Source organism: Pseudomonas sp. NFPP28, assembly GCF_900115535.1.
Lineage (GTDB): Bacteria > Pseudomonadota > Gammaproteobacteria > Pseudomonadales > Pseudomonadaceae > Aquipseudomonas > Aquipseudomonas extremorientalis.
In genome coordinates this window covers 112,538-168,272 of the sequence record NZ_FOWT01000008.1, presented here as the reverse complement: position 1 = coordinate 168,272, position 55,735 = coordinate 112,538, and the positions used below count along the sequence as shown (strand labels likewise).

At 62.2% G+C, this 55,735-nt stretch carries 56 protein-coding genes (1 of these 56 only partly in view); 33 read left to right on the top strand and 23 right to left on the bottom strand.

The genetic code is table 11. The annotated features are described in order from the left end of the window. Positions 1-38 precede the first annotated feature (38 nt). From BM110_RS21185 to BM110_RS21160, 6 genes are all read left to right on the top strand, one after another. The gene (locus BM110_RS21185) at positions 39-944 is read left to right on the top strand and encodes an energy transducer TonB (RefSeq protein WP_058426564.1); all 906 of its coding nucleotides are present in this window, start codon (positions 39-41) and stop codon (positions 942-944) included. Between the two features lie 67 nt (positions 945-1,011). Beyond that, on the top strand, positions 1,012-1,581 hold the full coding sequence (locus tag BM110_RS21180; RefSeq protein ID WP_071490368.1) for a YqgE/AlgH family protein: 570 nt from the start codon (positions 1,012-1,014) through the stop codon (positions 1,579-1,581). After that, positions 1,581-2,018, top strand: coding sequence for a Holliday junction resolvase RuvX (gene ruvX, locus BM110_RS21175; protein ID WP_003195067.1), 438 nt, complete (start codon positions 1,581-1,583; stop codon positions 2,016-2,018). Before BM110_RS21180 ends, ruvX begins: the two co-directional genes overlap by 1 nt. A gap of 73 nt (positions 2,019-2,091) precedes the next feature. Continuing rightward, positions 2,092-2,598 (top strand): bifunctional pyr operon transcriptional regulator/uracil phosphoribosyltransferase PyrR, encoded by a 507-nt coding sequence (gene pyrR, locus BM110_RS21170; protein ID WP_093120638.1) that lies wholly within the window; start codon positions 2,092-2,094, stop codon positions 2,596-2,598. A 24-nt stretch (positions 2,599-2,622) separates the two neighbouring features. Beyond that, positions 2,623-3,627 (top strand): aspartate carbamoyltransferase catalytic subunit, encoded by a 1,005-nt coding sequence (locus BM110_RS21165; protein WP_058426561.1) that lies wholly within the window; start codon positions 2,623-2,625, stop codon positions 3,625-3,627. Next, the gene (locus tag BM110_RS21160) at positions 3,624-4,895 is read left to right on the top strand and encodes a dihydroorotase (RefSeq protein ID WP_093120635.1); all 1,272 of its coding nucleotides are present in this window, start codon (positions 3,624-3,626) and stop codon (positions 4,893-4,895) included. Before BM110_RS21165 ends, BM110_RS21160 begins: the two co-directional genes overlap by 4 nt. 146 nt (positions 4,896-5,041) lie before the next feature. Here BM110_RS21160 and BM110_RS21155 read toward each other — a convergent pair whose 3' ends face one another. Next, complete coding sequence (locus BM110_RS21155) at positions 5,042-5,452, bottom strand: NINE protein (protein WP_162276412.1); 411 nt, start codon at positions 5,450-5,452, stop codon at positions 5,042-5,044. A gap of 268 nt (positions 5,453-5,720) precedes the next feature. Here BM110_RS21155 and BM110_RS21150 point away from each other — a divergent pair, with 268 nt between their 5' ends. Then, positions 5,721-6,356, top strand: a complete 636-nt coding sequence (locus tag BM110_RS21150) for a C40 family peptidase (protein ID WP_071490370.1) — start codon at positions 5,721-5,723, stop codon at positions 6,354-6,356. 126 nt (positions 6,357-6,482) lie between these two features. On the opposite strand, the gene BM110_RS21145 is transcribed toward BM110_RS21150, so the two are convergent. Further along, positions 6,483-7,517: a type IV pilus twitching motility protein PilT gene (locus BM110_RS21145; RefSeq protein ID WP_093514118.1), complete on the bottom strand. Its 1,035-nt coding sequence runs from the start codon at positions 7,515-7,517 to the stop codon at positions 6,483-6,485. Between the two features lie 57 nt (positions 7,518-7,574). Here BM110_RS21145 and BM110_RS21140 point away from each other — a divergent pair, with 57 nt between their 5' ends. The 9 genes from BM110_RS21140 to BM110_RS21100 all read left to right on the top strand — a co-directional run bounded on the left by BM110_RS21140 (position 7,575) and on the right by BM110_RS21100 (position 14,190). Next, the gene (locus BM110_RS21140; protein ID WP_093514117.1) at positions 7,575-8,261 is read left to right on the top strand and encodes a YggS family pyridoxal phosphate-dependent enzyme; all 687 of its coding nucleotides are present in this window, start codon (positions 7,575-7,577) and stop codon (positions 8,259-8,261) included. Between the two features lie 33 nt (positions 8,262-8,294). Further along, on the top strand, positions 8,295-9,113 hold the full coding sequence (gene proC / locus BM110_RS21135; protein ID WP_092241973.1) for a pyrroline-5-carboxylate reductase: 819 nt from the start codon (positions 8,295-8,297) through the stop codon (positions 9,111-9,113). Between the two features lie 9 nt (positions 9,114-9,122). Beyond that, positions 9,123-9,713 carry a YggT family protein gene (locus BM110_RS21130; RefSeq protein ID WP_025859579.1) on the top strand — a complete coding sequence of 197 codons (591 nt, stop codon included), beginning with the start codon at positions 9,123-9,125 and terminating at the stop codon, positions 9,711-9,713. Positions 9,714-9,832: 119 nt separating this feature from the next. Then, positions 9,833-10,972, top strand: a complete 1,140-nt coding sequence (locus BM110_RS21125; protein ID WP_071490374.1) for a homoserine O-succinyltransferase MetX — start codon at positions 9,833-9,835, stop codon at positions 10,970-10,972. 7 nt (positions 10,973-10,979) lie between these two features. Continuing rightward, positions 10,980-11,600, top strand: coding sequence for a methionine biosynthesis protein MetW (gene metW / locus BM110_RS21120; RefSeq protein ID WP_034109956.1), 621 nt, complete (start codon positions 10,980-10,982; stop codon positions 11,598-11,600). Between the two features lie 21 nt (positions 11,601-11,621). Next, positions 11,622-12,056, top strand: coding sequence for a DUF4426 domain-containing protein (locus tag BM110_RS21115; protein ID WP_092241971.1), 435 nt, complete (start codon positions 11,622-11,624; stop codon positions 12,054-12,056). Then, positions 12,053-12,649 (top strand): RdgB/HAM1 family non-canonical purine NTP pyrophosphatase, encoded by a 597-nt coding sequence (gene rdgB / locus BM110_RS21110; protein WP_025859581.1) that lies wholly within the window; start codon positions 12,053-12,055, stop codon positions 12,647-12,649. The genes BM110_RS21115 and rdgB overlap by 4 nt, the downstream gene beginning before the upstream one ends. Continuing rightward, entirely contained in the window at positions 12,646-13,848 is a 1,203-nt protein-coding gene (gene hemW, locus BM110_RS21105) for a radical SAM family heme chaperone HemW (RefSeq protein WP_093514116.1), read from the top strand. The genes rdgB and hemW overlap by 4 nt, the downstream gene beginning before the upstream one ends. Positions 13,849-13,866: 18 nt before the next feature. After that, entirely contained in the window at positions 13,867-14,190 is a 324-nt protein-coding gene (locus tag BM110_RS21100; RefSeq protein ID WP_058426549.1) for a DUF3392 domain-containing protein, read from the top strand. 141 nt (positions 14,191-14,331) lie between these two features. Here BM110_RS21100 and trmB read toward each other — a convergent pair whose 3' ends face one another. The 4 genes from trmB to BM110_RS21080 all read right to left on the bottom strand — a co-directional run bounded on the left by trmB (position 14,332) and on the right by BM110_RS21080 (position 16,563). Next, entirely contained in the window at positions 14,332-15,057 is a 726-nt protein-coding gene (gene trmB / locus BM110_RS21095) for a tRNA (guanosine(46)-N7)-methyltransferase TrmB (protein WP_058426548.1), read from the bottom strand. A gap of 9 nt (positions 15,058-15,066) precedes the next feature. Continuing rightward, on the bottom strand, positions 15,067-15,861 hold the full coding sequence (locus BM110_RS21090; protein ID WP_058426547.1) for a thiazole synthase: 795 nt from the start codon (positions 15,859-15,861) through the stop codon (positions 15,067-15,069). A 52-nt stretch (positions 15,862-15,913) separates the two neighbouring features. Beyond that, positions 15,914-16,114, bottom strand: coding sequence for a sulfur carrier protein ThiS (thiS, locus tag BM110_RS21085; RefSeq protein WP_058426546.1), 201 nt, complete (start codon positions 16,112-16,114; stop codon positions 15,914-15,916). A gap of 71 nt (positions 16,115-16,185) precedes the next feature. Next, positions 16,186-16,563, bottom strand: coding sequence for a DUF423 domain-containing protein (locus tag BM110_RS21080; RefSeq protein WP_016976028.1), 378 nt, complete (start codon positions 16,561-16,563; stop codon positions 16,186-16,188). Between the two features lie 74 nt (positions 16,564-16,637). On the opposite strand from BM110_RS21080, the gene mtgA reads away from it, so the two are divergent. Further along, the gene (gene mtgA / locus BM110_RS21075) at positions 16,638-17,360 is read left to right on the top strand and encodes a monofunctional biosynthetic peptidoglycan transglycosylase (RefSeq protein WP_093514115.1); all 723 of its coding nucleotides are present in this window, start codon (positions 16,638-16,640) and stop codon (positions 17,358-17,360) included. A 123-nt stretch (positions 17,361-17,483) separates the two neighbouring features. Here mtgA and rpoH read toward each other — a convergent pair whose 3' ends face one another. The 4 genes from rpoH to ftsY form a co-directional block, all read right to left on the bottom strand. Further along, positions 17,484-18,338, bottom strand: coding sequence for an RNA polymerase sigma factor RpoH (gene rpoH / locus BM110_RS21070; protein WP_003176698.1), 855 nt, complete (start codon positions 18,336-18,338; stop codon positions 17,484-17,486). A 129-nt stretch (positions 18,339-18,467) separates the two neighbouring features. After that, a complete protein-coding gene (ftsX, locus tag BM110_RS21065; protein WP_016976026.1) occupies positions 18,468-19,493 on the bottom strand; it encodes a permease-like cell division protein FtsX in 1,026 nt (341 codons plus the stop codon). Next, the gene (ftsE, locus tag BM110_RS21060; protein ID WP_003234627.1) at positions 19,490-20,161 is read right to left on the bottom strand and encodes a cell division ATP-binding protein FtsE; all 672 of its coding nucleotides are present in this window, start codon (positions 20,159-20,161) and stop codon (positions 19,490-19,492) included. The genes ftsX and ftsE overlap by 4 nt, the downstream gene beginning before the upstream one ends. Beyond that, positions 20,158-21,498: a signal recognition particle-docking protein FtsY gene (gene ftsY, locus BM110_RS21055; protein ID WP_093514114.1), complete on the bottom strand. Its 1,341-nt coding sequence runs from the start codon at positions 21,496-21,498 to the stop codon at positions 20,158-20,160. The genes ftsE and ftsY overlap by 4 nt, the downstream gene beginning before the upstream one ends. A 231-nt stretch (positions 21,499-21,729) precedes the next feature. On the opposite strand from ftsY, the gene BM110_RS21050 reads away from it, so the two are divergent. From BM110_RS21050 to BM110_RS21035, 4 genes are all read left to right on the top strand, one after another. Continuing rightward, positions 21,730-23,085, top strand: coding sequence for a M16 family metallopeptidase (locus BM110_RS21050; RefSeq protein WP_071490381.1), 1,356 nt, complete (start codon positions 21,730-21,732; stop codon positions 23,083-23,085). Then, a complete protein-coding gene (locus tag BM110_RS21045; RefSeq protein ID WP_092241953.1) occupies positions 23,078-24,568 on the top strand; it encodes a M16 family metallopeptidase in 1,491 nt (496 codons plus the stop codon). Before BM110_RS21050 ends, BM110_RS21045 begins: the two co-directional genes overlap by 8 nt. Further along, on the top strand, positions 24,568-25,176 hold the full coding sequence (rsmD, locus tag BM110_RS21040) for a 16S rRNA (guanine(966)-N(2))-methyltransferase RsmD (protein ID WP_071490383.1): 609 nt from the start codon (positions 24,568-24,570) through the stop codon (positions 25,174-25,176). The genes BM110_RS21045 and rsmD overlap by 1 nt, the downstream gene beginning before the upstream one ends. Before the next feature lie 206 nt (positions 25,177-25,382). Then, complete coding sequence (locus BM110_RS21035) at positions 25,383-26,375, top strand: hydrolase (RefSeq protein ID WP_093514113.1); 993 nt, start codon at positions 25,383-25,385, stop codon at positions 26,373-26,375. Here the strand turns inward: BM110_RS21035 and BM110_RS21030 are convergent. Continuing rightward, positions 26,362-27,216 carry a sulfurtransferase gene (locus BM110_RS21030; protein ID WP_093514112.1) on the bottom strand — a complete coding sequence of 285 codons (855 nt, stop codon included), beginning with the start codon at positions 27,214-27,216 and terminating at the stop codon, positions 26,362-26,364. The genes BM110_RS21035 and BM110_RS21030 overlap by 14 nt on opposite strands. Positions 27,217-27,249: 33 nt before the next feature. Beyond that, a complete protein-coding gene (locus BM110_RS21025) occupies positions 27,250-27,921 on the bottom strand; it encodes a TetR/AcrR family transcriptional regulator (RefSeq protein ID WP_016976019.1) in 672 nt (223 codons plus the stop codon). Positions 27,922-28,067: 146 nt separating this feature from the next. Here BM110_RS21025 and BM110_RS21020 point away from each other — a divergent pair, with 146 nt between their 5' ends. From BM110_RS21020 to BM110_RS21000, 5 genes are all read left to right on the top strand, one after another. Beyond that, complete coding sequence (locus BM110_RS21020; RefSeq protein ID WP_093514111.1) at positions 28,068-29,495, top strand: coniferyl aldehyde dehydrogenase; 1,428 nt, start codon at positions 28,068-28,070, stop codon at positions 29,493-29,495. A 28-nt stretch (positions 29,496-29,523) separates the two neighbouring features. Beyond that, positions 29,524-30,069 carry a twin-arginine translocation pathway signal protein gene (locus BM110_RS21015; RefSeq protein ID WP_071490388.1) on the top strand — a complete coding sequence of 182 codons (546 nt, stop codon included), beginning with the start codon at positions 29,524-29,526 and terminating at the stop codon, positions 30,067-30,069. Positions 30,070-30,105: 36 nt separating this feature from the next. Beyond that, on the top strand, positions 30,106-31,701 hold the full coding sequence (locus BM110_RS21010) for a GMC family oxidoreductase (RefSeq protein ID WP_092241939.1): 1,596 nt from the start codon (positions 30,106-30,108) through the stop codon (positions 31,699-31,701). 114 nt (positions 31,702-31,815) lie between these two features. Further along, positions 31,816-32,295, top strand: a complete 480-nt coding sequence (coaD, locus tag BM110_RS21005; protein ID WP_003176711.1) for a pantetheine-phosphate adenylyltransferase — start codon at positions 31,816-31,818, stop codon at positions 32,293-32,295. A gap of 100 nt (positions 32,296-32,395) precedes the next feature. Beyond that, the gene (locus BM110_RS21000) at positions 32,396-32,647 is read left to right on the top strand and encodes a YfhL family 4Fe-4S dicluster ferredoxin (RefSeq protein ID WP_003176712.1); all 252 of its coding nucleotides are present in this window, start codon (positions 32,396-32,398) and stop codon (positions 32,645-32,647) included. A 122-nt stretch (positions 32,648-32,769) separates the two neighbouring features. Here the strand turns inward: BM110_RS21000 and mutM are convergent, their stop codons facing one another. Continuing rightward, entirely contained in the window at positions 32,770-33,582 is an 813-nt protein-coding gene (gene mutM / locus BM110_RS20995) for a bifunctional DNA-formamidopyrimidine glycosylase/DNA-(apurinic or apyrimidinic site) lyase (protein ID WP_071490390.1), read from the bottom strand. A 21-nt stretch (positions 33,583-33,603) separates the two neighbouring features. Further along, positions 33,604-34,416: an HDOD domain-containing protein gene (locus BM110_RS20990; RefSeq protein WP_170856052.1), complete on the bottom strand. Its 813-nt coding sequence runs from the start codon at positions 34,414-34,416 to the stop codon at positions 33,604-33,606. Positions 34,417-34,693: 277 nt separating this feature from the next. On the opposite strand from BM110_RS20990, the gene BM110_RS20985 reads away from it, so the two are divergent. The 4 genes from BM110_RS20985 (at position 34,694) to BM110_RS20970 (ending at position 40,805) form a co-directional block, all read left to right on the top strand. Next, positions 34,694-35,890: a class I SAM-dependent rRNA methyltransferase gene (locus tag BM110_RS20985; RefSeq protein WP_003195152.1), complete on the top strand. Its 1,197-nt coding sequence runs from the start codon at positions 34,694-34,696 to the stop codon at positions 35,888-35,890. Between the two features lie 125 nt (positions 35,891-36,015). Next, positions 36,016-37,206, top strand: a complete 1,191-nt coding sequence (locus tag BM110_RS20980; protein ID WP_092241930.1) for an MFS transporter — start codon at positions 36,016-36,018, stop codon at positions 37,204-37,206. 225 nt (positions 37,207-37,431) lie between these two features. Beyond that, positions 37,432-39,273 (top strand): dihydroxy-acid dehydratase, encoded by a 1,842-nt coding sequence (gene ilvD, locus BM110_RS20975; protein ID WP_092241922.1) that lies wholly within the window; start codon positions 37,432-37,434, stop codon positions 39,271-39,273. Between the two features lie 245 nt (positions 39,274-39,518). Then, positions 39,519-40,805 (top strand): surface-adhesin E family protein, encoded by a 1,287-nt coding sequence (locus BM110_RS20970; protein WP_139217533.1) that lies wholly within the window; start codon positions 39,519-39,521, stop codon positions 40,803-40,805. Positions 40,806-40,879: 74 nt separating this feature from the next. Here the strand turns inward: BM110_RS20970 and BM110_RS20965 are convergent, their stop codons facing one another. The 4 genes from BM110_RS20965 to BM110_RS20950 form a co-directional block, all read right to left on the bottom strand. Beyond that, the gene (locus BM110_RS20965) at positions 40,880-43,327 is read right to left on the bottom strand and encodes a TonB-dependent siderophore receptor (protein ID WP_093514109.1); all 2,448 of its coding nucleotides are present in this window, start codon (positions 43,325-43,327) and stop codon (positions 40,880-40,882) included. Between the two features lie 132 nt (positions 43,328-43,459). After that, a complete protein-coding gene (locus BM110_RS20960) occupies positions 43,460-44,407 on the bottom strand; it encodes a FecR family protein (RefSeq protein ID WP_093514108.1) in 948 nt (315 codons plus the stop codon). After that, positions 44,404-44,937, bottom strand: a complete 534-nt coding sequence (locus tag BM110_RS20955; RefSeq protein ID WP_092241910.1) for an RNA polymerase sigma factor — start codon at positions 44,935-44,937, stop codon at positions 44,404-44,406. The genes BM110_RS20960 and BM110_RS20955 overlap by 4 nt, the downstream gene beginning before the upstream one ends. Before the next feature lie 214 nt (positions 44,938-45,151). Continuing rightward, the gene (locus tag BM110_RS20950; protein ID WP_092241908.1) at positions 45,152-46,210 is read right to left on the bottom strand and encodes a phosphorylcholine phosphatase; all 1,059 of its coding nucleotides are present in this window, start codon (positions 46,208-46,210) and stop codon (positions 45,152-45,154) included. 240 nt (positions 46,211-46,450) lie between these two features. Between BM110_RS20950 and BM110_RS20945 the strand changes: the two genes are divergently transcribed. Beyond that, the gene (locus BM110_RS20945; protein WP_071490396.1) at positions 46,451-47,842 is read left to right on the top strand and encodes an L-cystine transporter; all 1,392 of its coding nucleotides are present in this window, start codon (positions 46,451-46,453) and stop codon (positions 47,840-47,842) included. A 75-nt stretch (positions 47,843-47,917) separates the two neighbouring features. Here the strand turns inward: BM110_RS20945 and BM110_RS20940 are convergent, their stop codons facing one another. Next, positions 47,918-48,430, bottom strand: a complete 513-nt coding sequence (locus BM110_RS20940) for a dihydrofolate reductase (protein ID WP_093514107.1) — start codon at positions 48,428-48,430, stop codon at positions 47,918-47,920. Positions 48,431-48,499: 69 nt separating this feature from the next. Between BM110_RS20940 and BM110_RS20935 the strand changes: the two genes are divergently transcribed. Then, positions 48,500-49,870, top strand: a complete 1,371-nt coding sequence (locus BM110_RS20935) for a DUF2868 domain-containing protein (RefSeq protein ID WP_093514106.1) — start codon at positions 48,500-48,502, stop codon at positions 49,868-49,870. Further along, positions 49,863-51,230 (top strand): DUF3482 domain-containing protein, encoded by a 1,368-nt coding sequence (locus BM110_RS20930; RefSeq protein WP_093120578.1) that lies wholly within the window; start codon positions 49,863-49,865, stop codon positions 51,228-51,230. Before BM110_RS20935 ends, BM110_RS20930 begins: the two co-directional genes overlap by 8 nt. Here the strand turns inward: BM110_RS20930 and BM110_RS20925 are convergent. From BM110_RS20925 to BM110_RS20910, 4 genes are all read right to left on the bottom strand, one after another. Beyond that, on the bottom strand, positions 51,227-51,781 hold the full coding sequence (locus tag BM110_RS20925) for a phosphonate degradation HD-domain oxygenase (protein ID WP_093514189.1): 555 nt from the start codon (positions 51,779-51,781) through the stop codon (positions 51,227-51,229). The genes BM110_RS20930 and BM110_RS20925 overlap by 4 nt on opposite strands. Further along, positions 51,781-52,914: a TIGR03364 family FAD-dependent oxidoreductase gene (locus BM110_RS20920; protein WP_093514105.1), complete on the bottom strand. Its 1,134-nt coding sequence runs from the start codon at positions 52,912-52,914 to the stop codon at positions 51,781-51,783. Before BM110_RS20920 ends, BM110_RS20925 begins: the two co-directional genes overlap by 1 nt. A gap of 112 nt (positions 52,915-53,026) precedes the next feature. Continuing rightward, positions 53,027-54,052, bottom strand: a complete 1,026-nt coding sequence (locus tag BM110_RS20915) for a putative 2-aminoethylphosphonate ABC transporter substrate-binding protein (RefSeq protein ID WP_093514104.1) — start codon at positions 54,050-54,052, stop codon at positions 53,027-53,029. A gap of 18 nt (positions 54,053-54,070) precedes the next feature. Beyond that, positions 54,071-55,735, bottom strand: the 3' portion of a protein-coding gene (locus tag BM110_RS20910) for a putative 2-aminoethylphosphonate ABC transporter permease subunit (protein WP_092241887.1). 42 nt of this gene lie beyond the right edge of the window; 1,665 of the gene's 1,707 nt are visible here — the last part of the coding sequence; its start codon lies off the right edge, out of view — the gene reads right to left on this strand; its stop codon occupies positions 54,071-54,073.

The following is a 55,735-nucleotide window of genomic DNA, read 5'->3' as shown; positions in this document are numbered from 1 at the left end:
TGCCCCACCTGTGAAACGCGCGATGTTGGTTTTTTGTCATGACACTCCCGTCCGAGCTACCCCCCGAACTCTCCCACAGCGGCGTGCGCCCGGCTGATCGGCTCGGATTTACCCTGTTCCTGGCAGCGTTGATTCACTTGGCCCTGATCCTCGGCGTGGGTTTCACCATGGTCGAACCCAAGCAAATCACCCAGACCCTGGAAATCACCCTCGCCACGTTCAAGAGCGAAAAGAAGCCCGAGAAGGCTGACTTTCTCGCCCAGGACAACCAGCAAGGCAGCGGCACCCTCGACAAGAAAGCCGTGCCGAAGACCACCGAAGTGGCGCCGTTCCAGGACAACAAGGTCAACAAAGTCACCCCACCACCGGCGCCCAAGCCGGAGGTCAAGCAGGCAGCGCCCAAGCCCGCCGTGACCACCATCGCACCCAAACCGCAGAAAGCCCCGGCCCAGCGCGAAAAAACCAAGACCGAACCCACGCCCGAGCCTGTAAAACCGGCACCGACTTTCGACAGTTCGACCCTGTCCGACGAAATTTCCAGCCTCGAAGCCGAACTGGCCAACGAACAGCAGCTGTACGCCAAGCGCCCGCGCATCTATCGGCTGAACGCCGCATCGACCATGCGCGACAAAGGCGCCTGGTACAAAGACGAGTGGCGCAAGAAGGTCGAGCGTATCGGTAACCTCAATTACCCTGAGGAAGCCCGACGCCAGCAGATTTACGGAAATTTGCGACTATTGGTGTCAATCAACCGCGACGGCACGCTCTATGAAGTGCAGGTGCTCGAGTCGTCCGGCCAGCCGTTGCTGGACCAGGCCGCCCAGCGCATCGTGCGCCTGGCCGCGCCCTTTGCGCCGTTCAGCGGCGATTTGAACGACGTCGACCGCCTGGAAATCATCCGCACCTGGAAGTTTGCCAAGGGTGATCGGCTGTCGAGCAATTGATGACAATTACCAGCTGTGGCACATCACCAGCTTGTCAGTTCGCCCCTCCACCGCCACACTATCGAACATGAAAAACGTCAGCCCGACCTACCTCAAGCATCAATTCCTGATCGCCATGCCCCATATGGCCGACCCGAACTTTGCGCAGACCTTGACCTACATCGTCGAGCACACGGCCAATGGTGCCATGGGGTTGGTGGTCAACCGCCCGCAAGAGCTGAACCTGGCGGATATCCTTGAGCAACTGCGCCCCGAGCTTGACCCGCCGGCCCGGTGCCAGGGCGTGCCGATTTACATCGGCGGGCCGGTGCAGACTGATCGTGGGTTTGTACTGCACCCGAGCGGGCCGAAGTTCCAGGCCACGGTCGATCTGGACGGCGTATCGCTGTCCACTTCCCAGGACGTGTTGTTCGCCATCGCCGACGGCGTGGGGCCTGAGCAAAGCGTGATCACCCTCGGTTACGCGGGGTGGGAAGCCGGCCAATTGGAAGCCGAACTGGCCAGCAATGCCTGGCTGACCTGCCCGTTCGACGCCGACATCCTGTTCAACACCGCCAGTGAACTGCGCCTGGACGCAGCTGCGGCGACGCTGGGGATCAACCTCAACCTGCTGACCAGCCAGGCGGGACACGCCTGATGGCTTTGCGTCTGATCCTCGGGTTTGACTACGGCACCAAACAGATCGGCGTAGCCGTAGGCCAGGTGATCACCGGCCAGGCCCGTGAGCTGTGCACCTTGAAAGCCCAGAACGGCGTGCCGGACTGGAACCAGGTTGAAGCCCTCATCAAAGAGTGGAAGCCCGACGCGGTCGTGGTCGGCCTGCCCCTGAACATGGACGGCACCCCCAGCGACATGTGCCTGCGTGCCGAAAAATTCGCCCGCCGCCTCAATGGCCGCTACAACCTGCCCTTCTATACCCACGACGAACGCCTCACCACCTTTGAAGCCAAAGGCGAGCGACGCGACCGTGGCGGGCAGAAAGGCAGCTACCGCGACAACCCGGTAGACGCCATCGCCGCCGCCCTGCTGTTGCAGGGTTGGCTGGATGAAAACACCGCTTTATTTGAATCCTGACAGACGCGGCTTGCCGCGTCTTTTTACGTTTGAGCCCGGACCTTGCCTGCGCCAAGGTCCTGAAGGAGCCTGCATGAGCCTGCCGAACCCCGCCGAACTGATCAGCCAGATGGCCACCAGCCTCACGGCCCATCTGCAACACCGTAACATCAGCGAGCCGCGCTTCATCGGTATTCGCACCGGCGGTGTGTGGGTGGCCCAGGCGTTGTTGAAAGCACTGGGCAGCGATTCGCCCCTGGGCACCCTGGACGTCTCCTTTTACCGCGACGATTTCAGCCAGAACGGCCTGCACCCACAAGTGCGTCCGTCGGCCCTGCCTTTCGAGATCGAAGGCCAGCACCTGGTGCTGATCGACGACGTGCTGATGAGCGGTCGCACCATCCGTGCCGCCATGAACGAACTGTTCGACTATGGCCGCCCGGCCAGCGTGACCCTGGTGTGCCTGCTGGACCTGGACGCCGGCGAATTGCCGATCAGCCCGGATGTGGTCGGCGCCACCCTGTCGCTAGAAGCCCATCAACGGGTAAAATTGCTCGGTCCCACGCCGCTCGTACTCGAACTGCAAGACCTCGCCCTTTAAACCGCCTTGTAAAGAGTCCCCGCGATGACGCCTCTAGATGCCAAGCGCCCGCTGCAGCTCAATGCTCAGGGCCAGTTGCGACACTTCTTGTCGCTCGACGGTTTGCCCCGCGAACTGCTCACCGAAATCCTCGACACCGCCGACTCGTTCCTCGAAGTCGGTGGCCGGGCGGTGAAGAAGGTCCCGCTGTTGCGCGGCAAAACCATCTGCAACGTGTTCTTCGAGAACTCCACCCGCACCCGCACCACCTTTGAACTGGCCGCCCAGCGGCTGTCGGCCGATGTAATCACCCTGAACGTGTCCACCTCGTCGGCAAGCAAGGGTGAGACCCTGCTCGACACCCTGCGCAACCTGGAAGCGATGGCCGCCGACATGTTCGTGGTACGCCACGGCGACTCCGGCGCCGCGCACTTCATCGCCGAACACGTGTGCCCGCAGGTGGCGATCATCAACGGCGGTGACGGCCGCCACGCCCACCCGACCCAGGGCATGCTCGACATGCTCACCATTCGTCGGCACAAAGGCAGCTTTGAGAATCTCTCGGTGGCCATCGTCGGCGACATCCTGCATTCGCGGGTCGCGCGCTCGAACATGCTGGCCCTCAAAGCCCTGGGTTGCCCGGATATCCGCGTGATTGCGCCGAAAACCCTGTTGCCCATCGGTATCGAACAGTACGGCGTGAAGGTCTACACCGACATGGCCGCAGGCCTCAAGGATGTGGACGTGGTGATCATGCTGCGCCTGCAACGCGAGCGCATGGCCGGTGGCCTGCTACCGAGCGAAGGCGAGTTCTACCGTTTGTTCGGCCTGACCACCGCACGCCTGGCCGGCGCCAAGCCGGATGCCATCGTGATGCACCCGGGCCCGATCAACCGTGGCGTGGAGATTGAGTCGGCGGTGGCCGACGGTCCGCAGTCGGTGATCCTCAACCAGGTGACCTACGGCATCGCCGTACGCATGGCCGTGCTGTCCATGGCCATGAGCGGGCAAACCGCGCAACGTCAATTCGAGCAGGAGAACGCCCAGTGAAGCTCAGCATCCTCGGCGCCCGCGTCATCGATCCGGCCAGTGGCCTGGATCAAGTTACCGATCTGCATCTGGACGCCGGCAAGCTCATCGCCATTGGCGCCGCGCCCGCAGGCTTCAGCGCCAGCGAGACGATCGACGCCAAAGGCCTGGTGGCCGCGCCTGGCCTGGTTGACCTGAACGTCGCCCTGCGCGAGCCGGGCTACAGCCGCAAGGGCAATATCACCAGCGAAACCCGCGCTGCCGCAGCCGGTGGGGTAACCAGCCTGTGCTGCCCACCGCACACCAGGCCGGTGCTGGACACCTCGGCCGTGACCGAGCTGATCCTCGACCGCGCCCGTGAAGCCGGCAACTGCAAAGTGTTCCCTATCGGCGCCTTGAGCAAAGGCCTGGAAGGCGAACAACTCGCCGAACTGATCGCCCTGCGCGACGCCGGTTGCGTGGCCTTCGGCAACGGCCTGGATAGCTTTCGCAGTACCCGCACGCTGTTACGTGCCCTGGAATACGCGGCGACTTTCGACCTTACCGTGATCTTCCATTCCCAGGACCGTGACCTGGCCGAAGGCGGCCTGGTCCATGAAGGCGCCGTGGCCAGCTTCCTCGGCCTGCCGGGCATCCCGGAAACCGCCGAGACCGTGGCCCTGGCCCGTGACCTGCTGCTGGTGGAACAAAGCGGCGTGCGCGCGCACTTCAGCCAGCTGACCAGCGCGCGGGGCGTGGCCCTGATCGCCCAGGCCCAGGCCCGTGGATTGCCGGTGACAGCGGATGTGGCGCTTTATCAGCTGATCCTGACGGACGAAGCGCTGATCGACTTCTCCAGCCTGTACCACGTGCAACCGCCACTGCGTACCCTGGCTGACCGCGACGGTTTGCGCGCGGCGGTGAAATCCGGTGTGGTCTCGGCGATTTCCAGCCATCACCAGCCCCATGAGAGGGATGCCAAGCTGGCACCGTTTGGCGCGACAGAGCCGGGCATCAGCAGTGTCGAACTGTTGCTGCCTCTGGCGATGACGTTGGTAGAAGATGGGTTGCTGGACTTGCCGACATTGTTGGCACGCCTGAGCAGCGGCCCGGCCGAGGCCTTGCGCCTGCCAGCGGGCAAGTTGGCGGTGGGTTCGGCGGCGGACCTGGTGCTTTTTGATCCGGCCAGTTCCACGATTGCGGGGGAGCAATGGCTATCCAAAGGTGAAAACTGCCCGTTCATCGGCCATAGCCTGCCGGCGACGGTGCGTTACACCCTGGTGGATGGCCGCATCAGCTACCCGGCCTGAAAAATCCCACCTCTAATGTGGGCATGATCAATGTGGGACGGGGCTTGCCCCCGATTGCAGTGGGTCAGCTACAGATAAGCTGACTGATCCACCGCTATCGGGGGCAAGCCCCCTCCCACATGTTGATCTCCACCAGAAGTTAAAGATCAGCGGCCGCTGTTGCGCTCGGCATTGCGGATCGATATCTGCGTATTCAACGTCCAGAAGTCATACAGCACCCCAACCAGGAACAAACCGCCGGTCAGCAGGTAGATCAGGCCGGTGATCCATTTGCCCTGGTACATGCGGTGCACGCCAAATACCCCGAGAAACGCCAACAGGATCCAGGCCACGTTGTATTCGATGGGTCCGGCGGTAAACCTCAGGTCCGCTTCACGGTCCATGGCCGGGATCAGGAACAGGTCGATCAGCCAGCCGATACCCAGCAAGCCAAAGGTGAAAAACCAGATCGTTCCGGTCACCGGCTTGCCGTAATAGAAGCGATGCGCCCCGGTAAAACCGAAAATCCACAGCAGGTAACCGATGACCTTGCTGTGGGTGTCTTGCTGCTCGCCAATCTGCTGATAGGTGTTCATCGCGTACCTCTTTTGCCTCGATAGATAAATTTTTTCATTTTCTTTGTGACTTTTTTACGGGCGCCCGACGTACGGCAAATGGTATCTTCCCTGCCCTGAAAGCCTTATGCCACCTGACTTGTGTAGGACAATTGCGGCGAATCGTCGCGTTTTTCCTGATTTTGACGTCAAGGTTCAGTCGACAAACGGCCTGAGAACGACACAAAAAGCTGTTATAAAGTTGCGCGCAAACCCATAAGAGCCACGCCTAATGCGACCATTTTTCAAGACATGGCTAACCATTTGCCTATTAATGCCACTGGCCGCCCACGCCACCAATCGTGAGCAACGACTTCCCAACGTTAACGGTTTCACCCCTAAAGTCCACAGCACGCCAAGCACCGCCAAGTCGGTCAAGCTGACCGTCAACCGCCCGACTCAACTGAGCAAGGCCCACGGCAAGGCAACGGCCGGCCTGGTAGGCGTCAACACCAGGCAGAGCAGCACCGTGCTCAGCCGCGCCGTCAACGTGCTCGGTACTCCTTATCGTTGGGGCGGCAGCAGCCCAAGTAAAGGGTTCGACTGCAGCGGCTTGGTGAAATATGCGTTTAACGACGTAGCCGCCGTGGATTTGCCGCGCACCTCCAACGCCATGGCCGCCGGCCACGGGCAGAAGGTTGATCGCAAGGACTTGAAACCGGGTGACCTGCTGTTCTTCAAATTGAAGAGCCGCCAGGTGAACCACGTTGCCATCTACCTGGGCAACGACCGTTTCATCCACGCACCACGCCGTGGCAAAGCGGTCAGCATCGACACGCTGAAGAAACCGTTCTGGGACAAGAACTACGTGATTGCCAAGCGGGTATTGCCCAAAGAGCAGAACAACCTGCGGGTGGTCCAGCGCTGATTCCAGGCTGGAGTGCGGTGGGTGAACAATGTGGGAGGGGGCTTGCCCCCGATTACCGTGGATCAGCTACAAATAAGCTAACTGATCCACTGCTATCGGGGGCAAGCCCCTGCCACATTTGGACCTTCATATTTCCCCAGGCACCCTCGCCTTCTGCTGCGCCTCTTCCCGACTGATCACCCCCTCCCCGACCAACGTCTTCAAGCTCATATCCAACGTCTTCATCCCCAGCGCCCCACCCGTCTGGATCGCCGAGACCATCTGCGCCACCTTGTCCTCACGGATCAGATTGCGAATAGCCGGCGTACCCAACATGATTTCATGGGCCGCCACCCGCCCCCCGCCGATCTTCTTCACCAGCACCTGGGACACTACTGCCTGCAACGACTCCGACAGCATCGAGCGGACCATGGCCTTTTCCCCCGCCGGAAACACATCCACCAGCCGATCCACGGTCTTTGCCGCCGACGAGGTATGCAAGGTGCCGAATACCAGGTGCCCGGTCTCAGCCGCCGTCAGGGCCAGGCGGATGGTTTCCAGGTCGCGCAGTTCACCCACCAGGATCACGTCCGGGTCTTCCCTGAGCGCCGAGCGCAGGGCAACCGAAAAGCTATGGGTGTCGCGGTGCACCTGGCGTTGGTTGATCAATGCCATGTTCGGCTTGTGGATAAACTCGATAGGGTCTTCAAGGGTGAGGATGTGCTGGCGTCGATGCTGATTGAGAAAGTCGATCATCGCCGCCAGGGTAGTGGACTTGCCCGAGCCGGTAGGGCCGGTCACCAGCACCAGGCCGCGCGGCAGCTGGGCGATACGCTGGAACACTTCCCCCAGGCCGAGGCGCTCCAGGCTCTGGACCTCGGACGGTACGGCGCGAAACACCGCGCCCATGCCCCGCTCCTGCCGGAACACGTTGGCGCGGAAGCGCGCCACACCGGGCAGTTCGAAGGCAAAATCCGTTTCAAGAGATGTTTCGAAATCCTTTTGTTGGTGCTGATTGAGCAATGGGCTCAACAAGTCGGCCACTTGCGGGGGTGAAAGCACCGGCCCGTCCAGCGGCCAGACCTCCCCATCCACCCGCAGCATCGGCGCCAGTCCGGCGGACAAATGCAGGTCGGAGGCGCCACGGCGCACGCTGGCCGTGAGTAATTCAGTGATATCCATAGGGCTTTCCATTTCCAGTAGAATGCCGCGGACTCCATATCCACGGGCGCATCTTGAATGTCGACGATAGCAGACAACATCGGCCAGGTTAGCCAGCGCATCCGCGCCGCAGCCGACGCCGTGCAACGTGACGCAAGCAGCATCCACCTGCTGGCCGTGAGCAAGACCAAACCCGCGCAAGCCGTGCGCGAAGCCTATGCCGCCGGGATGCACGATTTTGGCGAGAACTATCTGCAGGAAGCCATGGGCAAACAGGCCGAATTAACCGACCTGCCCTTGAGTTGGCACTTCATCGGCCCCATTCAATCGAACAAGACGCGCGCTATTGCCGAGAACTTCGCTTGGGTGCATTCCGTGGACCGCTTGAAAATCGCTCAACGCTTGTCCGAACAACGCCCGGCCGACCTGCCACCGCTGAACATCTGCATTCAGGTCAACGTCAGCGGCGAAGCCAGCAAGTCCGGCTGTACACCCGCCGACCTGCCAGCCCTGGCCAACGCTATCAGCGCCCTGCCGCGCCTGAAGCTGCGTGGCCTGATGGCAATCCCCGAGCCGACCGAAGAGCGCGCCGCGCAAGATGCAGCCTTCGCCACCGTGCGCGAGCTGCAAGCCAGTTTGAACCTGCCGCTGGACACACTTTCCATGGGCATGAGCCACGACCTTGAGTCGGCCATTGCCCAAGGCGCCACCTGGGTGCGGATCGGTACCGCCCTGTTTGGCGCCCGCGACTACGGCCAGCCATGAAATGGCTGACTTCCATTTAGCTAAGGACCTGTCATGAGAGACACGCGTATAGCCTTTATCGGCGCCGGTAACATGGCGGCCAGCCTGATCGGTGGCCTGCGGGCCAAGGGCCTGGATGCCGCGCAGATCCGCGCCAGCGACCCGGGCGCAGACACCCGTGCCCGCGTCAGCGCCGAGCACGGTATTGAAACCTTTGCCGACAACGCCGAGGCCATCCAGGGCGTCGACGTGATCGTGCTGGCAGTGAAGCCGCAGGCCATGAAGGCGGTGTGCGAAAGCCTGCGCCCAAGCCTGCAGCCGCATCAGCTGGTGGTGTCGATTGCGGCCGGCATCACCTGCGCCAGCATGAACACCTGGCTCGGCGCACAGCCGATCGTGCGCTGCATGCCCAACACGCCAGCCCTGGTCAGCCAGGGCGTGAGCGGCTTGTACGCCACCGCCCAAGTGAGCGCCGAACAACGCGACCAGGCGCAAGAACTGCTGTCCGCCGTGGGCGTCGCGCTGTGGCTGGAACAGGAGCAGCAACTGGACGCGGTCACCGCCGTATCCGGCAGCGGCCCGGCGTATTTCTTCCTGCTGATCGAAGCCATGACCGCCGCCGGCGTGAAGCTGGGACTGTCCAAGGACGTTGCCGAACAACTGGCCGAGCAGACCGCCCTGGGTGCTGCGCGCATGGCGGTGTCCAGCGATGTGGACGCCGCCGAGCTGCGCCGCCGCGTGACCTCGCCGGGCGGCACCACACAGGCGGCCATCGAGTCGTTCCAGGCCGGGGGCTTTGAAGCCCTGGTGGAAAAAGCACTGGGTGCCGCTGCGCGCCGCTCGGCGGAACTCGCCGAACAACTGGGCAAATAAGGAGCCAACATGATTGGTTTGAACACCGCAGCCGTCTACGTGCTGCAAACCCTCGGCAGCCTGTACCTGCTGATCGTCCTGATGCGCTTCGTGCTGCAACTGGTGCGTGCGAACTTCTACAACCCGCTCTGCCAGTTCATCGTCAAGGCCACCCAGCCGCTGCTCAAGCCATTGCGCCGGATCATCCCGAGCCTGTTCGGCCTGGACATGTCGTCGCTGGTGCTGGCAATCCTGGTGCAGTTGGCCTTGATGGCGCTGACCCTGTTGCTGACCTACGGCACCACCGGCAATTTCGTACAGTTGCTGATCTGGGCCATCATCGGCGTGACCGCGCTGTTCCTGAAGATCTTCTTCTTCGCCCTGATCATCAGCGTGATCCTGTCCTGGGTCGCCCCCGGTAGCCACAACCCTGGCGCCGAGCTGGTGAACCAGATCTGCGAGCCGGCCCTGGCGCCATTCCGCCGCCTGCTGCCGAACCTCGGCGGCCTGGATATCTCGCCGATCCTGGCGTTCATGGTGCTCAAGTTGCTGGACATGCTGGTGATCAACAACCTGGCGGCCATGACCGGGATGCCGGAGATTTTGCGCCTGCTGATCTGACGCAAAGCAAATGTGAGAGGGGCAAGCCCCCTCCCACATTTCAAACCGCTCAGGCCATTGCTTGCCGCTAGGTGCAGCGGTCTTTAGACTTACGCCTCATTTAAACGAGAGCAGGGTCGATGCCAGCTGCCTTTCCCCCCGATTCTGTTGGACTGGTCGTGCCCCAAGTGGCGCACTTCAGCGAACCGCTGGCCCTGGCCTGTGGCCGTTCGCTGCCTGCCTACGACCTGATCTATGAAACCTATGGCCAACTGAACGCCACGGCGAGCAACGCCGTGCTGATCTGCCACGCCTTGTCCGGCCATCACCACGCGGCCGGTTTCCACTCTGCCGAGGATCGCAAGCCCGGCTGGTGGGACAGTTGCATCGGCCCCGGCAAGCCCATCGACACCAACAAGTTCTTTGTGGTCAGCCTGAACAACCTGGGCGGCTGCAACGGTTCCACCGGCCCCAGCAGCCTCAATCCGGAAACCGGCAAGCCGTTCGGCGCCGACTTCCCGGTGCTCACCGTGGAAGACTGGGTGCACAGCCAGGCGCGCCTCGCCGACCTGCTGGGTATCAACCAGTGGGCGGCAGTGATCGGCGGCAGCCTGGGCGGCATGCAGGCGCTGCAATGGACCATCACCTACCCGGACCGCGTGCGCCATTGCCTGGCAATCGCCTCGGCCCCCAAGCTGTCGGCGCAGAACATCGCCTTCAACGAAGTGGCGCGCCAGGCCATCCTCACCGACCCGGAGTTCCACGGTGGTTCGTTCCAGGAAGCCGGCGTGATTCCCAAGCGCGGCCTGATGCTGGCGCGGATGGTCGGGCATATCACCTACCTGTCCGATGATTCCATGGGCGAGAAATTCGGCCGTGGCCTCAAGAGCGAGAAGCTCAACTACGACTTCCACAGCGTCGAGTTCCAGGTGGAAAGCTACCTGCGCTACCAGGGCGAGGAGTTCTCGGGGCGTTTCGACGCCAACACCTACCTGCTGATGACCAAGGCGCTGGACTACTTCGACCCGGCCGCCAACCACGACGACGACCTGGCGAAAACCTTCGAAGGCGCCACGGCCAAGTTCTGCGTGATGTCCTTCACCACCGACTGGCGCTTCTCGCCGGCCCGCTCCCGCGAGCTGGTGGACGCGCTGATGGCTGCACGCAAGGACGTCTGCTACCTGGAGATCGATGCACCGCAAGGCCACGACGCCTTCCTGATCCCGATCCCGCGTTACTTGCAGGCGTTCGGCAATTACATGAACCGGATTACTGTGTGAGAACGCCATGAGAGCCGACCTGGAAATCATCCAAGACTGGATCCCCGCCGGCAGCCGCGTGCTCGACCTGGGCTGCGGCGATGGCGAACTGCTGAGCTGGCTGCGCGACAACAAGCAAGTCACCGGCTACGGCCTGGAAAACGACCCGGACAACATCGCCCAGTGCGTGGCCAAGGGCATCAACGTGATCGAGCAGGACCTGGACAAGGGCCTGGGCAACTTTGCCAGCAACAGCTTCGACATCGTGGTGATGACCCAGGCCCTCCAGGCGGTGCACTACCCGGACCGCATCCTCGACGAAATGCTGCGCGTAGGCCGCCAGTGCATCATCACCTTCCCCAACTTCGGGCACTGGCGCTGCCGCTGGTACCTGGCCACCAAGGGCCGCATGCCGGTGTCGGACTTTCTGCCGTACACCTGGTACAACACGCCGAACATCCATTTCTGCACCTTCGAAGACTTCGAAGCCCTGTGCAGTGAGCGTGAAGCCAAGGTGATCAACCGCCTTGCCGTCGATCAACAGCATCGTCACGGCTGGGCAAGTAAACTATGGCCCAATCTGTTGGGCGAAATCGGTATTTACAGGGTCAGCAGTCCTGGCCTGACGGACCACAAGATTGCCGTCTAATCATCTTCAAGAGGGACGCTCATGAAACGCCTGGCTGTATTTCTATTGACCGCGTGCCTGGGCGCCAGCGCCCTGGCCGCCGACGCTATCGATGCCAATCGCAAGAAAGACTTCGGCGATATCACCGTCCACTACAACACGTTCACCTCCAGCTTCCTGCAACCGGAAACCGCCCAGGCCGTCGGCGTGGTGCGCAGCAAGGAAAAGGGCTTGATCAACGTGACGGTGATCAAGGGCGTGACCCCGGTGGCCGCGCAAGTGACCGGCACCATCAAGGACTTGGGCGGCAAGAGTGAAGTCCTGACGTTCAAGCAGATCAACGAGAAAGGCGGCATTAATTACCTGGCGCCCTACTCCGTGACGCAGCGCGAATACAAGACGTTTACCATCAACGTTGAAACCGGCGGCAAAGCCCATAGCTTCCAGTTCAACCAGGAACTGTTTCCGGCGGAATAATGAACCTCACCCAACTCGTACTGGCCAGCCATAACGCCGGCAAACTCAAAGAACTGCAAGCCATGCTCGGCGACTCCGTGCAGTTGCGCTCGATTGGCGAGTTCAGCCAGGTGGAACCGGAAGAGACCGGCCTGTCGTTCGTCGAGAACGCTATCCTCAAGGCACGCAACGCCGCACGCATCTCCGGCCTGCCGGCGCTGGCGGATGACTCGGGGCTGGCCGTCGATTTCCTCGGCGGCGCACCGGGCATTTATTCGGCACGCTACGCCGACGGCAAGGGCGATGCCGCCAACAACGCCAAGCTGCTGGACGCGCTCAAGGACGTACCGGACGCCGAGCGCGGCGCACAGTTCGTCTGCGTGCTGGCCCTGGTACGGCATGCCGATGACCCGCTGCCGATCCTGTGCGAAGGCCTGTGGCACGGGCGCATCCTGCATGCGGCCAGCGGCGAGCATGGGTTTGGCTATGACCCGTTGTTCTGGGTGCCGGAACGTAACGTTTCCAGTGCCGAACTGAGCCCGGCCGACAAGAACCAGATCAGCCACCGTGCCCGCGCAATGGATTTGCTGCGCCAACGCCTGAGCCTGAAATGACCCTGAACACCTCTGCGCAGCCGCTGATCCACGGCGGCGCGCAAACACCTCGGGCGGCCTTGCCTGTGCTGCCGCCCCTGGCGCTGTATATCCATATCCCGTGGTGCGTGCGCAAATGCCCTTATTGCGACTTCAACTCCCACACCGCCAGTAAAGTGCTGCCGGAAGAGGAGTATGTGGACGCCCTGTTGGCCGACCTCGATCAGGACCTGCACGCAGTGCATGGCCGCGAACTCAGTTCGATCTTCTTCGGCGGCGGCACGCCCAGCCTGTTCAGCGCCGCAGCGTTGGGGCGGTTGCTCAAGGGCGTGGAAGCCCGCATCCCGTTTGCCAGCGATATCGAGATCACCCTGGAAGCCAACCCCGGCACATTCGAGCAAGAAAAGTTCGTGGCCTATCGCAAGCTGGGGATCAATCGCCTGTCCATCGGTATCCAGAGCTTCCAGCAGGAAAAGCTTGAGGCCCTGGGCCGCATCCACAATGGCGACGAAGCCGTACGTGCCGCCGGCATGGCGCGCCAGGCCGGGTTCGATAACTTCAATCTGGACTTGATGCACGGGCTGCCCGATCAGTCCCTGGACGATGCCTTGAGCGACTTGCGCCAGGCCATCGCGCTGAAGCCGACGCACTTGTCCTGGTACCAGCTGACCCTGGAACCCAACACCGTGTTCTGGAACCAGCCGCCTGCACTGCCGGAAGATGACACCCTGTGGGACATCCAGGAAGCCGGCCAGGCGTTGCTCGCCGAACACGGCTACGCGCAATATGAAGTATCGGCCTATGCCCAACCAGGTCGCCCGGCGCGGCATAACCTCAATTACTGGAGCTTCGGTGACTTCATCGGCATCGGTGCCGGCGCCCACGGCAAGCTCAGCCATCCGGACGGGCGCATCGTACGCACCTGGAAGACCCGTGCACCGAAGGACTACCTCAACCCGGCCAAAAGCTTCCAGGCCGGCGCGAAGGAGCTGACCAACGAAGAGTTGCCATTCGAGTTCCTGATGAACGCCCTGCGCCTCACCGAAGGGGTCGATGCCAGGCTCTACGCCGAGCGTACCGGTCTGGATCTGGCGAGCCTCGATGAAGGCCGCCGCGAGGCAGAACAAAGTGGCTTAATGCAGGTCGAACCGTCACGCCTGGCGGCGACCGACCGCGGGCAACTCTTTCTCAATGATCTGTTGCAGAAGTTTTTGAGCTGACGCTCTTAAGGAAATCGAATGGATTTGGTACTCGACCTGCTCGCCACCGTATCCCGCTGGAGCCGCAGCAACCTGTCGGAAATCTCCCTGGCCCTCGTGGGCTGCCTGCTGGTGCTGTTCGGCGCCGATATCAAGGGCTGGATCGAAGCACGCCTGGGCAGCATCGCGGGTGCGTTGCGCGTGCCGTTGATGGCGCTGGTGTGCATGATCGGCAGCGGCGCGGCGCTGATCTATGCCACGCCGTGGATTGTGCGGGGGTTGAGCCAGTTCAATAACTACAGCCTGGCGCCGGTGTTGATCGTGGTACTGGTACTGATCGGCGTAGTCGCAGACCGCCGCTGATCCAAGGCACACTGCGAAAACAAATGTGGGAGGGGGCTTGCCCCCCAATGCTTTGGGTCAGCTACAGATAAGCTGACTGATCCACCGCTATCGGGGGCAAGCCCCCTCCCACATTGAATTGCATTTCAAGCTAATGGGGAGTTACGCCAGCTTCTCGAACTTCAGATCCCACACCCCATGCCCCAGCCGCTCACCACGACGCTCGAACTTGGTGATCGGCCGCTCGGCCGGGCGTGGCACGCATTTGCCGTCTTCAGCCAGGTTGCGGTAGCCGGGGGCGACGTTCATCACCTCCAGCATGTACTCCGCGTAGGGTTCCCAGTCGGTGGCCATGTGCAGGATGCCGCCCACTTTCAGCTTGCTGCGCACCAGTTCCGCGAAGGAGGCCTGGACGATGCGGCGCTTGTGGTGACGGGCTTTGTGCCATGGGTCCGGGAAGAACAGCATCAGGCGATCAAGGCTGTTGTCGGCGATGCAGCGGTTGAGCACTTCGATCGCGTCGCAGTCATAGACCCGCAGGTTCGTCAGGCCTTGGGTCAACACGCCGTTGAGCAGCGCGCCGACACCTGGGCGGTGGACTTCCACGCCAATGAAGTCCTGGTCCGGCGCAGCGGCGGCCATTTCCAGCAGGGAGTGGCCCATGCCGAAGCCGATTTCCAGGGAACGCGGGGCCGAACGGCCGAACACCTGGTCGTAGTCCACCGGCGCGTCGGCCAATGGCAACACGAACAGCGGCGTGCCTTGCTCCAGGCCCTTTTGCTGGCCTTCGGTCATGCGACCGGCGCGCATCACAAAACTCTTGATGCGGCGGTGCTTGGACTCGTCGCCTGCTTCCAGGGTGTTCGGCGTTTCGTTTGATTCAGTCATCAATGGCTCTTACTTGATCAGACCATCCAGCGGCGAGGAGGCGCTGGCGTAGAGTTTTTTCGGCATGCGGCCGGCGAGATAGGCCAGGCGGCCCGCGACGATGGCGTGGTTCATGGCTTCGGCCATCAGGATCGGTTGCTGGGCGTGGGCGATGGCCGAGTTCATCAGCACCGCGTCACAGCCCAGTTCCATGGCGATGGTTGCGTCGGAGGCCGTGCCCACGCCTGCATCCACCAACACCGGGATCTTGGCTTCTTCGAGGATGATCTGCAGGTTGTACGGATTGCAGATACCCAGGCCGGAACCGATCAGGCCGGCCAGTGGCATCACCGCGATGCAGCCGATTTCCGCCAGTTGGCGCGCGATGATCGGGTCATCGCTGGTGTAGACCATCACGTCGAAACCTTCCTTGACCAGGGTTTCGGCGGCCTTGAGGGTTTCGATCACGTTGGGGAACAGGGTTTTCTGGTCGGCCAGCACTTCCAGCTTCACCAGGTTGTGGCCGTCGAGCAGCTCACGGGCCAGGCGGCAGGTGCGCACGGCCTCGATGGCATCGTAGCAACCGGCGGTGTTCGGCAGGAAGGTGTAGCGGTCCGGCGACAGCACTTCAAGCAGGTTCGGCTCGCCTTCGATCTGGCCGAGGTTGGTGCGGCGCACGGCGAAGGTGACGATCTCGGCGCCCGAGGCTTCGATGGCCAGGCGGGTTTCTTCCATGTCGCGGTACTTGCCGGTGCCGACCAGCAGGCGGGACTGGTAGGTACGCCCGGCCAGGACGAAAGGCTTGTCGCTACGAACGATGCTCATGGGAAATCCTCGGAATGGGGTGAGGTTCTGCAGAATTCAGGAAACTGCGCGATCAGCCGCCGCCGATGGCGTGGACCACTTCGACCTGGTCGCCTTCGGCGAGTGCGGTCTCGGCGTGCAGGCTACGCGGGACGATATCCAGGTTGAGTTCCACTGCGACGCGCCGCCCGGTCAGGTCCAGTCGGGTCAGCAGGGCCGCAACGGTTTCACCGTCGGGCAGTTCAAAGGATTCGCCGTTCAACTGAATGCGCATGCCACGGGCCGCCATCGTTTTTAGGGGTCGGCATTCTAGCCCGATTGAGGTTGCCGGCCCAAGTCCCTTGGTCAGGCTGCCTGCAAGCGCCACGCCGCCAGGCCCAGGAAGAACCAGCCAAGCAGGAAGGCCAGGCCGCCAAACGGCGTGATGATCCCAAGCTTGCTGATGCCGGTCAGGGTCAGCACATACAGGCTGCCGGAGAACAGCAGGATGCCAACGGTAAACGAGATGCCCGCCCAGCTGACCAACCGGCCAGGGATATGCGCCGCCAGCAGCGCCACGCCGAACAGCGCCAGGGTGTGCACCAGTTGGTAGGTCACGCCGGTGTGGAAAATTGCGAGGTACTCGGCGCTCAGGCGGTTTTTCAGGCCGTGGGCGGCGAAGGCCCCAAGGGCGACACCGGTGAAGCCGAAAAAGGCAGCCAACATCAGAAAGCCACGCAGCATGAGGAACTCCAGTCAGACTCAAAGGGCCGGGTCTGTATAATGGCCCGCTCAACGGGTTCGGCCAAGCCATCTCTATGCTGCGTCTCCTCTTCAAACGCTTTCTCAACGTCGTCAAATGGTTTGCCATCGGCAGTGTGCTGCTGGTGCTGCTGTTTCGTGTCGTCCCGCCGCCCTTCACCGCGCTGATGGTGGAGCGCAAGGTCGAATCCTGGTTCGACGGCGAACCCATTGACCTGCAGCGCACCTGGGTACCGTGGGACGAGATCTCCGATGACCTCAAAGTGGCGGTGATGGCCGGTGAAGACCAGCGCTTCCCGCAGCATTGGGGCTTTGATTTCGGTGCGATCCAGGCGGCGATCCTGCACAACGAGCGCGGCGGCTCGATTCGCGGTGCCAGTACGTTGAGCCAGCAGGTGTCGAAGAACCTGTTCCTGTGGGCCGGCCGCAGCTATTTGCGCAAAGGCCTGGAAGCCTGGTTTACCGGGTTGATCGAGGTGTTGTGGCCCAAGCAGCGGATTCTTGAGGTGTACCTCAATAGCGTGGAGTGGGACGAAGGCGTGTTTGGCGCGGAAGCGGCGGCGCGGCATCACTTTGGAGTGAGTGCCAAGGGGTTATCGCGGCAGCAGGCCAGCTATCTGGCGGCTGTTTTGCCCAATCCACGGGCGTGGAGTGCCAGCCATCCGACGGCGTATGTGGCAAGGCGCGCGGCTTGGATTCGTCAGCAGATGAGTCAGTTGGGTGGAGACGGTTACCTGGTCGAACTGAACAACTCCCGCAAGGCGCCCTGGTCCGACTGACACAACAAAAACAAATGTGGGAGGGGGCTTGCCCCCGATAGCGATGGACCAGTCACCTTGATGTTGACTGACACTCTGCTATCGGGGGGCAAGTCGAATCGTCGCACCGCCCCTCCCATATTTTTAGGCTGCGATGGACAGTTTCAGCTTGTTCATCGCGCTTTTCTCAAGCTGACGAATCCGCTCGGCCGACACGTTGTACTTCTGCGCCAGGTCGTGCAGCGTGGCTTTTTCTTCTGCCAGCCAGCGCTGGTAGAGGATGTCACGGCTGCGGTCGTCCAGCACTTCCAGCGCTTCGTGCAGGTTGTGGTTGGAGTTGTCGCTCCAATCCGCATCCTCCAGCTGACGCGCCGGGTCGTAACGGTGGTCTTCCAGGTAGTTGGCCGGCGATTGGAAGGCGCTGTCGTCATCCGCTTCAGCAGCGGGGTCGAAGGCCATGTCGTGGCCGGTCAGGCGGCTTTCCATCTCGCGCACTTCACGCGGTTCCACACCAAGGCTTTCGGCCACGCGGTGGACTTCCTCGTTGTTCAGCCACGCCAGGCGTTTTTTCTGGCTGCGCAGGTTGAAGAACAGTTTGCGCTGGGCCTTGGTGGTCGCGACTTTCACGATGCGCCAGTTGCGCAGGATGAACTCGTGGATTTCCGCCTTGATCCAGTGCACGGCAAACGATACCAGGCGCACACCCATCTCGGGGTTGAAGCGCTTTACAGCCTTCATCAGGCCGACGTTGCCTTCCTGGATCAGGTCAGCCTGAGCCAGGCCGTAGCCGCTATAGCTACGGGCGATATGTACGACAAAACGCAGGTGGGCGAGCACCATCTGCCGAGCCGCCCCCAGATCCTGCTCATAGTAGAGACTCTCGGCCAGTTCACGCTCCTGCTCGGGCGTCAGCAACGGAATGCTGTTGACCGTGTGCACATAGGCTTCCAGGTTCGCACCCGGGACCAAGGCATAAGCAGGTTGCAAAGAAGTGGTCATACGAAAAAACCTCCGACTCACATAACTCGTGCAGTGAAGCACTGCGAAAATTGACCGGGAACCGTAGGACAAGTTCCCTAAACCACCAATACGGTCAATACAAACGAAACCACATTAATCTGACATTAACTACTTCGGTGCCAGCTCACGTAAATGACGAGCGACCGCAATCCAAGCACCGATATACCCCAACAATACCGCGCCAAGCAAGAGACTCAGACCATCGGCTACCGGCACGCCAGCCAGGGCGAAATCACTGCCGTAGAGTCCGGCAAGCCCGACAACCGCGTCGTTCAGCCAGTCCAGGCCAAAAGCCAGCACGCCCCAGGACAAAATCCCGGCACCAAAGCCATAAAGCGCGCCCATGTACAGAAAAGGCCGACGCACATAGCTGTCCGTGCCGCCGACCAGTTTAATCACTTCTATCTCGGTGCGACGGTTTTCAATATGAAGACGAATGGTATTACCTATCACCAAAAGTAATGCAGACACCAACAGCACTGTCAGACCGAACACAAAGCGGTCGCCCAGCTTGAGGATCGCGGCCAGGCGCTCTACCCAGACTAGATCAAGTTGCGCCTGTTGCACCTTGGGCATCTCTGCGAGTTTTTGTCGCAGGGCTTCCAGCGCCGGCTTGTCCACCTCGTTCGGCGTCACCAGGACCACGCCCGGCAGTGGGTTCTGTGGCAGCTCCTTGAGCGCCTCGCCCAGGCCGGATTGTTGCTGGAACTCTTCCAGCGCCTGATCGCGACTGATGTACTCGGCATCCGCCACGCCGGGGATGTTCTTGATGTCGTCGCGTAACGCTTCGCCATCTTTGGCACTGGCGTCGATATTCAGGTACAGCGAAATCTGCGCTGCGCGCTGCCAGGAACCGCCCAGGCGCTCCACATTATTAAGCAGGAGCGACAGACCCATCGGCAGGCTAAGGGCCACTGCCATCACCAGGCAGGTGAAAAAGCTGCCGATCGGCTGCTTGCCCAGGCGGCGCAGGCTGTCGACCAGGCTGGCGCGATGGCTTTCGATCCAGGCGCGCAGCAAGGTGCTGAAGTCCGGACCATCGTCATCGTGGTCGTGTTTTTTCTTCGGCGGTTGCGGGTCGGCCGGTTTCGGCGCCACGCGTTCGGAGACTTTAGGGCTGCGTGTTGCACTCATACGCCGGCCTCCCCGTCACCGATCAGGCGGCCACGTTGCAGAGTGAGCATGCGATGGCGCATGCGCGCGATCAGTGCCAGGTCGTGACTGGCGATCAGCACGCTGGTGCCCAGGCGGTTGATGTCTTCGAATACGCCCATGATCTCGGCCGCCAGGCGCGGGTCGAGGTTACCGGTGGGTTCGTCCGCCAGCAGCAGGGCCGGGCGGTGGACGATAGCGCGGGCGATACCGACGCGCTGTTGCTGGCCGGTGGACAGGTCGCCAGGGTAGAGATCGGTCTTGTCCGACAGCGCCACGCGCTCCAGGGCCGAGTCCACGCGCTTGACGATCTCGGCCTTGGACAGCCCGAGGATCTGCAACGGCAGCGCCACGTTGTTGAACACGGTGCGATCGAACAGCAACTGGTGATTCTGGAACACCACGCCGATCTGGCGGCGCAGGAACGGAATCTGCGCGTTACTGATGGTGGCCAGGTCCTGGCCCGCCAACAGCAACTTACCGGTGGTCGGACGCTCCATGGCCAGCAGCAGGCGCAACAACGTACTTTTGCCTGCGCCGGAGTGACCGGTTACAAATAGAAACTCGCCGCGACGCACTCGAAAGCTCAGCTCATGCAAGCCGACATGCCCGTTCGCATAGCGTTTACCGACCTGTTCGAATCGAATCATGAACGCTCCCGCTCGGCAAACAGTGCCTGTACAAAGGGTTCGGCTTCAAAGGTGCGCAGGTCGTCGATGCCTTCACCAACGCCGATATAACGAATCGGCAACCCGAACTGCTTGGCCAGGGCGAAGATCACGCCGCCCTTGGCCGTGCCGTCGAGCTTAGTCAATGCCAGGCCGGTCAGTTGTACCGTCTGGTTGAATTGCTTGGCCTGGCTGATGGCGTTCTGGCCGGTGCCAGCGTCCAGTACCAGCAGAACCTCGTGCGGCGCGTCTGCGTCGAGCTTGCCGATCACACGGCGAACCTTTTTCAGCTCTTCCATCAAATTGTCTTTGGTGTGCAGGCGACCGGCGGTATCGGCGATCAGCACGTCGATGTTACGGGCCTTGGCGGCTTGCACGGCATCGAAGATCACCGAGGCGGAATCGGCACCGGTGTGCTGGGCGATGACCGGGATCTTGTTGCGCTCGCCCCACACCTGCAGTTGTTCAACCGCGGCGGCACGGAAGGTATCGCCGGCTGCCAGCATGACTTTCTTGCCTTCGGACTGCAGCTTCTTGGCCAGCTTGCCGATAGTGGTGGTCTTGCCGGCGCCGTTGACGCCCACCACCAGGATCACGAAAGGTTTTTTCGGGGTGATCACCAGCGGCGCTTCCACCGGCTTGAGCATCGCGGCCAGCTCGGCCTGCAGGGATTTGTACAACGCGTCGGCGTCGGTCAGCTGTTTGCGCGCGACCTTCTGGGTGAGGCTCTGGATGATCACGGCAGTGGCTTCGACGCCCACGTCGGCGGTGAGCAGGCGGGTTTCGATGTCTTCCAGCAGTTCGTCATCGATGACCTTCTTGCCCAGGAACAGGCTGGCCATGCCTTCGCCAATGCTGGCGCTGGTCTTGCTCAGGCCTTGCTTGAGACGGGCGAAGAAGCCGGTCTTGCTGGTTTCGACAGGTGCGACGACGGGCTCCGGCTCGACAACAGCAGGCACTGTCACCTCGGCCACAGCCGGAATCGGCGGGGCGATGTGCTCAGCCTGCACATCTTCGACCAGCGCCACGGGCTCTTCAGCCACCGGCAGTTCCGGCCACGGTTTGTGCTCGGGTTCCGGCTCGGGTTCCGGGACAGCCTCGACGACCGGCTGCAACACCGGCTCGGCCATCGGCAATACCACCGGCGCCGGGGTTTCGGCAACCGGTTCGGCTTCTACTGTTGGCTCAGGGATAGGTTCAGGTTGAACCGGCAGAGGTTCGTCGACGGTTTCCTGCGGTTTTTTACGCAGCCATCCGAACAGGCCTTTCTTCTCGCCAGCCGCGGCTGGGGTCTTCTTGTCGTCGTTGGAACCAAACATGGAGACGGCTATCTCAAGGTAGCGACGCGCCAAGGGGCGCGCCGGTAAATAAAATTCGATGCGTAACAGACTGTTTTTTAGCCAGCTCGTTCATGCGCAACATTTTGAAGGCCAAAATAGGGCCTCAACAAGACGGCCGCAGTGGCCGTCCCTCAGTCGGATCAGTATCCTAGCACCTCCTCGCCCGCCGACGCTAAGACCAAGCGGGCAGCCCAACAGGTTTAAAAACGAATGAATGCTCTAGCCCGCCGCGCCGCAGGCCTGCTGTTCAGCACAGTTTGTCTGCCTCTTTCAGCCTTGGCTGCCGACCCACAACCCACCCATGAATTCACCCTGGACAACGGCCTCAAGGTGGTCGTGCGCGAAGATCATCGCGCCCCGGTGGTGGTTTCCCAGGTCTGGTACAAGGTCGGTTCGAGCTACGAAACCCCGGGCCAGACCGGTTTGTCCCACGCCCTGGAACACATGATGTTCAAGGGCAGCGCCAAGGTCGGCCCCGGCGAAGCCTCGCTGATCCTGCGCGACCTGGGCGCCGAAGAGAACGCCTTCACCAGCGATGACTACACCGCTTACTACCAGGTGCTGGCCCGCGACCGCCTGGGCGTCGCCTTCGAGCTGGAAGCCGACCGCATGGCCAGCCTGCGCCTGCCGGCCGACGAGTTCAGCCGCGAGATCGAGGTGATCAAGGAGGAGCGCCGCCTGCGCACCGACGACAACCCGATGTCCAAGGCCTACGAGCGATTCAAGGCCATGGCATTCCCGGCCAGCGGCTACCACACGCCGACCATCGGCTGGATGGCCGACCTGGACCGCATGAAAGTCGAAGAGCTGCGCCACTGGTACCAATCCTGGTATGTCCCGAACAATGCCACCCTGGTGGTGGTCGGCGACGTCACCCCGGACGAGGTCAAAAACCTGGCCCAGCGCTACTTCGGCCCGATCCCCAAGCGTGACGTACCACCGGCCAAGATCCCGATGGAACTGGCCGAGCCCGGCGAGCGCCTGCTGACGCTGCATGTGAAAACCCAACTACCGAGCGTAATGCTGGGCTTCAACGTGCCAGGCCTGGCCACCGCCGAAGACAAACGTTCGGTACAGGCCCTGCGCCTGATCTCGGCCTTGCTGGACGGCGGCTACAGCGCCCGCATCTCCGAACAGTTGGAGCGTGGCGAAGAGCTGGTTTCCGCTGCGTCCACCAACTACGACGCCTACACCCGTGGCGATACCCTGTTCATGCTGAGCGCCACGCCGAATCAACAGAAGAAGAAAACCGTCGCCCAGGCAGAAGCCGGCCTGTGGCGCCTGCTGGAAGAGTTGAAGGCCAAGCCGCCGACCGCCGAAGAACTGGAACGCATCCGCGCCCAGGTCATTGCCGGCCTGGTCTACCAGCGTGACTCCATCACCAGCCAGGCCACGGCCATCGGCTCCCTGGAGACCGTCGGCCTGTCCTGGAAACTGATGGACACGGAGCTCGCCGACCTGCAAAGCGTGACCCCGGAAGATATCCAGAAAGCCGCGCGCACCTACTTCACCCGCGAACGTCTGAGCGTCGCCCATGTTTTGCCTGAGGAGACCGCTCATGAGTGATCGCAAAAGCAGCCGCCTGATCTTCCCTGGCCTGATCGTCGTCACCCTGATTGCGGCGAGCGCCGTGTATTTCCTGCGTCCGAGCGAGTCCGTCGCCAGCCAGGCACTGGAAAAAGCCCAATCGAGCAGCAAGCTGCAATCCCTGGCGGAATTGGACGACAAGGCGCCGACCAACCGCAAGCTCGACGTACAGACCTGGACCACCGCCGAAGGCACCAAGGTGCTGTTCGTCGAAGCCCATGAACTGCCGATGTTTGACATGCGCATCCTGTTCGCCGCCGGCAGCAGCCAGGACGGCAACGTACCCGGCCTGGCGCTGATGACCAACGCCATGCTCAACGAAGGCGTACCGGGCAAGGATGTGAGCCAGATCGCCCGTGATTTCGAAGGTCTGGGCGCGGACTTTGGCAATGGTGCATACCGCGACATGGCGCTGGTGTCCCTGCGCAGCCTCAGCGACAGTAGCAAACGCGACGCCGCCCTGAGCCTGTTTGACCAGGTGATCGGCAAACCGACCTTCCCGGCCGACTCCCTGGCCCGGATCAAGAACCAGATCCTCGCCGGCTTCGAGTACCAGAAGCAGAACCCCGGCAAGCTGGCCAGCCTTGAACTGTTCAAGCGCCTGTACGGCGACCACCCTTACGCGCACCCGAGCGAAGGCACGCCCGAGAGCGTGCCAAAGATCACCATCGCGCAGTTGCAGGCGTTCCACGCCAAGGCTTACGCAGCAGGCAACGCGGTGATTGCGGTAGTGGGCGATCTGACCCGCGCCGAAGCCGAAGCCATGACGGCCAAGGTTTCTGCATCGCTGCCCAAGGGCCCGGCGCTGCCAAAAATTGCTCAGCCGACCGAACCCACACCGGGCCTGACTCGTATCGAGTTCCCGTCCAAACAGACTCACTTGCTGTTCGCGCAACTGGGCATCGACCGTGCCGACCCGGACTACGCAGCCTTGTCCCTGGGTAACCAGATCCTCGGCGGTGGCGGTTTCGGCACTCGCTTGATGAGCGAAGTGCGTGAAAAACGTGGTTTGACCTACGGCGTGTACTCCGGTTTCTCGCCGATGCAGGTGCGTGGCCCGTTCATGATCAATCTGCAGACCCGCGCCGAAATGAGCGGCGGCACCCTGCGCCTGGTCGAGGACGTGGTGGCCGACTACCTCAAGACCGGCCCGACGCAAAAAGAACTGGATGACGCCAAGCGCGAGCTGGCCGGCAGTTTCCCGCTGTCGACCGCCAGCAACGCCGATATCGCGGGGCAGTTGGGCGCGATGGGTTTCTACAACCTGCCGCTGACCTATCTGGCAGATTTCATGAAACAATCCCAGGCCCTGACCGTAGAGCAGGTCAAGGCTGCAATGAATAAACACTTGAGCGCCGACAAGATGGTCATCGTGACCGCCGGCCCGACGATTGCGCAAAAGCCACTACCGCCCCCCACTGATAAACCCGCCGAGCAGCCGCTCGGGGTTCCGGAGCATTAATGGCCAGTTCATCTCGCCCGAAAAAACCTGTCCACAACGTGCATAACGGTGTGGGCCAGCTGCGCATCATTGGCGGCGAATGGCGCAGCCGCAAGCTGAGCTTCCCCGACGTCGTAGGCCTGCGCCCGACGCCTGACCGCGTGCGTGAAACCCTGTTCAACTGGCTGGCTCCATACATTGCAGGCGCCAAGGTATTGGACCCGTTCGCTGGCAGTGGCGCGCTGTTCCTGGAGGCGCTGTCCCGTGGCGCCGCCCTGGGTCAGGCGCTGGACGCCAGCAATGTGGCGGTGTCCAGCCTCAAGGAACACCTGGGCACCCTGCGCTGCACCACCGGCCAGGTGCAAACCGCCGACGCCCTGCGCTACCTGGAAACCCAGCCGGCCAGCGAGTTCGACGTGGTGTTCCTCGACCCGCCGTTCAACCAGAACTTGCTGCCAACCGTGTGCGCATTGCTGGAAGATCGCCAATGGCTGGCAGCGGATTCGTGGATCTACACTGAAAGCGAGACCGCCCCTTCTACCCTGGGCTTGCCGGCCACCTGGCGCCTGCACCGGGAACAGAAGTCCGGACGGGTGTATTACGCGTTGTGGCAACGCAGCGCCGCCTGACCTCTGTTTGTGGCGAGCGGGCTTTCTGTAGTGAGCGGGCTTGTTGTGGCGAGCGGGCTTGCCCCGCGTTGGGCTGCGCAGCAGCCCCACCAAGAACACCGCGATTGCTCAGTTAGAACATCATTACTGGTTTTGGGGCCGCTTCGCAGCCCAACGCGGGGCAAGCCCGCTCGCCACAGTTAAATGCATCCGCAGCAGAGCGTGTCATGACCCCTTCTTCCGACCTGTTCACCCCCGCCTTCGGCCTCGGCAACCCCCACCTGCAAACACTGTGGGGGCCGCTGTGGCGCCCTACCACCCACATCGAACGCCAACGCGAACGCCTGTGGCTGGAAGACGGCGACTTCCTCGACCTCGATTGGCATGGCCCCCATGACGCGCAAGCACCGTTGGTGCTGGTGCTGCATGGGTTGACCGGTTCCTCCAATTCGCCCTACGTGGCCGGTCTGCAAAAAGCCCTGGCTGCGCAAGGCTGGGCCAGCGCGGCGCTGAATTGGCGTGGCTGCTCGGGCGAACCAAACCTGTTGGCGCGCAGCTATCACTCCGGCGCCAGCGAAGACCTGGCCGCGGCGATTGCCCATCTGCGCGCCAAGCGACCGCTGGCGCCGCTGTATGCGGTGGGTTATTCACTGGGCGGCAATGTGCTGCTCAAGCATTTGGGCGAAACCGGCGAAGCATCAGGGCTGCAAGGCGCGGCGGCGGTATCGGTGCCGTTTCGCCTGGACCAGTGCGCGGATCGCATCGGCCTGGGATTCTCGCGGGTTTATCAGAAGCATTTCATGCGGGAAATGCTGGCCTATATCCGCGTCAAGCAACGGCGCTTTCTAGAGGATGGTCGTGCGGAGGGGTTGAAGACGCTTGAGGCCCTGGGTTCATTGGACAAGATGCGCACGTTCTGGGACTTCGACGGCCGGGTCACCGCGCCGCTGCACGGTTTCCTGAACGCCGAGGACTATTACCGCCGCGCCTCCAGTCGCTATTATCTGGGCGATATCCGCACGCCGACCCTGATCATCCAGGCCGCCGATGACCCGTTTGTGTTTGCCCACAGCCTGCCCGAGGGCAGTGAGCTGTCGGACTGCACCGAATTCGAATTGCTGGCCAAGGGCGGGCATGTCGGTTTTGTCGATGGAACACTGAAGCGCCCCGGTTATTACCTGGAGCGCCGTATTCCGGCCTGGTTGCTCAGTCGCCGGTAGCGATGGCCCGTGCCGGATCGGTGATCCACTCGCTCCACGACCCTGCATACAACTTGCCCAACGGGTAACCGGCCAGGCTCAGGGCAAACAGATTGTGGCACGCCGTCACCCCTGAGCCGCAGTACGCCACCAGTTCATCCGGCGAGCGACCTTGCAGTTGGGCGGCGAAGCGTTGCTTGAGTTGGTCTGCCGGCAGGAAGCGGCCGTCAGCCCCCAGGTTTTCGTTGAACGCCGCGCACTGCGCCCCAGGGATGTGCCCGGCCACCGGGTCGATCGGCTCGACTTCACCGCGAAAGCGCGGCTGTGCACGGGCGTCGAGCAAGGTCAGGCCGGGTTGGCCCAGGCGTTTTTGCAGGTGTTCGGCATCCAGCACCAGGCGATTATCTGGCGCACCAACGAAGGCGCCCGGCTCAACCACCGGCGCGTCCAGGCTCAGCGGGAAACCCGCCGCATGCCAGGCCTTGAGGCCACCATCCAGAATAAACACGCCATCGCGCTTGCCCAGCCACGCCAACAACCACCAGGCCCGTGCGGCATAGGCACCGGGGCCGTCGTCATACAGCACGATATCGGTGTCGGCGTTGATCCCCCAGGCACGCAATTGCTCGGCGAAGGTATCTGCGGCCGGCAACGGATGGCGACCGGTCACGCCCTTGATCACCGGCCCACTGAGGTGGCGTTCCAGGTCAGCGTACTGCGCGCCCTCGATATGCCCTTCGGCATAGCTGCAGAGCCCGTAGTCAGGGTCTTCCAGGGCAAAACGGCAATCGAGGATCACCAACCCGCCGGCCTTCTGGCGCTCGGCCAATTGCTGGGGGCTGATCAGTTGGGCAAGCGGCATGACGGACTCCTATGAACAGATTCGGGAAAGGTCCTACTTCACTTCTTCCAATGCCTGATTCAACGGCACGTAAAATTCTTTGAACAACGCATCCACGGCCTCCTTCGCCTGGGGCGTGACAAACCCCGCCTCCAGCACCAGCACCTGATACACCCCGCGCTTGATCGCCTCGGCGCTCAGGTGGGCGGAGTTTTCATTGGTGGTGCACAGAAAGCGCACCCAGGAGGTGAGGATGATCCAGGCATTGAGGGTCAGGGCTTCGGTTTGCACCGGGTCCATATTGAGGATGCCAGCGTCGACAAACCCTTGGTAAATGGCGCCGCCCTGGGTCAGGCAGCGCTGGGAAAAGCGCCGGTAGCCGGTGGCCAGTTCCGGGTCGCTTTCCAGCAGGTGTTCGAGGTCGCGGTGCAGGAAACGGTAGCGCCACATACCGGCCAGCACGGCCTGCAGGTAGAAGCGCTTGTCTTCGACGGTGACGGCGCGGCCTTGGGGTGGGCGCAGGAAACTGTCCACCAGGGCTTCGTATTCACGAAACAGCACGGCGATGATCGCCTGCTTGTTGGGGAAGTGGTAGTACAGGTTGCCCGGCGAAATTTCCATGTGGGCGGCAATGTGGTTGGTGCTCACACTGCGCTCGCCCTGCTGGTTAAAAAGCTCCAGGCTGGTTTGCACAATGCGCTCGCTGGTCTTTACTCGTGGTGCCATAGGGGATCAGCTTCTGTACACGTGATAAGGCATCTTACGGCCTATCCTTGCACGGATAAAACCGGATGTTGCTGCAATGTTATTTGACAATTTAGAGTAATGACTCTAAAAATCCAGGCAGACCTATAACAATCGGGAACGCCGCCATGTCTGCCAACGTTGCCTACCTGCAAGATTCCCAGGCACTGGACTCACTCCAGCGCCTGTTCGACACCCAGCGTCGTGCCTACGCCGCCAACCCGATGCCATCGGCCGCGCAGCGCCAGCAATGGCTCAAGGCCCTGCGCGACCTGCTCAGCGACGAGCGCCAGGCACTGATCAACGCGATCAGCCAGGACTTCAGCCACCGCAGTGCCGACGAAACCCTGTTTGCCGAACTGATGCCCAGCCTGCATGGCATTCACTATGCCAGCAAACACCTCAAGGGTTGGATGAAACCATCCCGGCGCGCTGTAGGCATTGCCTTCCAACCGGCCTCGGCCAAAGTCATCTATCAACCGTTGGGCGTAGTTGGCGTGATCGTGCCCTGGAATTACCCGCTGTACCTGGCCATTGGTCCGCTGGTCGGCGCGTTGGCGGCGGGCAACCGGGTGATGCTCAAGCTCAGTGAGTCCACCCCCGCCACTGGCGAGTTGCTCAAGGTGCTGCTGGCGAAAATCTTCCCCGAAGACCTGGTGTGCGTAGTACTGGGCGAAGCCGAGGTGGGCATGGCGTTTTCCAAGCTGCCCTTCGACCATCTGCTGTTCACCGGCGCCACCAGCATCGGCAAGCATGTGATGCGTGCGGCGGCCGAACACCTCACACCGGTCACCCTCGAGTTGGGCGGCAAGTCGCCGGCCATCGTGTCTGCGGATGTACCACTCAAGGACGCCGCCGAACGCATCGCCTTCGGCAAGGCGTTGAACGCCGGCCAAACCTGTGTCGCGCCCGACTATGTATTGGTGCCGGAAGACCGCGTCGACGGCTTCGTCGAGGCCTACACCCAGGCCGTTCGCGGATTTTATCCGACCCTGGCCGACAACCCGGACTACACCGCCATCATCAACGAACGACAACTGGCCCGGCTGAATGCCTACGTCAAGGACGCCACCGACAAGGGCGCCACCCTGATCCCGCTGTATGACCAGGGCCAGGCGCGGCGCATGGCCCACAGCCTGTTGCTGAATGTCAGCGATGACATGACCGTGATGCAGGACGAGATCTTCGGCCCGGTGCTGCCGATCGTGCCGTATCGCGGTATCGACCAGGCCTTTGCCTACATCAACCAACGTCCTCGCCCACTGGCCCTGTACTACTTCGGTTACAACAAGCGCGAGCAGGACCGCGTGCTCCACGAAACCCATTCCGGCGGCGTGTGCCTGAACGACACGCTGCTGCATGTGGCCCAGGACGATATGCCCTTTGGCGGCATCGGCCCGTCGGGTATGGGCCACTATCACGGGCATGAAGGCTTCCTGACGTTCAGCAAAGCCAAGGGGGTGCTGGTGAAACAGCGCCTTAACGCGGCGAAGCTGATCTACCCGCCCTACGGCAAAGCCATCCAGACGTTGATCCAGAAGCTGTTCGTTCGCTGAAACCGCCACCCACGGGATAACAATAACAATGAACCCTAGCCTGACTGATTCACCCGCGCTGTCGCGGCGCGGCGTCTTGAAGATTGGCCTGTGCGCCAGCGCCTTCCTGGCTACCGCCGGGTTGGGCGCCAGCCTCAGCGGTTGCTCCAGCAGCACGCCGGCCAGCGGTTTTGCCATGCTGCGCAGCAGTGACTTGCCGTTCCTGCGCGCGGTCATCCCGGTGCTGCTCGAAGGCGTGGCCAGCGCCCAGGAAGTTGCCAGCGGGATTGAAGACACCCTCAAGAAGCTCGACTTCAGCCTGCAACACCTGTCGCCGGAGATGTTCAAGCTTACCCAGCAACTGTTCGACGTATTGGGCATGGGCGTCACCCGTGGACCGTTGACCGGAATCTGGGGCAGTTGGGAAAACGCCAGCGGCGAGCAGATTCGCAACTTCCTGCACCGTTGGGAAAACAGCTACCTGAACCTGCTGCGCATGGGCCAGGGCTCGCTGCTCAAGCTGGTGATCATGGCCTGGTATTTCCAGCCGGCGTCCTGGGCGCATTGCGGTTACCCCGGTCCGCCGAAGATTTGATTCGCCGCCCTCCCATAAAAACAAGAGACGACCCTGATGCCCGTACCCGACCTGTTCCGCGACGGCATGGCCCGTGGCTGGAAAACCCACAATGGCGCCACCCTCGATAACGACCTGACCCTGGAAGCCGATGTGGTGATCATCGGCAGCGGTGCCGGCGGCGGCACCACTGCCGAAGTCCTCAGTGCCGCCGGCTACAAGGTGCTGCTGATCGAAGAAGGCCCGCTCAAGACCAGCAGCGACTTCAAGCTACTGGAGGACGAGGCCTACACCAGCCTGTACCAGGAGGGCATCGGTCGCATGAGCAAGGACGGCGCTATCACCATCCTGCAGGGCCGGGCCGTGGGCGGCACTACGCTGATCAACTGGACATCCAGCTTCCGCACCCCGGACGCCACCCTCGCTCACTGGGCCAGCGAGTACGCCGTAAAGGGCCACAGCAGCGCCGAAATGGCGCCCTGGTTCGAAAAAATGGAACAACGCCTGGGCATCGCGCCCTGGGCCCTGCCACCCAACCCCAACAACGATGTGATCCGCAAAGGCTGCGAAAAGCTCGGTTACAGCTGGCATGTGATCCCGCGCAATGTGCGCGGCTGCTTCAACCTGGGCTATTGCGGGATGGGCTGCCCGGTCAACGCCAAGCAATCGATGCTGGTGACCACCATCCCGTCCACCCTGGAAAAAGGCGGCGAGCTGTTGTACCTGGCCCGCGCCGAGCGCCTCAAATACAGCGGCGACACCATCAGTAGCCTGGAATGTATGGCGATGGACGAGCGTTGCGTGGCGCCTACCGGACGCAAGATCACGGTGAAGGCCAAACATTACGTGCTCTCGGGCGGCGGCATCAACAGCCCCGCGCTGCTGATGCGCTCGGACGCGCCCGACCCGCACTCGCGGCTGGGCAAACGCACATTCCTGCACTTGGTGAACTTCTCCGCCGGGCTGTTCGACGAGGTGATCAACCCGTTCTACGGCGCGCCGCAGTCGATCTATTCCGACCATTTCCAGTGGCAGGACGGCACCACGGGGAAAATGTCGTACAAGCTGGAGGCGCCGCCCTTGCACCCGGCGCTGGCCAGCACCCTGCTCGGCGGTTACGGCACCCAGAACGCCCTGGACATGAGCCAATTGCCCAACACCCACGCGATGCTGGCGCTGCTGCGCGACGGCTTCCACCCCGACAGCCCGGGCGGCAGCGTGGAGCTACGTGGCGATGGCACGCCGGTGCTCGACTACCAGGTGTCGGACTACGCCTGGAATGGCTTGCGTCGTGCCTTCCACAGCATGGCCGAGATCCAGTTCGCGGCGGGCGCCAAGTCGGTCAAGCCGCTGCATCACGATGCCCGCTACGTAAAAACCCTGGGCGAAGCGCGCACGCTGATTGAAGGCCTCAATCTGGAACTGCATCGCACCTGCCTGGGCAGCGCCCATGTGATGGGCGGTTGCGCCATGGGCGAAGACCCGAAAAATGCAGTGGCCGACAGCCTGGGGCGCCATCATCAGTTGCGCAACCTGTCGATCCACGATGGCTCTCTATTCCCCACCAGCATTGGGGCCAACCCACAATTATCGGTGTACGGTTTGACCGCCCAACTGGCGACAGCCTTGGCCGAACGTCTGAAAACAGCGTGAAAAAACACGGTATTCGCCGTGTCTATAGTGCTTTCTTCTGCATAAGTTGACTTTCCCGACCGGGACGGCTGCGATACCATCCGGTTCCCCAACGGACTCCGCCAGGACGACGCGATGAACCGAGTGTTGTACCCAGGTACCTTCGACCCGATTACCAAAGGCCATGGCGATCTGGTCGAACGTGCCTCACGCTTGTTCGACCATGTGATCATCGCGGTCGCGGCCAGCCCCAAGAAAAACCCGCTGTTTCCCCTGGAACAGCGTGTGGAGTTGGCGCGTGAGGTCACCAAACACCTGCCCAATGTGGAAGTCGTGGGCTTTTCCACACTGTTGGCGCATTTCGCCAAAGAGCAGAACGCCAATGTGTTCCTGCGCGGCCTGCGTGCAGTGTCGGACTTCGAGTACGAGTTCCAGTTGGCCAACATGAACCGCCAACTGGCGCCGGACGTGGAAAGCCTGTTCCTCACACCGTCGGAACGCTATTCGTTCATTTCCTCGACGTTGGTCCGTGAAATTGCCGCTTTGGGCGGAGATATCACCAAGTTCGTGCACCCGGCCGTGGCGGATGCACTGACCCTGCGCTTCAAGAAATAAGCCCCCAATCGGCGCCTGCTCGCACTGCGGGCGCCAATGCGGCACAATTGCGCGCATTAGTTTTCAGATGCCTTGGCGGACGGCCCTGGCAGGAGTTTCCATGTCCCTGATCATCACCGACGATTGCATCAACTGCGACGTCTGCGAACCTGAGTGCCCGAACGCCGCGATTTCCCAAGGCGAAGAGATCTACGTGATCGACCCCAACCTGTGCACCCAGTGCGTCGGCCACTACGACGAGCCTCAGTGCCAGCAAGTGTGCCCGGTGGATTGCATCCCGCTGGATGAAGCCCATCCAGAGACGCAAGAGCAACTGATGGAGAAGTACCGCAAGATTACCGGCAAGGCCTGACCCACCTTTAGCGCCTGTCATGACCTCATCGGGGGCAAGCCCCCTCCCACATTTGGATTGCGAACACTTTCACTGTGGGAGGGGGCTTGCCCCCGATGGCAATATCAGCAATCACCCATCAATCAGCTCTGGCACTTAGGGCAAAACACACTCGCCCGCTGTCCCAGCACCACATTGCGCAATTCGCTGCCGCAGACCTTGCACGCCTCGCCGCCCCGGCCATAGACAAACAGTTCCTGCTGGAAATACCCCGGCTGCCCGTCGCCGCCGATAAAGTCGCGCAGCGTGGTGCCGCCACGCTCGATGGCCGCCGCCAGCACGCGCTTGATCTCGATCGCCAGCTTCAAATAACGCGCTCGCGAAATACCACCCGCCTCACGACGCGGATCGATCCCCGCCGCAAACAGCGCTTCCGTCGCGTAGATATTGCCCACACCCACCACCACCGCGTTGTCCATGATGAACGGCTTCACCGCCATCGACCGCCCACGGGACAGCTGGAACAGACGCTCGCCGTCAAACAGGTCGGTCAGCGGCTCCGGCCCCAGTCGGATCAGCAGTTCATGGTTGTGCGGGTCCTGGCTCCAGAGCATCGCGCCAAAACGCCGAGGATCGGTGTAGCGCAGGGCCAGGCCGGATTCGAGCTCGATATCCACATGTTCATGCTTGGCCGCCGGCATGCCGGCCTCTACCAGACGCAGGTTGCCCGACATGCCGAGGTGGCTGATCAAGGTGCCCACTTCGGCATTGATCAACAGGTACTTGGCCCGCCGCTCCACCAGCACGATGCGCTGCCCGGACAGGCGCACATCGAGGTCTTCCGGGATCGGCCAGCGCAGGCGCCGTTCGCGCACCACCACGCGGCTGACCCGCTGGCCTTCCAGGTGCGGCGCAATCCCGCGCCGGGTGGTTTCGACTTCTGGTAACTCGGGCATAGGTGCCTCTTTAAGGAAGGATCAGTGGGCGCCCAGTTCGCGGATCGACAATTTCATACTCTCGAAGTCGTAGTCCGACAGCCCCACGTAGTCCAGCACCAGGTGGCCGATGGTATTCCATTCATGGTCCACCGTCTGGCTGCCCAGTACACGGTAGGACGAGCAGATATGCTCGGCCATTTTCAGGATCGCCAGCAGGTTCTTGAGCTGCGGAGTGCGCGACGACTCATCGCTGAAGATCGCCAAGGCGTTGTGGTGGTTGGCGATGGCGTCGGTCACATGCTGCGGCAGGCGCCAGGATTTGGCGGTGTAGTAGCCGACCACGGCATGGTTGGTGTTGAACGCGTTGTTCTCGGTGTCGACCACGCGGCAATCGGGGCCGGCATTGGCATACGCCTGCTCCAGCACCGCCATGTAGTTGGGGAAGCGCTTGAGCATCAGCGGCACGCCACAGTCATGGAACAGACCCAGGGCATAGGCCTCGTCCACCGCCTGGGCGCCGGTGCGCTTGGCCAGGGTGAGGCAGGTCATGGCCACATCCTGGGCGGTGTCCCAGAAGCGGTTGAGGGTGACGATGGTGTCGTCGCTCATCTCGCCCTTGATCGACAACGCGTTGATCAGGTTGATGATCGAACGACTGCCCAACAGGTTCACTGCGCGCTGGATCGACGCGATCTTGTTGCTCAGGCCGTAATACGACGAGTTGACGATCTTCAGCAGTGCGCCCGACAGGCCCGGGTCCTGGGAGATCAGCCGCGCGATCACTTCCAGGTCCGGATCGGGCATGTATTGCTCCATCTGCAAATCCACCATGATTTGCGGCTGGGGCGGCACGCTGATGCCCTGCAGGGCCTGTTGGATCTGTTCGGCGGAAAGCTCTTGGGACATAAGTACATACTCTGGGCTAGACGGGGATTCTAACCTCTAAGCAAACCTGACCGACACCCAAATGCCCGATTGAAACCGGACTAAATGTGGGAGGGGGCTTGCTCCCGATGGCATCACCGCCGTACGTCAGATACACCGCGCCGCCTGCATCGCGGGCAAGCCCATGCCCACATGAACCGCGCCGCAACAGGTATACTCCCGCTCTTTTTTCCGGAGCGACGTCATGTCCCTGCCAAGCCTGCGTCTCAAAGCCAACGCCGATCGTCGTTTGCGCAACGGCCACCTGTGGGTCTACAGCAACGAAATCGACGTGGCCGCCACCCCACTCCACGGTTTCCAGGCGGGTGACCAGGCCATCCTCGAAGCGGCCGGCGGCAAGACCCTGGGCATCGTGGCCATGAGCCCGAACAACCTGATCTGCGCCCGCCTGCTGTCGCGCGACATCAAGTTGCCGCTGGACAAGTCGCTGCTGGTGCACCGCCTGAACGTCGCCCTGTCCCTGCGTGACCGCCTGTTCGACAAGCCGTTCTACCGCCTGGTCTACGGCGACTCCGACCTGTTGCCGGGCCTGGTGGTCGACCGTTTCGGCGACATCCTGGTGGTGCAGATCGCCTCGGCGACCATGGAAGCCCATAAAGAAGACGTGATCGCTGCCTTGACCCAAGTGCTCAAGCCAAGCGGCATCCTGTTCAAGAACGACTCCGCCGCGCGCGATGCCGAAGGCCTCAACCGCTACGTCGAAACCGTGTTCGGCCTGGTGCCGGAGTGGGTAGCGCTGGAAGAAAACGGCGTGAAGTTCGAAGCCCCGGTAATCCAGGGCCAGAAAACCGGCTGGTTCTACGACCACCGCATGAACCGCGCCCGCCTGGCCCCGTATGCCAAGGGCAAGCGCGTGCTGGACCTGTACAGCTACATCGGTGGCTGGGGCGTGCAGGCTGCGGCCTTCGGCGCCAGTGAAGTGTTCTGCGTCGACGCCTCCGCCTTCGCCCTCGACGGCGTGGAGCGCAACGCCGCGCTGAACGGCTTTGCCGAGAAGATGACCTGCATCGAAGGCGACGTGTTTGAAGCCTTGAAAGAACTGAAAGCCAGCGAAGAACGCTTCGATGTGATCGTCGCCGATCCACCGGCCTTCATCAAACGCAAGAAAGACATGAAAAACGGCGAAGGCGCCTACCGCCGCCTCAACGAGCAAGCCATGCGCCTGCTCAGCAAGGACGGCATCCTGGTCAGCGCGTCGTGCTCCATGCACTTGCCGGAAGATGACCTGCAAAACATCCTGCTGACCAGCGCCCGTCACCTGGACCGTAATATCCAGATGCTCGAACGTGGTGGCCAGGGTCCGGATCATCCGGTGCATCCGGCGATTGCCGAGACGCGGTATATCAAGAGCATTACGTGCCGGTTGTTGCCGAATAGCTAATGCCGCTGGCCTGTAGGGGCCTCCGGGTTCCTACAGGCTTTCAGGAAGTTTCGCTCAAAACCAGGCTTTGACTTTCCTCTACTCAGACTCGATCCTCGACTCCCTCACGGAATCGAGGCTCGCCCATGTCGACGGCAATCACACAGGCTGAAAAACCTTTCATTGTTTTCTGGCTGATGACCATGACCCTGCTGGGCGTCTTCCCGCTTGACGTCGTGCTGCCTTCCTTTCCCGCCCTGGCGGAACACTTCTCCACCTCCACCACCCAGGTCGCCCGCTCGGTCAGCCTGTTCGCCATTGGCTTTTCCTGCGCCATGCTGTTGATCGGCCCGCTGTCCGACAGGATCGGCCGCAAGAAGCTGCTACTGGCCAGCATGCTCGTCGCAATCATGGGTGCGGCCGGGTGTTTAACCGCCAGCACGACCGCCCAATTCCTGTTCTTTCGCGTCATCCAGGCCATGGGTTGCGGCGGTTTCATACTGTCCCAAGCGTTGGTGCAGGACCTTTTCTTCGGCAGAGAACAAGAGCGGTTGCGGATCGCCATGGCTACGGCCGGGGGAATTTTCATTTCGGTTTCCCCGCTGCTGGGCGCGTGGCTGCAACTGCACGGGGGGTGGCAAGCCAGCTTCTATCTGTTTATAGCGCTCTGTGCAGCCACCCTGATCATGGCTCACCGGCTGCTCCATGGCGGCTTGCCTCAAGCGGCACCAAGCCGCCAAAGCATGTTCAAGGCCTACACCAAGGTCTTCGCCAGCCGGCACTTCGCCAGCTATGCCACGATCTCCGCGATTACCTTCGCCTGTCATTTCTCGTTCATCGTTGTGTCACCGCTGATTTTCATGGACCAGTTGCAGCTGACGCCCCACGAATACTCGTTGACCCTGCTCCTCTACGGCGCCGCTTATGTACTGGGCGGTGTCAGTGCGGGCTTGTTGCACAAGCGACTACCGGCCGCGACCCAGATGGCCACCGGGCTGGTGCTGATCGCGATCTCGGGCATCGTCATGCTGGTCCTCGCCTATCAGTTCGGCTTATCAACCCCGACCGTGCTGGTGCCCATGCTGCTCTGCACAGCAGGCACGACCATCACCCGCCCCATTTCCAATTCCAAGGCCATGAGCTTGTTTCCGGACAATGCAGGGACGGCGGCCTCAGCGGTGGCGGCAGTGCTATTCATTGCCGGTGGTCTTATCAGTGCATTCATCAGCACCTTTACCCACCATCTGAGTACCGCGCTGGGTCTGTGCTTTCTGATGCTGAGCGCCGTCGCCCTGGCCCTGAACGCATGGGCGCGGCGTCACCCGCACGTCCCGTAGCCGCTATCTTCACGGTTTCGGTCATTCCCTCCCGCCGCCAGCGGTGTAGAATCGGCCTATTCATCGCCAGTCATCCCCCGGCGGGTTTATGAGCTCGAGGCCCAAGCAAGCGGCGATCCCGCGACGCGAGTGGCAACTTCCGGACACACGGCCATTTTTCGGGTGTTCCAGACGTCAATAGAAGCTCACTCCCTTTTGATACCGATTAGCCGCCCGGAGTGCTCCATGCCAGATTACCGCTCGAAAACATCCACCCACGGCCGCAACATGGCCGGCGCGCGCGCACTATGGCGTGCCACGGGGATGAAAGATGACGACTTCAAGAAGCCGATCATCGCGATTGCCAACTCGTTCACCCAGTTCGTACCCGGCCACGTCCATCTCAAGGACCTGGGCCAACTGGTCGCCCGCGAGATCGAACGCGCCGGTGGCGTCGCCAAGGAATTCAACACCATCGCCGTGGATGACGGCATCGCCATGGGCCATGACGGCATGCTGTATTCCCTGCCGAGCCGCGAGATCATCGCCGACTCCGTGGAATACATGGTCAACGCTCACTGCGCCGACGCCATCGTCTGCATCTCGAACTGCGACAAGATCACCCCTGGCATGCTGATGGCCGCCCTGCGCCTGAACATCCCGGTGATCTTCGTCTCCGGCGGCCCGATGGAAGCCGGCAAGACCAAACTCGCCTCCCACGGCCTCGACCTGGTCGACGCCATGGTCATCGCCGCCGATTCCAGCGCTTCTGACGAGAAGGTCGCGGAATACGAGCGCAGTGCTTGCCCAACCTGCGGCTCGTGCTCCGGCATGTTCACCGCCAACTCGATGAACTGCCTGGTGGAAGCCCTGGGCCTGGCCTTGCCGGGCAACGGCTCGACGCTGGCCACCCACAGCGACCGCGAGCAGCTGTTCCTGCAGGCCGGCCGCACCATCGTCGAGCTGTGCAAGCGCTACTACGGCGAGAACGATGAGTCGGTATTGCCGCGTAACATCGCCAACTTCAAGGCGTTCGAGAACGCCATGACCCTGGACATCGCCATGGGCGGTTCCACCAACACCATCCTGCACTTGCTGGCCGCGGCCCAGGAAGCCGAGATCGATTTCGACCTGCGCGACATCGACCGCCTGTCCCGTCACGTGCCGCAACTGTGCAAGGTCGCGCCGAACATCCAGAAGTACCATATGGAAGACGTGCACCGCGCCGGCGGGATCTTCTCGATCCTCGGTTCGCTGGCTCGTGGCGGCCTGCTGCACACCGATCTGCCGACCGTGCACAGTCCATCCATCGCCGAAGGCATCGCCAAGTGGGACATCACCCAGACTGACGACGAAGCCGTGCACACCTTCTTCAAGGCTGGCCCGGCCGGTATCCCGACGCAAACCGCGTTCAGCCAGTCGACCCGTTGGGACACCCTCGACGACGACCGTGAAAACGGCTGCATCCGCAGTGTCGAGCACGCCTACTCGAAAGAAGGCGGTTTGGCCGTGTTGTACGGCAACATCGCCCTGGATGGCTGCGTGGTGAAAACCGCCGGTGTGGATGAGTCGATCCATGTGTTCGAAGGCAACGCGAAGATCTTCGAAAGCCAGGACAGCGCCGTGCGCGGCATCCTCGCCGACGAAGTGAAGGAAGGCGACATCGTGATCATCCGCTACGAAGGTCCGAAAGGCGGACCGGGCATGCAGGAGATGCTGTACCCGACGTCCTACCTGAAATCCAAGGGCCTGGGCAAAGCCTGCGCCTTGCTGACCGACGGCCGCTTCTCCGGCGGTACTTCGGGCCTGTCCATCGGCCACGCTTCGCCGGAAGCCGCTGCCGGTGGCGCAATTGGCCTGGTGCAGGATGGTGACAAGGTGCTGATCGACATTCCGAACCGTTCGATCAACCTGTTGATCAGCGATGAAGAACTGGCCGCGCGCCGGGTTGAGCAGGACAAGAAGGGGTGGAAGCCAGTGGAGAAGCGTCCACGCAAAGTGACTACCGCATTGAAGGCTTACGCCCTGCTGGCCACCAGTGCCGACAAGGGTGCTGTGCGTAACAAGGCGATGCTTGACGGTCTGTAAGCTGCGCCCATAAAAATGCCCCGTCACGTGCGGGGCATTTTTTTGCCTGGCGTTCTGACGCTGTAGTTTTTCATACGCCGGCCGATAACAGGCGCAACTGTATTCTCAAGGAACTTACCCGCATGGATGCCCGCTTTACCGCTCTACGCCCAGCTGCATGGGCGCTTTCCCTATTGGCGTTGGCCGGTTGCAGCTCGCTGCAAAAGCCTCAGGTGGACCCAGGCCTTGCACTCTTCAACGAAGCCATGACACTGCCGGCGCTCGACTACACCATCCTGCGCAACGGCGACAGAGTCGCGTACTCCGTCGACTTGCAGCAAAACCCGATCTCTGTGCAGTTCGACGCCTACTGCACACAAGGTCCTGGAAGGATGTTCTACCCCACGCGCACGGGCCTGCGGGCTTTTACTCCCTCACCGGCAACAGGCGTCGACCTGCCAGCGGCACAGGCCCAACAACTGCAGCAAAGCGCTCAATTGCAGAGCGTATGCAAGGCACGCCCCGTGCCCGACTGGCGGGTGCTGCAAACCTCTGCCGATCAGGGCTGGCTGCTGATCGACCGTAACAGCGTGCAGCAGCAAGGCAGTCAGATATCCGTCTGGGCCGCAGAGGATTACCTGCACTATCAGGTCGCCAAGACCGCATCGTTGTTTACTCAACGGCAGGAGCGGCTGACCCTGGATTGCACACAACGCACCATTACGTTGATGAGCCAGTTCAACCTCGATGAAACGCGCCAGATGATCAACGGCGAAATCCGTCGACAATTCAAGCCGCAAGCCTTGGATCAAGCTTCCGGCGAACATGCCCAGCTCTTCGAGGCTCTGTGCCAGGCGCCGGTGGAGCTGGCCCGGTTACCCGCTTTCAAGGCGCGCCAGGCATTGCCACCCGCTGCCAGCGCAACCAATGCCAACCCAGCCGTACTGGCGGCCATCCGAGCGCTCGGCCTGCCTGCGCCAACCCGCACCCTGAGCGAGCTGGCCTACGACTATGACGCCGTGCTCTTCAACAACACCCGCGTGGGCGACCAGACCAAGCAGACATTCATCAGTGTCGACAAAGCATCGGGTCAGACGCTGGTACAAACACGCGACTCGGCACTTGGCTTTAACCAGGAGCTGACCTTCCAAGGCCTGTTTGATCTGGACAGCCAAGGTCTCGACCGCAAAACAGGCACTGACAAGGTGAAGACACGCCTCTTGGTTGGCCTGAGCTTTCAAGGCGATTGGCGTAACTTGCCCCTCGCCAGTGAGGTGAGCTACACCCAAACGTGGTCAAAATCCATCAACCCCGATGGCAGTCCTTCGCCGGAGAACAGCGAGCCAAGAACCGTGACCTGCAAGGTCGCTCGGGAAATCCCGGCCGCCACCCTGACCCCGGACCTGAAGGGGCAAGCAAAGGTACTCGACTGCGTTCAGATGAAAGGTTGGACTTACCAGGCAGCCTACCTGAGCGACTATGGGCTGTTCATCAAATTGGGTGAGAACGCGTTGGTTGCGCAATGGAACTGGCATTTGAAATCGGTGAAGTGACGCGCGATAGCGTGGGTTGTTTGATCCCATGAAAATGCCCCGCCACGTGCGGGGCATTTTTATTCCGGTTGCACTCAGAACTGTGGGGTGTAGGTCATGGTGAACATCACATTGCGCGGGTCGCCATAGTAGTTACTGCCCCAGTTCGCGTTGTACGCCGGGATGTAGTACTTCTTGTCGAACATATTGTTCAGGTTCGCCGCGACGGTGAATTCCTGGTTGATCTTGTAGGCCACCCGCGAATCCCACAGTGCATTGCCCGGCACGCTGAAGGTGCGATCGTAGGCGACGGTGCTGCTTTGCGCCGTTACGCCAGCGCCGACGCTGACCTTCTGCCAGTCCCCCGGCAACTGGTGATCGCCCCACACCTTGAGCAGGTGCTTGGGCGTCCAGGTGCTGAAGACCTTGCCTTCGTAGGTGTCGTCCTTGAGGAACTTGGTGGTGTTGTACGTGTAGCTGGAGACCAGTTGCAGACCCGGCAGCACTTCACCGCCCAATGTGGCTTCAAAACCCTGGCTGCGGACCTTGCCCGAGGCCACCGAGCAGTACCAGCCATTACAGTTCATCGGCCCTTGCAGGTCCTGGACGCCACGATTTTCCTGGTCGTAGCGGAAGATCGCGAATGAAGTGTTGAGGCGGCCATCGGCCAGTTCACCCTTGATGCCCAGCTCGTAGTTCTTGCCCTCGATAGGCTTGAGCAGAGATCCCGAGGTGGTCAGGTTGGTTTGCGGCTCGAACGCATCGGCGTAGCTGGCGTAGGCCGACCATTGATCGTTCAGGGCATAGACCAGGCCTGCATACGGCGTGACCTTGCCGGAGGTTTGCGTGGTGCTTTCCTCGGCAACGCCGTACACGCCCTGGCGGCCGTTCTGGCCAATATAGGAGTACTCATACCAACTGGTGCGCGCGCCGAGGATCAGCGTGAGCGGGTCCAGCACCTTGACGCGCCAGGTGCCATAGATGCCTTTCTGACGGATGTCATACCAGCTCTTCGAGGCGTTCCCCGCCTGGAACAACTGGTATTTGTCGCGCTGCACACGGTTATGGTCGATGTTGAAAATATCCGCGCCATTCGTTGCCGCCCGCGCCCACTGGTCGTCGGTGGTGAGTTTGGAATAGTTGGCGCCCAGAACCATTTCCTGTTGGAAACCCAGGCCGTCGAACTTGCCGTTGACATACACATCCGCGCCGCGACTTTTGGTATTGAAGTCGGTCACCCAGTCGATGTAGCGCACATTGCCCGTGTCGCCGGGGTTGGGGACAGTATCCCACGTCGCCTGGTAGGTCGCGTCGTTGTGTTCGCCCATCGCCACCAGCGCGGCCTTCACCTTCCAGTCATCGTTGAAACGATGCTCCAGGTCGGCGAACACCTGGGTCTGGTTGTTGACGGCACGGTTCCAGCTGGCGCCGACAAAGGTCGAGCGCGGCAGGCCGATATCACTGCCATTGGCGTAGCGGGGCAGCGACATGAAGTTGGGGCGTGAGTGGCCTTTCTGGTTGCTGATGCCGACGCCCACGGTGGTGTCTGGCGTGAAGTCGTAGTCGACGGCGCCATAGACGGTCTGATTCCAGCCGCTCGCGTAGTCGACGAAGGAGTTGGTGGTGTCGTAATCCGCCACAAACCGGCCGCGCAAGGTGCCTTCCGGGTTGAGCGGGCCACCGGCATCGACTTGGGTGCCGTAGTGGTCCCACGAGCCGGCCTTGGCGGTGATGGTCACTGTCGGTGCCTGCTGGCCACGCTTGCGCACCAGATTCATGGTGCCGCCGGGGCTGTTCGCGCCTTGCAGCAAGGCCGCCGGGCCGCGCAGGGTTTCGACGCGGTCATAGATCGCCATGTTTTCCGTGAGGTAGCTGCCCAGCGTATAGGTGTTACGCGGGATTCCGACGCCGTCGTATTGCAGCGTGCCGACTTCGAAACCACGGGAGAAGATGAACATGCCAGGGCCAGGAGATTTGGTCGCCGTCAGGCCGGGCGTGCGCTTGACCACGTCGGAGAGCTTCGTGGTGTTCTGGTCGTCCATCTGCTTGCGGGTCATGACGCTGACCGACTGCGGGATGTCCTTGAGTTTCTGCTCGCCCTTGCCGATGGTCACGGCACCCGTGGTGTAGGAGCCGGTGCCTTCGGTGGTGACGCCCAGGCGCTCGGCGCTGATGGTGGTGGCGCCGACTTCGAGGGCGCCACCGGCGTCCACACGCTTTTCCAGGGTAACGGTATCGGCATTGATAAACGCCGCACTCAACCCCGTGCCGCCGAGCAGTTGCCCCAAGGCTTCACGCTGCCCCAGGTTGCCCTTCACCCCCGGTGACACCACACCCTGGGTCAACTCACCATTCACCAGTACCTGCACCCGTGTCACTGCCGAAAATGCCGCCAGCGCACCGTCCAGGCTTTGCCCCGGAATATCGAATCGATAAGTCTGGGCCTGGGTGGTTTCGGCGGCCTGCAGATACAGCGGCGCAGTGCCGCAGGCCATGGAAATAGCCAGTGCCAGCAAGGGCCGCGCGGCGAATCGGTGTGCCATGGATGGTGCTCCCCGGTGCAAAAAAGTCTGTGATCGGCGCCGCACTACTTGAGAGTGCTTACTATTTACGCCTCAGTGATCAAGGACGATGGCTTGCGGGGAAACCCTGAAAATATTTTGCAAAAGTTGCCGCTAAGAGGCTTTGCCTTCGCGCAACACCAGTAAATACGGAGTGTAGTGCTCAGCGCGCAGGTTGAGGGTGTATTCCAGCGCCTTGATCACGGCTTCCGGTTTGTCGATCTCGAACACGCCGGACACCACGCGATTGCGCAGCGCATCGCCCAGCACCAGGGTCTTGCCAGGCCAGTAGCGGTTCAACTCGCTGACCACTTCCGACAGCGGTTGTTGGCGGAACACCAGTTGTCGCTGGCGCCAGGCGAAACCGCTGGCCGCATCGAAACCGTGGGCCTCGGCAAGGTGCTGGCCCTGATATTCCACGGCCCGTCCCGGCTCCAGGTAGACCGGCTCACCGGCGCCCGCGCTGACCTGCACCTTGCCCTGCGCCACTTGCACCCGCGTCTGCGCATCCCGCCTTGCCACGCTGAACTGGGTGCCGACCACCGTCACCCAGCCCTCGCCGGACTGCACCACGAAGGGCCGCGCCGGGTCTTTGGTCACGCTGAAAAAACCTTCCCCGCGCAACAGACGAATCTGACGCTCACCGCTGCCCATGCGTACCTGAACGGCGCTGTCAGTATTGAGCTGCAACTGGGAGCCGTCCGCCAACTCGACTGTGCGCGTTTCGCCGGTGCCGGTGGCGTAGTCCGCGCGCAGGCGGTCGAGCCAGGGCGTGTTCTGCACGGTCAACCCAACCGCCAGCAGCACGGCAGCGGCATAAGCCCAACGCCGCGCGGGTTTGCGCCACGCGACCTGCTCGGCGCGGCGGATCAGCCGTGCCGGTTCACGCAAACCGCCGAGCATCGCCTGCACTTCCTGCCACGCGTCGTCCTGGGGCTGGCCCTGCCCGAGCCAGGCGGCAAAAGCGTCCATCTCGGCCGGGGTCACGTCCTCGGCCTGCAAGCGGAAGTACCAGGCGGACGCTTCTTCGAACAACGCGTCGGCAGTGGGTAACGCAGTCATGACCGACGTCCTTGTGTGTCGCAGGCGAGCCGCGTCTTGATGTAGGCACGGCATTCAATCAAGGCGCGGCGCAGTTGGTATTCCACGCTGCGCGGGCTGATCGACAGGCGTTCGCCAATCTCGCGATAGGAAAGTTCGTCGACATGATAGAGCAGGAAGATCTGCCGAGTCGCTGCGGGCAACGCCAGGATTGCGTCCTGCATCAGTTGCTCCTGCTGGTAGGCGGCCAGTTGTTCGTCGGCACCGGGGTTGCCGCACGGCAGTTCTTCGCTGGGCTCGCCGGCATCCAGGCGCTCACGGCGGATGGCCTGGCGCTGGTGATCGCGCACCAGGTTGCTGGCGATGGTGAAGAGGAAGGCTGGCAGGTTGTCGATCTTCTCGCCGGAGTCCAGACGTGCCAGGCGCAGGAACGATTCCTGGGTCAGGTCGGCGGCCACCTGGGCGCTGCCGGTGCGGCGGGTGACGAAGGCTTCGAGGGCTTTCTTCTGCTCCGCGAACAGGCGCGCTATCTGCGAATTCCAGGAGGACACAGCACTACCTTGAGAAGAACGGAGGGTTCAGGAAGTGCGCACGCTAGCAGATGATGAGATTGGTTCGCAATTGATATCTATTTTTGCTGTGGCTTTTGGCCTGTCAATCAGATAGCTATCGGGGGCAAGCCCCCTCCCACACTGACTGCATTCTCATGTTGGAACTCGGTCAACTGTGGGAGGGGGCTTGCCCCCGATTAAAGCCACCTCGGACTTACTGGATTTCATCAGGCTTGACGATCACCCAGTTCTTGTCCGCCGTCACCGGCAACCCTTCCTTGGCCTGCGCCGCCGCGTGCTTGGCGATCATGCCGTTCAACTGGGTCATGTATTTGTCCTTGCGGTTGATCCACAGGTGGATACCACCCTTGGCCACGTCCACGTCGTGAAACAGCATGTAGCCATCGCTGGTCGGGGTGTCGCCACCCACCAGTACCGGCTTTTTCCATTCGTCGATGTAGGTGAGGATCGCCGCGTGCTTGCCGGCCATCCAGGTCGCCGGGGTCCACAGGTAGGGCGTGAGTTCCAGGCCCAGGTTGGCCTTTTCGTCATACTTGCCGGCGGTGATCTGTTTGCGCGCGGTGGTCAGCTCGCCGGTCTTGCGGTCCTTGAGCAAGGTGGTCACGCCGATGACGTTCTCGGGCTTGACGTTGTAGCCGTACTTCGGATCGGCGGCGACCATGCGCACCAGCTCTTCGGAAGCGGCGGTCATCACATACACCTCGATGCCGTTTTCCATCAGTTTGTTGTATAGCTCGGCCTGGCCGGTGAAGACTTTCGGCGGTTGCACCTCGGACTTCTTAACGGCGTCGCCTTCGAAATAAGTGACGGGCACGGGCTTGCCGGAGGCCATCAGCTCATCGACCTGCACTTTGAGCTCCTTGAGGGTGAACCCCGAGAACACCTGGGCAACCCACGGGTAACAGACCATGTCGTCCACTTCGCAGAGGCGATAGTAGTAGCTGAACAGACTTTCCTTATGGTCGGCAGTGTCTTTGAACGGCATAAGCTTGAGCGACGGATCAAGGCTGTCGCGGGTAATCAGGCCCTTGTTTTCCATGTAGGGCAGCAGGGACTCTTCGAGGTCGTAGCGGTAGCTGGTGTTGTCCATGTCGAACACCGCGAAATTGCCCTTGTTGGCGTTGGCGGCGATCATTTTGTTCAGTTGCTCGGCGGCCGGGGCCGGCCAGTGTTTCAACTCGGTAGCGGCCATGGTTGGCCCGGCAAGGCCCAAGCACAGTGCGGCGGCAAACAATCTCGAAGCGAGCTTCATATGCGTTTCTCCCTGAGTGAAAAACATCGACGCTAACAAATCCCTGTGACAGTTATCGCCCGAGCACGACCGCTTGCGTCGTGAACGCGCCAAGGACATGTGCCTGAGCGTCAAGGGCTTATTCCAAAAACGACAGTCACCATTCCATATCGGTATTAAATCAATATATTTCAAGCTGTTAGGCTTTCCGGTTCGCAATCGCAGGCTCGCGCGATTGGCTGCCTTCTCAACGGAGCTTCAATGAATCTGCCCCTGATTCTCAACTTACTGGTGTTCGTGGCCCTGCTGCTGGGCCTGGCACAAACCCGTCGCACAAACTGGAGCCTCGCCAAGAAGGTGCTGTTTGCCCTTGTACTCGGCGTGGTGTTCGGCACCGTGCTGCACACGGTCTACGGTGACGGCAACCCGGTACTCAAGGCCTCCATCGGCTGGTTCGACCTGGTCGGCAACGGTTATGTGCAACTGCTGCAAATGATCGTGATCCCGCTGGTATTCGCGTCGATCCTCAGCGCCGTGGCACGCCTGCACAACGCCTCGTCCCTGGGCAAGATCAGCTTCCTGACCATCGGCACACTGCTGTTCACCACCGCGATTGCGGCGCTGATCGGCATCGCCCTGACCAACCTGTTCGGCCTCACCGCCGAAGGCCTGGTGGCCGGCACCCAGGAAATGGCGCGCCTGCAAGTGATCCAGAGCGATTACGCGGGCAAGGTCGCCGACCTGAATATCCCGCAACTGCTGCTGTCGTTCGTGCCGGCCAACCCGTTCGCCGACCTGGCCCGGGCCAAGCCGACCTCGATCATCAGCGTGGTGATTTTCGCCGCATTCCTGGGGGTTGCCGCGCTGCAACTGCTCAAGGATGACGTGGAAAAGGGCCAGAAAGTCCTCAACGCCATCGACACCCTGCAAGCCTGGGTGATGCGCCTGGTGCGCCTGGTGATGAAGCTGACGCCGTATGGCGTATTGGCGCTGATGACCAAAGTGGTCGCCGGCTCCAACCTGCAAGACATCATCAAGCTCGGCAGTTTCGTGGTGGTGTCGTACCTGGCCCTGGGACTGATGTTCGTGGTGCACGGCCTGCTGCTGTCCCTGGCCGGGATCAACCCGCTGCGCTTCTTCCGCAAGGTGTGGCCGGTGCTGACCTTTGCCTTCACCAGCCGCTCCAGCGCGGCGGCGATCCCGCTGAGCATTGAAGCGCAGACCCGTCGCCTGGGCATCCCGCAATCCATTGCTGGGTTTGCCGCCTCGTTCGGCGCGACCATCGGCCAGAACGGTTGCGCCGGCCTCTACCCGGCGATGTTGGCGGTGATGGTCGCGCCGACCGTGGGCATCAACCCGCTGGACCCGCTGTGGATCGCGACCCTGGTGGCGATTGTGACCTTGAGCTCGGCCGGTGTGGCCGGCGTGGGCGGCGGTGCGACCTTCGCCGCCCTGATCGTGCTGCCGGCCATGGGCTTGCCGGTGTCACTGGTGGCGCTGCTGATTTCCGTAGAGCCACTGATCGACATGGGCCGTACGGCGCTGAACGTAAATGGCTCGATGACGGCCGGTGCGATCACCAGCCAGGTCATGGGGCAGACGGATAAGGCGCTGTTGAATGCCGATGAGCATGCGGAATTAGCGCAAGCCTGATAGATAGCAATCGGGGGCAAGCCCCCTCCCACACTTGAAGGTCAAGATGTGGGAGGGGGCTTGCCCCCGATGCTTTTAGGCTTTTTCCCAGACTTCAAAGTTGTAAGCAGGCTTATCACCTTCAGCTGGATTCTCCAGATTGGAAACCAACTTCCACTGGCCCCGATCAAACTCCGGAAACCAGGCATCCCCCTCCGGGCTCAACGCCACCCGCGTCAAATACAGGCGATCCGCCTGCTCCAGCCCCTGCGCATACAACTGCGCGCCGCCGATCAGCATCAGCTCGTCAACGCCTTGCGCCGTTGCCCATTCCTCAGCGCGCTCCACCGCGGCCTCCAGAGACGGAAAAACTTCCGCACCTTCCAGCGCCAGATCGGTCTGACGGCTGACCACGATGTTCAAGCGCCCCGGCAACGGTCGGCCCAGGGAGTCCCAGGTCTTGCGCCCCATGATGATCGGCTTGCCGAGCGTGGTGGCCTTGAAATATTTGAAATCCCCCGGCAAATGCCAGGGCATGCTGTTGTCGACGCCGATCACACGGTTTTCACCGAGGGCTGCGATCAGGCTTAAAGGGAGAGTTTTTTTCATGGCGACGAGAATACCAGAGCCCCGAGCCAGGGGTTATGCTCCAGGCTCACAAACACGACAGGACAACGCGTGACTCCTTTGCACACACTCTGGCTGACAGAAACCGTGCGCCTGCGCGAAGAACACGCCGGCCCCCTGGAAGACCTGGAAGCCAACCGCCTGGCCCGGACCGCCGGTGGCGACCTGCCGACGCGCATCCAGCACCGCGCCCTGCACCTGGCCGAGCGCGATGGGCTCACGACCGCCCTCACCCGCTGGGTGCAAGGCGCACGTCTGGCGCTGGTGCTGCTGGCGGTCGTCGCGGTGATCAGCGGTGCGGGCCTGGCCTTTGCCGCGCTGGGCAACGGTCTGGTCCCGGTGAATGTGTTCTGGGCCTTGGGCAGCTTGCTCGGCTTGAACCTGATCCTGCTGATCAGTTGGGCCTTGGGCCTGCTGTTTGCCGGTGAACACAGCGCCAGCCTGGGGCGACTGTGGTTATGGCTCAGCGAAAAACTCGCCCGTGACGCGAAGGCTGCGCAGCTGGCGCCCGCACTGCTGCTATTGCTGCAACGCCAGAAACTCAATCGCTGGGCCGTAGGTGTGCTGGTCAATAGCCTGTGGTTGCTGGCGTTGCTCAGCGCCCTGGTGATTCTGCTGACACTACTCGCCACCCGCCGCTACGGCTTCGTGTGGGAAACCACCATTCTCGGCGCCGACACCTTCGTCGCCGTCACCCAGGCCCTCGGCGCCCTGCCCGCCCTGCTGGGCTTCAATGTGCCGACCGTCGAGATGATCCGCGCCAGCGGCGATTCCGCGCTGAATATCGAAAGCGCCCGCCAGGCCTGGGCCGCATGGCTGGTGGGCGTGCTGCTGGTCTATGGCCTGTTGCCCCGCTTGATCCTTGCCCTGCTCTGCCTGTGGCGCTGGAAACGTGGGCGCGCCGCGCTGCGCCTGGACCTCAACCTGCCCGGCTACAGCCAATTGCGCGAACGTCTGATGCCGAGCAGCGAGCGCCTCGGGGTCAACGATGCCGCCCCCGAACAACTGCATCACGTCAGCGGCGGCGTCAGCGAACTGCAAAGCGACGGCGCGCTGCTGGTGGCCATCGAACTGGACGACCAGCGCCCCTGGCCGCCCAAACTGCCGCACAACGTGAAGAACGCCGGGATCCTCGACAGCCGCGAATCGCGCAACAAACTGCTGGAACAACTCACGCGCTTCCCGCCCGCACGTCTGGCCATCGCCTGCGACCCGCGCCGCTCGCCGGATCGCGGCAGCCTGGCGCTGATCGCCGAACTCGCCCGCAGCGCCACCGCCACCCGCGTGTGGCTGCTACAAGCGCCGCCCGGCCAGGCCCTCGACGCCGAGCGCCTGGGCGACTGGCACACCGCGCTGCAACAGCTTGAATTGCCCTTTGCCGACTGCGCACCGCTGAACTGGCTGGAGACCGGTCATGACTAAGCCCCTGAAACTCGCCGTGGTCGGCCACACCAATGTCGGCAAGACGTCGCTGCTGCGCACCCTTACGCGAGATGTGGGCTTCGGCGAAGTGTCCCATCGTCCCAGTACCACACGGCATGTTGAAGGCGCACGCTTGTCGGTGGACGGCGAAGCCCTGCTGGAGCTGTACGACACCCCCGGCCTGGAAGACGCCATCGCCCTGCTCGATTACCTGGAGCGCCTGGATCGCCCCGGCGAACGCCTCGACGGCCCGGCCCGCCTGGCGCGGTTCCTGGAAGGCAGCGAAGCGCGCCAGCGTTTCGAACAGGAAGCCAAGGTGCTGCGCCAACTGCTGGCCTCCGACGCCGGCCTGTATGTGATCGACGCCCGCGAGCCGGTACTGGCCAAATACCGCGACGAGCTGCAAGTGCTGGCCAGTTGCGGCAAGCCGTTGCTGCCGGTGCTCAACTTTGTCAGCAGCAGCGACCACCGCGAGCCGGACTGGCGCGAAGCCCTGGCTCGGCTTGGCCTGCACGCGCTGGTGCGCTTCGACAGCGTGGCACCGCCGGAAGACGGCGAGCGGCGCCTGTATGAAAGCCTCGCCCTGCTGCTGGAAAACGCACGGCCGCAATTGGAACGGCTGATCCTGGATCAAGGGGCGCAGCGCCAGGCCCGCCAGCAAAGCGCCGCCCGGCTGATCGCCGAACTGCTGATCGACTGCGCCGCCTGCCGCCGTAGCGTGGTCACCGAAGATGAACAACACGCCATCGGCGACCTGCGCAAAGCCGTGCGCCAACGCGAACAAAAGTGTGTGGAAGCGCTGCTCAAGCTGTTCGGCTTCCGCCCGCAGGATGCCGCCGCCAGTGACTTGCCGCTGCTGGACGGGCGCTGGGGCGACGACCTGTTCAACCCGGAAACTCTCAAGCAACTCGGCGTGCGCGTCGGTGGCGGAATCGCCGCAGGCGCAGCGGCGGGTGCCGGTGTGGATCTGTTGGTCGGCGGCCTGACCTTGGGCGCCGCCGCCCTGGCCGGCGCCATTGCCGGTGGCGCGCTGCAAACCGCACGCAGCTATGGCAGCCGGCTGCTGGGCAAGATCAAAGGCCAGCGCGAGCTGACCGTGGACGACAGCGTATTGCGCCTGCTCGCTCTGCGCCAACGCCAGTTGCTCAAGGCCCTGGACCTGCGCGGCCATGCGGCGATGCACAGCATCAAGGTCGACACGCCCCAGGACAAGACCTGGCGCGAGGGCAAGTTGCCGGATGCATTGCACAAAGCCCGCGCCCACCCGCAGTGGTCGTCGCTCAACCCTCACCCCAAGCTCAGCCAGGCCGAGCGCCAGGAACAGATCGAAGCACTGGCCCGGCGCCTCGACGAAACCTAAGCCGCCAGCACCTGCCGCGCCTTGGCCTTGAGCACCTCGAGGTCGAGCACCGGCACGTGCATTGCCTTGGCCTGCTCGTCCCAATGACGCATGCGCAGGCTGATCTCGCAGAGCGGATCTTGTTCAAACGCCTGCGCCTCTTCCTGAGTCATTACACCGCCCTGGTACCCGAGCGTACGGCGGCTGGCTTCGCTCAGGCGGGCGTAATAACCCGGCTGGCTGAAGGTCAGGTAGCGCTTGGCTTGCACGTGATACTCCACCAGTTTGGCCATGCGCTCGCTGAAGCCTGCACGACGCAAGTAATCGGCGCCGAGCTGCTCATGACTGACCACGCCATAGCCGCCCATGTTTTCGCCGCCATCGCCGCACAAGTGCCCGATATCGTGGAAAAACGCCGCCAGCACCACTTCATCATCGAAGCCTTCGGCCATGGCCAACTGTGCGGCCTGGGACATGTGCTCGATCTGCGACACCGGCTCGCCGATGTAATCCGCCGTGCCGTGCTGTTCGTACAAGCCGAAGACTTCGGCGATGGTCTGTTCCGGGTTGATCACGCCGCCCCCCACAGGGTTGTGATATTTCGCTCAGCCATTGCCGGCCCCACGCTCATGCCCACACCGGTGTGCATCAACGCCGCGCTCACACCCGGCGCCGCCCGCAGGAACGAAAACGGCGCCGGCCCGCGTGAGCCGTACACGCCCTGCCAGCGCTCCACGACCTGGATCTTGCAGCCCAGGGTCTGCTCGGCCAGCGCGATCATCCAGTCATCGACCCGCTCGGCATTGAACGGCGATGCATCGCTGCCGTAGTCATGGGAGTCACCGATGATCAGTTCGCCATGGGGCGTCGGGCTGATCAGCAAATGGATACCGTGCTCATGCAGGTGCGGTGCCTCCCGCAGGATTTGCGCCTGCACCGGCGCGGCTTCCGGCAGGTCGGCAAAGGCACCGTAATGCACGCAGCTCAAGCCGGTGAGCAACGCGTGTTGCAGGTTCAGGTTCACCGCTGGCCGCGCGCGCAGCATTTGCAGGCGGCAGATGCTCGGGTTGAGTTCGGCCATCGCTTCGGCCAGCAGGGTCTGGTAGTCGTGGCCGGAGCACACGATGATCTGTTCAGCGCGAAAGCTGCCTGCCGTGCTGTGCAACTGGCCCGGTTCGACGTCGCGCACCAGAGTAGAGAAGTAGAACTGCACCTTCAGCTCTTGCGCCAGGTAGTTGATCAGCGCCGGGATCGCTTCGCGCGAATAGAGTTGCTGATCGTCCTTGCCATGCAACGCAGCGCGGTGATGGCGGAACTGGCCGCCGTACAGGTCCTTCATCGCTGCGCCTTGCAGCAGGTCGACGTTGTAGCCGTGTTCCTGCGCACGGCCAGCGCAGAACGCTTCCAACAGACGCTCTTCGGCTTCGGTGCGGGCGAACAGGTAGGCGCCGTTGCGCTTGAGTTGCAGCCCGGCGACCTGCGCCCAATGGCCCCAGATCTCACGGCTTTCGCGTGCCAGGTCGAGCATCGGCCCCGGTGGTTGGCCGGTCACCAGCGCCTGGCCGAAGTTGCGCACCGAAGCGCCCAAGGGCGTGGCGCTGCGTTCGAACACCTTGACCTTGAGGCCGCGTTTGGCGGCGGCGTAGGCGTGGGACAGGCCGAGGATGCCGGCACCGATGATCAGCAGGTCGCTGTGGTGTGTCATATCGTGATGTCCTGTTTTGCAGACCGCCATCGGGGGCAAGCCCCCTCCCACAGTTCGATTAGTGTGGGAGGGGGCTTGCCCCCGATGAGGCCAGTAGCCCCAACGAAAAACCTTACTGCCCTGCCACTTTCTCCGACTTGCCGTCATAGCGCTTGCGCCACTCGGTCAAGATGCTGTCGCGGTTCTTCGACGCCCAGGCAAAGTCGTTCTTGATCAAACGCTGCTCGTAGTCGGCCGGCAATTCGGTCTGCGGCTTGGCGATACCCGGCTGGGCGAGCACGGCAAAGTTGTCCTTGTACAGCTCCATGGCCGCCGGGCTGGCGGAGAAGTCGGCGAGCTTCTGCGCGGCGTCCTTGTGCGCGGTGCCTTTGATCACCGCGGTGGCTTCGATATCCCAGCCCAGGCCTTCCTTCGGCAGGATGATGTCCAACGGCGCGCCCTGGCGTTTCAGCTGTACCGCCGGGTATTCAAACGAAATGCCGATCGGGAATTCACCGGAAGCCGCCAGCTTGCACGGCTTGGACCCGGAGTGAACGTACTGACCGATGTTCTGGTGCAGGTCGTCCATGTACTGCCAGCCTTGCTTTTCGCCGAAGGTCTGCAGCCAGGCGCTGACGTCAAGGAAACCGGTGCCGGACGAGGCCGGGTTGGGCATGACGATCTTGCCCTTGTACTCAGGCTTGGTCAGGTCCTGCCAGCTCACCGGCTTGGTCAGGCCCTGTTTCTCGGCTTCAACGGTGTTGAAGCAGATGGTCGCCGCCCACACGTCCATGCCGACCCACGCCGGTGGGTTGGCGGCATCGCGATAGTTCTTGCCGATCTTGTCCAGGTCCTTGGGCGCGTAGTTGTCCAGCATGCCTTGCTGGTCGAGGATCGCCAGGCTGGAGGCGGCCAGGCCCCACACTGCGTCGGCTTGCGGGCGGTCTTTCTCGGCCAGCAGCTTGGCGGTGATGATGCCGGTGGAGTCACGCACCCATTTGATCTCGACGTCGGGGGTAGCCTGTTCGAAGGCCTTTTTGTAGGTCTTCAATTGCTCGGCTTCGAGGGCCGTGTACACGGTCAACTCGGTTTTTGCGGCAAAGGCATTCACGCTGAATGCCGTGAGTACCGCCGCGACCAGCGCCAGGGGCTTGAACATGGAACACCTCCTTCAGGATTATTGCCCGGGCGCGGTCTGGCGCCAGGCTTGGGAGCGGCGCAACGCGCCACGTGAAGCCCACGCCAGCAGCAGCGAAACGCCGGCCGAAGTGAACAGGATCAGGGTCGACATGGCCGCCGCACCGCCCACGTTGCCGGCGTCGTCCATGTTCAGCACGGCAACAGCGGCGAGGATGGTGTCGGGGCTGTAGAGGAAGATCGCGGCGGACACGGTGGTCATCGCCGACACAAACAGATAGCGCACGATGTCCAGCAGCGCCGGCAGGCAGATCGGCACCGTCACCTTCAAGTAATGCCGGTACAGCGGCGCCTTGAGGGACAGCGCGGCGGCTTCGAACTCGGCGTCGAGCTGGCGCAGTGCGGTGGTCGCGGTCATCTGTGCAGTGGTCAAATAATGCGCAATGGTGCACACCACCAGCAGGGTCATGGTTCCGTAGAACACATGCAGCGGATTGCCGTTGAGGTTGAAAAAGAACACGTAGCCCAGGCCCAGCACCAGGCCCGGCACGGCCATCGGCACGAAGCTGAGCATGCGCAGGGCCAGGTTGAGGCCCTTCTGGCCCTTGGTTTTTTCCATCAGGTAGGCGCCGGTGAAGATCAGCACGCTGCCGATCAACGCGGTGCACAGGGCCAGGGTCAGGCTGTTGCGGTAAGCCAGCCAACCGCCGCCGGCTGTGTCCTCGAACTGGTAATGGTTGAGGGACAGCGACAGGTTGTACGGCCAGAATTTCACCAGCGAGGAATACACCGCCATGCCAAACACCAACAGCAATACCGCGCAGATCAGCAGCACGATGGCCAGGTAGCAGGCGTCTCGCAAGGCCGATGGCACCGGTTGAAATACTTGCGCACGGCCGCTCATGGAGTCGCCGTGACGGCGGCGCAGCCAGGCATCCACCCCAAAGCTGAACAACGCCGGCAACAGCAACACCATGCCGATCAGCGCACCGCGCCCGAACTGCTGCTGGCCGACCACCGCCTTGTAGGCCTCCAGGGCCAGCACCTGATAATCGCCACCCACCACCACGGGCACACCGAAGTCGGTGATGGTCAGGGTGAACACCAGGCAAAACGCGGCGAACACCGCCTGGCGCGTGGCCGGCCAGGTGATGCTGCGAAACGCCCGGGCCGGGCTGGCGCCCATGCTGGAGGCGGCATCGAACAGGCGTGCATCCGCCAGGGACAGCGCCGACAGCAGAATCATCAAGGCATGTGGGAAGGTGTAGATCACCTCCCCCAGCACAATGCCCCAGAAACCGTAGATGTTCTCCGAAAGCAGCCCGCGCAGCATGCCCTGGTTGCCAAACAGATAGACCAGCGCAATGCCCGGCAGCATCGACGGCGCCATCAGCGGCAGCAGTGACATACCGCGCCAGATCGCCTTGCCGGGAATCAAGGTGCGTTGCAGGGCGTAGGCAAACAGGTAGGCCAGCGGTACGACGATGGCCGCCACGCTCAGGGACACTTTCAGGCTATTGCCCAGCAGCCAATGGAAGTTGGCGCTGGTCACCAGCTCCCGCGCCGCCACCAGGCCACCGCCCTGCCCGGCCTCGCTGCTGAAACCGCGCCAGAAGATCGCCAGCAACGGCATCAATACAGCGATACCCAACAGCAACAGCCACAGCAGTTTACCGCCGACGACGAAAATTCTGTCGCCGGTTTC

Bases quoted from the DNA above. Each gene is read 5' to 3' on its own strand.
- BM110_RS21185 (WP_058426564.1), top strand. From the start codon at position 39: ATGACACTCCCGTCCGAGCTACCCCCCGAACTCTCCCACAGCGGCGTG.
- BM110_RS21180 (WP_071490368.1), top strand. From the start codon at position 1,012: ATGAAAAACGTCAGCCCGACCTACCTCAAGCATCAATTCCTGATCGCC.
- ruvX (WP_003195067.1), top strand. From the start codon at position 1,581: ATGGCTTTGCGTCTGATCCTCGGGTTTGACTACGGCACCAAACAGATC.
- pyrR (WP_093120638.1), top strand. From the start codon at position 2,092: ATGAGCCTGCCGAACCCCGCCGAACTGATCAGCCAGATGGCCACCAGC.
- BM110_RS21165 (WP_058426561.1), top strand. From the start codon at position 2,623: ATGACGCCTCTAGATGCCAAGCGCCCGCTGCAGCTCAATGCTCAGGGC.
- BM110_RS21150 (WP_071490370.1), top strand. From the start codon at position 5,721: ATGCGACCATTTTTCAAGACATGGCTAACCATTTGCCTATTAATGCCA.
- BM110_RS21145 (WP_093514118.1), bottom strand. From the start codon at position 7,517: ATGGATATCACTGAATTACTCACGGCCAGCGTGCGCCGTGGCGCCTCC.
- BM110_RS21140 (WP_093514117.1), top strand. From the start codon at position 7,575: ATGTCGACGATAGCAGACAACATCGGCCAGGTTAGCCAGCGCATCCGC.
- proC (WP_092241973.1), top strand. From the start codon at position 8,295: ATGAGAGACACGCGTATAGCCTTTATCGGCGCCGGTAACATGGCGGCC.
- BM110_RS21130 (WP_025859579.1), top strand. From the start codon at position 9,123: ATGATTGGTTTGAACACCGCAGCCGTCTACGTGCTGCAAACCCTCGGC.
- BM110_RS21125 (WP_071490374.1), top strand. From the start codon at position 9,833: ATGCCAGCTGCCTTTCCCCCCGATTCTGTTGGACTGGTCGTGCCCCAA.
- metW (WP_034109956.1), top strand. From the start codon at position 10,980: ATGAGAGCCGACCTGGAAATCATCCAAGACTGGATCCCCGCCGGCAGC.
- BM110_RS21115 (WP_092241971.1), top strand. From the start codon at position 11,622: ATGAAACGCCTGGCTGTATTTCTATTGACCGCGTGCCTGGGCGCCAGC.
- hemW (WP_093514116.1), top strand. From the start codon at position 12,646: ATGACCCTGAACACCTCTGCGCAGCCGCTGATCCACGGCGGCGCGCAA.
- BM110_RS21100 (WP_058426549.1), top strand. From the start codon at position 13,867: ATGGATTTGGTACTCGACCTGCTCGCCACCGTATCCCGCTGGAGCCGC.
- trmB (WP_058426548.1), bottom strand. From the start codon at position 15,057: ATGACTGAATCAAACGAAACGCCGAACACCCTGGAAGCAGGCGACGAG.
- BM110_RS21090 (WP_058426547.1), bottom strand. From the start codon at position 15,861: ATGAGCATCGTTCGTAGCGACAAGCCTTTCGTCCTGGCCGGGCGTACC.
- thiS (WP_058426546.1), bottom strand. From the start codon at position 16,114: ATGCGCATTCAGTTGAACGGCGAATCCTTTGAACTGCCCGACGGTGAA.
- BM110_RS21080 (WP_016976028.1), bottom strand. From the start codon at position 16,563: ATGCTGCGTGGCTTTCTGATGTTGGCTGCCTTTTTCGGCTTCACCGGT.
- mtgA (WP_093514115.1), top strand. From the start codon at position 16,638: ATGCTGCGTCTCCTCTTCAAACGCTTTCTCAACGTCGTCAAATGGTTT.
- rpoH (WP_003176698.1), bottom strand. From the start codon at position 18,338: ATGACCACTTCTTTGCAACCTGCTTATGCCTTGGTCCCGGGTGCGAAC.
- ftsX (WP_016976026.1), bottom strand. From the start codon at position 19,493: ATGAGTGCAACACGCAGCCCTAAAGTCTCCGAACGCGTGGCGCCGAAA.
- ftsE (WP_003234627.1), bottom strand. From the start codon at position 20,161: ATGATTCGATTCGAACAGGTCGGTAAACGCTATGCGAACGGGCATGTC.
- ftsY (WP_093514114.1), bottom strand. From the start codon at position 21,498: ATGTTTGGTTCCAACGACGACAAGAAGACCCCAGCCGCGGCTGGCGAG.
- BM110_RS21050 (WP_071490381.1), top strand. From the start codon at position 21,730: ATGAATGCTCTAGCCCGCCGCGCCGCAGGCCTGCTGTTCAGCACAGTT.
- BM110_RS21045 (WP_092241953.1), top strand. From the start codon at position 23,078: ATGAGTGATCGCAAAAGCAGCCGCCTGATCTTCCCTGGCCTGATCGTC.
- rsmD (WP_071490383.1), top strand. From the start codon at position 24,568: ATGGCCAGTTCATCTCGCCCGAAAAAACCTGTCCACAACGTGCATAAC.
- BM110_RS21035 (WP_093514113.1), top strand. From the start codon at position 25,383: ATGACCCCTTCTTCCGACCTGTTCACCCCCGCCTTCGGCCTCGGCAAC.
- BM110_RS21030 (WP_093514112.1), bottom strand. From the start codon at position 27,216: ATGCCGCTTGCCCAACTGATCAGCCCCCAGCAATTGGCCGAGCGCCAG.
- BM110_RS21025 (WP_016976019.1), bottom strand. From the start codon at position 27,921: ATGGCACCACGAGTAAAGACCAGCGAGCGCATTGTGCAAACCAGCCTG.
- BM110_RS21020 (WP_093514111.1), top strand. From the start codon at position 28,068: ATGTCTGCCAACGTTGCCTACCTGCAAGATTCCCAGGCACTGGACTCA.
- BM110_RS21015 (WP_071490388.1), top strand. From the start codon at position 29,524: ATGAACCCTAGCCTGACTGATTCACCCGCGCTGTCGCGGCGCGGCGTC.
- BM110_RS21010 (WP_092241939.1), top strand. From the start codon at position 30,106: ATGCCCGTACCCGACCTGTTCCGCGACGGCATGGCCCGTGGCTGGAAA.
- coaD (WP_003176711.1), top strand. From the start codon at position 31,816: ATGAACCGAGTGTTGTACCCAGGTACCTTCGACCCGATTACCAAAGGC.
- BM110_RS21000 (WP_003176712.1), top strand. From the start codon at position 32,396: ATGTCCCTGATCATCACCGACGATTGCATCAACTGCGACGTCTGCGAA.
- mutM (WP_071490390.1), bottom strand. From the start codon at position 33,582: ATGCCCGAGTTACCAGAAGTCGAAACCACCCGGCGCGGGATTGCGCCG.
- BM110_RS20985 (WP_003195152.1), top strand. From the start codon at position 34,694: ATGTCCCTGCCAAGCCTGCGTCTCAAAGCCAACGCCGATCGTCGTTTG.
- BM110_RS20980 (WP_092241930.1), top strand. From the start codon at position 36,016: ATGTCGACGGCAATCACACAGGCTGAAAAACCTTTCATTGTTTTCTGG.
- ilvD (WP_092241922.1), top strand. From the start codon at position 37,432: ATGCCAGATTACCGCTCGAAAACATCCACCCACGGCCGCAACATGGCC.
- BM110_RS20970 (WP_139217533.1), top strand. From the start codon at position 39,519: ATGACACTGCCGGCGCTCGACTACACCATCCTGCGCAACGGCGACAGA.
- BM110_RS20965 (WP_093514109.1), bottom strand. From the start codon at position 43,327: ATGGCACACCGATTCGCCGCGCGGCCCTTGCTGGCACTGGCTATTTCC.
- BM110_RS20960 (WP_093514108.1), bottom strand. From the start codon at position 44,407: ATGACTGCGTTACCCACTGCCGACGCGTTGTTCGAAGAAGCGTCCGCC.
- BM110_RS20950 (WP_092241908.1), bottom strand. From the start codon at position 46,210: ATGAAGCTCGCTTCGAGATTGTTTGCCGCCGCACTGTGCTTGGGCCTT.
- BM110_RS20945 (WP_071490396.1), top strand. From the start codon at position 46,451: ATGAATCTGCCCCTGATTCTCAACTTACTGGTGTTCGTGGCCCTGCTG.
- BM110_RS20940 (WP_093514107.1), bottom strand. From the start codon at position 48,430: ATGAAAAAAACTCTCCCTTTAAGCCTGATCGCAGCCCTCGGTGAAAAC.
- BM110_RS20930 (WP_093120578.1), top strand. From the start codon at position 49,863: ATGACTAAGCCCCTGAAACTCGCCGTGGTCGGCCACACCAATGTCGGC.
- BM110_RS20920 (WP_093514105.1), bottom strand. From the start codon at position 52,914: ATGACACACCACAGCGACCTGCTGATCATCGGTGCCGGCATCCTCGGC.
- BM110_RS20915 (WP_093514104.1), bottom strand. From the start codon at position 54,052: ATGTTCAAGCCCCTGGCGCTGGTCGCGGCGGTACTCACGGCATTCAGC.